This window comes from Promicromonospora sp. NPDC023987 (genome assembly GCF_040639055.1).
GTDB lineage: Bacteria > Actinomycetota > Actinomycetes > Actinomycetales > Cellulomonadaceae > Promicromonospora.
This window is the reverse complement of record NZ_JBEZZF010000024.1, coordinates 1-57,671: the sequence shown is the minus strand read 5'-3', so window position 1 is coordinate 57,671 and position 57,671 is coordinate 1. Positions and strand designations below refer to the sequence as shown.

General features: G+C 71.5%; 52 protein-coding genes and 1 pseudogene (1 of these 53 running past the window's edge). 43 read left to right on the top strand and 10 right to left on the bottom strand.

The window, feature by feature from the left end:
- Positions 1–177, bottom strand: partial view of a response regulator transcription factor gene (locus AB0F40_RS13145; protein WP_357467688.1) — the beginning only. It extends 507 nt beyond the left edge of the window; only the first 177 of its 684 coding nucleotides appear in the window; its start codon is at positions 175–177; its stop codon lies off the left edge, out of view.
- A 164-nt stretch (positions 178–341) separates the two neighbouring features.
- Between AB0F40_RS13145 and AB0F40_RS13140 the strand changes: the two genes are divergently transcribed.
- The 7 genes from AB0F40_RS13140 to AB0F40_RS13110 all read left to right on the top strand — a co-directional run bounded on the left by AB0F40_RS13140 (position 342) and on the right by AB0F40_RS13110 (position 8,562).
- On the top strand, positions 342–1,430 hold the full coding sequence (locus AB0F40_RS13140) for an outer membrane lipoprotein carrier protein LolA (RefSeq protein ID WP_357467685.1): 1,089 nt from the start codon (positions 342–344) through the stop codon (positions 1,428–1,430).
- Positions 1,427–2,443: an ABC transporter ATP-binding protein gene (locus tag AB0F40_RS13135; protein WP_357467682.1), complete on the top strand. Its 1,017-nt coding sequence runs from the start codon at positions 1,427–1,429 to the stop codon at positions 2,441–2,443. The genes AB0F40_RS13140 and AB0F40_RS13135 overlap by 4 nt, the downstream gene beginning before the upstream one ends.
- Positions 2,440–3,378: an ABC transporter permease subunit gene (locus AB0F40_RS13130; protein WP_357467680.1), complete on the top strand. Its 939-nt coding sequence runs from the start codon at positions 2,440–2,442 to the stop codon at positions 3,376–3,378. The genes AB0F40_RS13135 and AB0F40_RS13130 overlap by 4 nt, the downstream gene beginning before the upstream one ends.
- 172 nt (positions 3,379–3,550) lie before the next feature.
- Positions 3,551–4,012 (top strand): DoxX family protein, encoded by a 462-nt coding sequence (locus tag AB0F40_RS13125; RefSeq protein ID WP_357467677.1) that lies wholly within the window; start codon positions 3,551–3,553, stop codon positions 4,010–4,012.
- A 232-nt stretch (positions 4,013–4,244) separates the two neighbouring features.
- A complete protein-coding gene (locus AB0F40_RS13120) occupies positions 4,245–5,915 on the top strand; it encodes an ATP-binding cassette domain-containing protein (RefSeq protein WP_357467674.1) in 1,671 nt (556 codons plus the stop codon).
- Positions 5,916–5,999: 84 nt separating this feature from the next.
- Positions 6,000–7,025, top strand: a complete 1,026-nt coding sequence (locus AB0F40_RS13115) for a chitinase (protein WP_357467671.1) — start codon at positions 6,000–6,002, stop codon at positions 7,023–7,025.
- Positions 7,026–7,182: 157 nt separating this feature from the next.
- On the top strand, positions 7,183–8,562 hold the full coding sequence (locus AB0F40_RS13110; RefSeq protein ID WP_357467669.1) for a ricin-type beta-trefoil lectin domain protein: 1,380 nt from the start codon (positions 7,183–7,185) through the stop codon (positions 8,560–8,562).
- 56 nt (positions 8,563–8,618) lie between these two features.
- On the opposite strand, the gene AB0F40_RS13105 is transcribed toward AB0F40_RS13110, so the two are convergent.
- A complete protein-coding gene (locus tag AB0F40_RS13105; RefSeq protein ID WP_357467666.1) occupies positions 8,619–9,035 on the bottom strand; it encodes a DUF6314 family protein in 417 nt (138 codons plus the stop codon).
- Positions 9,036–9,229: 194 nt separating this feature from the next.
- Here AB0F40_RS13105 and AB0F40_RS13100 point away from each other — a divergent pair, with 194 nt between their 5' ends.
- Together AB0F40_RS13100 and AB0F40_RS13095 are read left to right on the top strand one after the other, a co-directional pair.
- Complete coding sequence (locus tag AB0F40_RS13100) at positions 9,230–11,338, top strand: M3 family metallopeptidase (protein ID WP_357467663.1); 2,109 nt, start codon at positions 9,230–9,232, stop codon at positions 11,336–11,338.
- Between the two features lie 41 nt (positions 11,339–11,379).
- Positions 11,380–12,729, top strand: a complete 1,350-nt coding sequence (locus tag AB0F40_RS13095) for a M20/M25/M40 family metallo-hydrolase (protein ID WP_357467661.1) — start codon at positions 11,380–11,382, stop codon at positions 12,727–12,729.
- A 36-nt stretch (positions 12,730–12,765) separates the two neighbouring features.
- On the opposite strand, the gene AB0F40_RS13090 is transcribed toward AB0F40_RS13095, so the two are convergent.
- Together AB0F40_RS13090 and AB0F40_RS13085 are read right to left on the bottom strand one after the other, a co-directional pair.
- A complete protein-coding gene (locus AB0F40_RS13090) occupies positions 12,766–12,981 on the bottom strand; it encodes a DUF5703 family protein (protein WP_357467658.1) in 216 nt (71 codons plus the stop codon).
- A gap of 31 nt (positions 12,982–13,012) precedes the next feature.
- Complete coding sequence (locus tag AB0F40_RS13085; protein ID WP_357467655.1) at positions 13,013–14,026, bottom strand: DUF418 domain-containing protein; 1,014 nt, start codon at positions 14,024–14,026, stop codon at positions 13,013–13,015.
- Positions 14,027–14,203: 177 nt separating this feature from the next.
- Here AB0F40_RS13085 and AB0F40_RS13080 point away from each other — a divergent pair, with 177 nt between their 5' ends.
- Complete coding sequence (locus AB0F40_RS13080; RefSeq protein WP_357467653.1) at positions 14,204–14,518, top strand: primosomal protein; 315 nt, start codon at positions 14,204–14,206, stop codon at positions 14,516–14,518.
- A gap of 22 nt (positions 14,519–14,540) precedes the next feature.
- Here the strand turns inward: AB0F40_RS13080 and AB0F40_RS13075 are convergent, their stop codons facing one another.
- A complete protein-coding gene (locus AB0F40_RS13075; protein ID WP_357467650.1) occupies positions 14,541–15,515 on the bottom strand; it encodes an aldo/keto reductase in 975 nt (324 codons plus the stop codon).
- 68 nt (positions 15,516–15,583) lie between these two features.
- Between AB0F40_RS13075 and AB0F40_RS13070 the strand changes: the two genes are divergently transcribed.
- The 3 genes from AB0F40_RS13070 to AB0F40_RS13060 all read left to right on the top strand — a co-directional run bounded on the left by AB0F40_RS13070 (position 15,584) and on the right by AB0F40_RS13060 (position 18,205).
- On the top strand, positions 15,584–16,504 hold the full coding sequence (locus AB0F40_RS13070) for an undecaprenyl-diphosphate phosphatase (protein WP_357467647.1): 921 nt from the start codon (positions 15,584–15,586) through the stop codon (positions 16,502–16,504).
- Between the two features lie 63 nt (positions 16,505–16,567).
- The gene (gene mshC / locus AB0F40_RS13065; protein WP_357467644.1) at positions 16,568–17,878 is read left to right on the top strand and encodes a cysteine--1-D-myo-inosityl 2-amino-2-deoxy-alpha-D-glucopyranoside ligase; all 1,311 of its coding nucleotides are present in this window, start codon (positions 16,568–16,570) and stop codon (positions 17,876–17,878) included.
- Between the two features lie 111 nt (positions 17,879–17,989).
- A complete protein-coding gene (locus AB0F40_RS13060; RefSeq protein ID WP_108494475.1) occupies positions 17,990–18,205 on the top strand; it encodes a hypothetical protein in 216 nt (71 codons plus the stop codon).
- Positions 18,206–18,293: 88 nt separating this feature from the next.
- On the opposite strand, the gene AB0F40_RS13055 is transcribed toward AB0F40_RS13060, so the two are convergent.
- Complete coding sequence (locus AB0F40_RS13055; RefSeq protein ID WP_357467642.1) at positions 18,294–19,172, bottom strand: PAC2 family protein; 879 nt, start codon at positions 19,170–19,172, stop codon at positions 18,294–18,296.
- A gap of 106 nt (positions 19,173–19,278) precedes the next feature.
- Positions 19,279–19,566, bottom strand: coding sequence for a hypothetical protein (locus AB0F40_RS13050; RefSeq protein WP_357467639.1), 288 nt, complete (start codon positions 19,564–19,566; stop codon positions 19,279–19,281).
- Between the two features lie 166 nt (positions 19,567–19,732).
- Here AB0F40_RS13050 and AB0F40_RS13045 point away from each other — a divergent pair, with 166 nt between their 5' ends.
- Positions 19,733–20,467, top strand: coding sequence for an XRE family transcriptional regulator (locus tag AB0F40_RS13045; RefSeq protein ID WP_357467636.1), 735 nt, complete (start codon positions 19,733–19,735; stop codon positions 20,465–20,467).
- Positions 20,467–20,940 (top strand): NUDIX domain-containing protein, encoded by a 474-nt coding sequence (locus tag AB0F40_RS13040; protein WP_357467633.1) that lies wholly within the window; start codon positions 20,467–20,469, stop codon positions 20,938–20,940. The genes AB0F40_RS13045 and AB0F40_RS13040 overlap by 1 nt, the downstream gene beginning before the upstream one ends.
- Here the strand turns inward: AB0F40_RS13040 and AB0F40_RS13035 are convergent.
- The gene (locus tag AB0F40_RS13035; protein ID WP_357467630.1) at positions 20,933–21,580 is read right to left on the bottom strand and encodes an HD domain-containing protein; all 648 of its coding nucleotides are present in this window, start codon (positions 21,578–21,580) and stop codon (positions 20,933–20,935) included. The two genes, AB0F40_RS13040 and AB0F40_RS13035, sit on opposite strands and share 8 nt — an antisense overlap.
- 15 nt (positions 21,581–21,595) lie before the next feature.
- Positions 21,596–21,997, bottom strand: coding sequence for a hypothetical protein (locus tag AB0F40_RS13030; RefSeq protein ID WP_357467628.1), 402 nt, complete (start codon positions 21,995–21,997; stop codon positions 21,596–21,598).
- A 328-nt stretch (positions 21,998–22,325) separates the two neighbouring features.
- Between AB0F40_RS13030 and AB0F40_RS13025 the strand changes: the two genes are divergently transcribed.
- Positions 22,326–22,868, top strand: a complete 543-nt coding sequence (locus tag AB0F40_RS13025) for a hypothetical protein (RefSeq protein ID WP_357467624.1) — start codon at positions 22,326–22,328, stop codon at positions 22,866–22,868.
- 57 nt (positions 22,869–22,925) lie between these two features.
- The gene (locus tag AB0F40_RS13020; protein ID WP_357467622.1) at positions 22,926–23,615 is read left to right on the top strand and encodes an HAD family phosphatase; all 690 of its coding nucleotides are present in this window, start codon (positions 22,926–22,928) and stop codon (positions 23,613–23,615) included.
- A 97-nt stretch (positions 23,616–23,712) separates the two neighbouring features.
- Here AB0F40_RS13020 and AB0F40_RS13015 read toward each other — a convergent pair whose 3' ends face one another.
- Positions 23,713–24,630, bottom strand: a complete 918-nt coding sequence (locus tag AB0F40_RS13015; RefSeq protein WP_357467620.1) for a RecB family exonuclease — start codon at positions 24,628–24,630, stop codon at positions 23,713–23,715.
- A gap of 92 nt (positions 24,631–24,722) precedes the next feature.
- Between AB0F40_RS13015 and AB0F40_RS13010 the strand changes: the two genes are divergently transcribed.
- The 26 genes and pseudogenes from AB0F40_RS13010 (at position 24,723) to pyk (ending at position 57,595) form a co-directional block, all read left to right on the top strand.
- A complete protein-coding gene (locus AB0F40_RS13010) occupies positions 24,723–25,901 on the top strand; it encodes a site-2 protease family protein (RefSeq protein ID WP_357467617.1) in 1,179 nt (392 codons plus the stop codon).
- 81 nt (positions 25,902–25,982) lie between these two features.
- Entirely contained in the window at positions 25,983–26,996 is a 1,014-nt protein-coding gene (locus AB0F40_RS13005) for a tRNA (adenine-N1)-methyltransferase (RefSeq protein ID WP_357467615.1), read from the top strand.
- A gap of 141 nt (positions 26,997–27,137) precedes the next feature.
- Entirely contained in the window at positions 27,138–28,799 is a 1,662-nt protein-coding gene (gene arc / locus AB0F40_RS13000; protein ID WP_357467612.1) for a proteasome ATPase, read from the top strand.
- A gap of 106 nt (positions 28,800–28,905) precedes the next feature.
- The gene (gene dop / locus AB0F40_RS12995; RefSeq protein WP_357467730.1) at positions 28,906–30,567 is read left to right on the top strand and encodes a depupylase/deamidase Dop; all 1,662 of its coding nucleotides are present in this window, start codon (positions 28,906–28,908) and stop codon (positions 30,565–30,567) included.
- Positions 30,568–30,663: 96 nt separating this feature from the next.
- Positions 30,664–30,861: a ubiquitin-like protein Pup gene (locus tag AB0F40_RS12990; protein WP_253877287.1), complete on the top strand. Its 198-nt coding sequence runs from the start codon at positions 30,664–30,666 to the stop codon at positions 30,859–30,861.
- A gap of 1 nt (position 30,862) precedes the next feature.
- On the top strand, positions 30,863–31,696 hold the full coding sequence (gene prcB, locus AB0F40_RS12985) for a proteasome subunit beta (RefSeq protein WP_357467727.1): 834 nt from the start codon (positions 30,863–30,865) through the stop codon (positions 31,694–31,696).
- Positions 31,693–32,379, top strand: a pseudogene (gene prcA, locus AB0F40_RS12980) (proteasome subunit alpha); the annotation flags it as partial. The gene prcB and the pseudogene prcA, both read left to right, overlap by 4 nt.
- Before the next feature lie 278 nt (positions 32,380–32,657).
- Positions 32,658–34,019: a Pup--protein ligase gene (pafA, locus tag AB0F40_RS12975; RefSeq protein WP_357467609.1), complete on the top strand. Its 1,362-nt coding sequence runs from the start codon at positions 32,658–32,660 to the stop codon at positions 34,017–34,019.
- Between the two features lie 72 nt (positions 34,020–34,091).
- The gene (locus AB0F40_RS12970) at positions 34,092–35,060 is read left to right on the top strand and encodes an FKBP-type peptidyl-prolyl cis-trans isomerase (protein ID WP_357467608.1); all 969 of its coding nucleotides are present in this window, start codon (positions 34,092–34,094) and stop codon (positions 35,058–35,060) included.
- Positions 35,060–35,830 (top strand): imidazole glycerol phosphate synthase subunit HisF, encoded by a 771-nt coding sequence (gene hisF, locus AB0F40_RS12965; protein ID WP_357467605.1) that lies wholly within the window; start codon positions 35,060–35,062, stop codon positions 35,828–35,830. Before AB0F40_RS12970 ends, hisF begins: the two co-directional genes overlap by 1 nt.
- Before the next feature lie 202 nt (positions 35,831–36,032).
- Positions 36,033–37,964, top strand: coding sequence for an ABC transporter ATP-binding protein (locus AB0F40_RS12960; protein ID WP_357467601.1), 1,932 nt, complete (start codon positions 36,033–36,035; stop codon positions 37,962–37,964).
- Positions 37,961–39,829: an ABC transporter ATP-binding protein gene (locus AB0F40_RS12955; RefSeq protein WP_357467598.1), complete on the top strand. Its 1,869-nt coding sequence runs from the start codon at positions 37,961–37,963 to the stop codon at positions 39,827–39,829. Before AB0F40_RS12960 ends, AB0F40_RS12955 begins: the two co-directional genes overlap by 4 nt.
- A 503-nt stretch (positions 39,830–40,332) precedes the next feature.
- Positions 40,333–41,283: a type IV toxin-antitoxin system AbiEi family antitoxin domain-containing protein gene (locus AB0F40_RS12950; protein WP_357467596.1), complete on the top strand. Its 951-nt coding sequence runs from the start codon at positions 40,333–40,335 to the stop codon at positions 41,281–41,283.
- A gap of 555 nt (positions 41,284–41,838) precedes the next feature.
- Positions 41,839–42,273: a phosphoribosyl-AMP cyclohydrolase gene (gene hisI / locus AB0F40_RS12945; RefSeq protein WP_357467593.1), complete on the top strand. Its 435-nt coding sequence runs from the start codon at positions 41,839–41,841 to the stop codon at positions 42,271–42,273.
- Positions 42,270–43,874, top strand: coding sequence for an anthranilate synthase component I (locus tag AB0F40_RS12940; RefSeq protein WP_357467591.1), 1,605 nt, complete (start codon positions 42,270–42,272; stop codon positions 43,872–43,874). Before hisI ends, AB0F40_RS12940 begins: the two co-directional genes overlap by 4 nt.
- The gene (locus AB0F40_RS12935; RefSeq protein ID WP_357467589.1) at positions 43,871–44,560 is read left to right on the top strand and encodes a Trp biosynthesis-associated membrane protein; all 690 of its coding nucleotides are present in this window, start codon (positions 43,871–43,873) and stop codon (positions 44,558–44,560) included. The genes AB0F40_RS12940 and AB0F40_RS12935 overlap by 4 nt, the downstream gene beginning before the upstream one ends.
- Before the next feature lie 60 nt (positions 44,561–44,620).
- The gene (locus AB0F40_RS12930) at positions 44,621–44,881 is read left to right on the top strand and encodes an HGxxPAAW family protein (RefSeq protein ID WP_253875079.1); all 261 of its coding nucleotides are present in this window, start codon (positions 44,621–44,623) and stop codon (positions 44,879–44,881) included.
- A gap of 4 nt (positions 44,882–44,885) precedes the next feature.
- Positions 44,886–45,179: a DUF4190 domain-containing protein gene (locus tag AB0F40_RS12925; protein ID WP_357467587.1), complete on the top strand. Its 294-nt coding sequence runs from the start codon at positions 44,886–44,888 to the stop codon at positions 45,177–45,179.
- On the top strand, positions 45,163–45,642 hold the full coding sequence (locus tag AB0F40_RS12920; protein ID WP_357467585.1) for a DUF2752 domain-containing protein: 480 nt from the start codon (positions 45,163–45,165) through the stop codon (positions 45,640–45,642). Before AB0F40_RS12925 ends, AB0F40_RS12920 begins: the two co-directional genes overlap by 17 nt.
- A gap of 188 nt (positions 45,643–45,830) precedes the next feature.
- Positions 45,831–46,646, top strand: a complete 816-nt coding sequence (trpC, locus tag AB0F40_RS12915; protein ID WP_357467583.1) for an indole-3-glycerol phosphate synthase TrpC — start codon at positions 45,831–45,833, stop codon at positions 46,644–46,646.
- Positions 46,647–46,657: 11 nt separating this feature from the next.
- Positions 46,658–47,944, top strand: coding sequence for a tryptophan synthase subunit beta (gene trpB, locus AB0F40_RS12910; protein WP_357467581.1), 1,287 nt, complete (start codon positions 46,658–46,660; stop codon positions 47,942–47,944).
- Positions 47,941–48,846, top strand: a complete 906-nt coding sequence (gene trpA / locus AB0F40_RS12905; protein WP_357467579.1) for a tryptophan synthase subunit alpha — start codon at positions 47,941–47,943, stop codon at positions 48,844–48,846. Before trpB ends, trpA begins: the two co-directional genes overlap by 4 nt.
- 38 nt (positions 48,847–48,884) lie before the next feature.
- Positions 48,885–49,919, top strand: a complete 1,035-nt coding sequence (lgt, locus tag AB0F40_RS12900) for a prolipoprotein diacylglyceryl transferase (protein ID WP_357467725.1) — start codon at positions 48,885–48,887, stop codon at positions 49,917–49,919.
- A gap of 159 nt (positions 49,920–50,078) precedes the next feature.
- Positions 50,079–54,617, top strand: coding sequence for a glutamate synthase large subunit (gene gltB / locus AB0F40_RS12895; RefSeq protein ID WP_357467576.1), 4,539 nt, complete (start codon positions 50,079–50,081; stop codon positions 54,615–54,617).
- A complete protein-coding gene (locus tag AB0F40_RS12890) occupies positions 54,610–56,088 on the top strand; it encodes a glutamate synthase subunit beta (RefSeq protein ID WP_357467573.1) in 1,479 nt (492 codons plus the stop codon). Before gltB ends, AB0F40_RS12890 begins: the two co-directional genes overlap by 8 nt.
- Before the next feature lie 70 nt (positions 56,089–56,158).
- A complete protein-coding gene (gene pyk, locus AB0F40_RS12885) occupies positions 56,159–57,595 on the top strand; it encodes a pyruvate kinase (protein ID WP_357467571.1) in 1,437 nt (478 codons plus the stop codon).
- Positions 57,596–57,671: the final 76 nt, after the last annotated feature.

The window sequence follows — 57,671 nt, the reverse complement described above, 5'->3', positions numbered from 1 at the left end:
CAGGCCGGGGAGCATGATGTCCAGCAGGATCGCGTCGAACGACCCGGTGCGCGCCAGCCGCAGCGCCGTCGGCCCGTCGGCGGCGACCGTGACGTCCATGCCCTCGGCGCGCAGGCCGCGATCCAGCGCCTTGCGCACGCCCGGCTCGTCGTCGACCACCAGTATCTGCGGTCCCATGCCTGCCAGCATGCCGTATGCGCGGCCCTTCCCCGAGCATTCCCGGACGTGGCCCGCCGCGATCCCGGGCTGGGGGCCGCCACCTGAGGGACGTCTCAGCGGGCAGGGGGCATCGTTGACGGTGTCGGATGCAGCACACTGGTCGGAGAGCGAAGGAGCTGGACATGGGGCCGAGGACGAAGGCGCTGGTCGCCGCGGGATCAGGGATCACTGTCGGCATCGCCGGGCTGGCGCTGAGCACGTTGCCCGCCGGCGCGGACGACGATCCGGTACTGCCCGCGATCGGTGCGGAGGAGCTGGTCACCTCGGCGCTGGCGGCGCGGGCGCCCGCGTTCTCCGGCGTGGCCGAGATGCAGAACGAGCTGGGGCTGCCCGCCGTGCCCGGCACCGAGGCGCTCGACTTCGAGTCGGTCCGGGTGTTCCACGACGGGGAGGAGAGCGCTCGCGTCCAGGTCGAGCGGGAGGCGTCCGAGCTCACGTTCGTCAAGAGCACGGACGAGGCGTGGGCCTACGACTCGCGTGAGCACAGCGCGAAGCGCTGCACCTGGGACGAGGCTGACGCCGCTGCGGCCAAGGGGCACGCCGAGGGCGAGCTGGCCGACCCGTCCCAGGCGGCGACCGAGCTCATCGAGCGGTTGCGTCCGACGAGCGACATCGCCGTGGACGGCACGGCGCGGGTCGCGGACCGTGCCGCGTACGAGCTGGTGCTCACGCCCAAGCCGTCGGAGAAGACGCTGCTGCGTGAGGTCACCATCGCCGTCGACGAGGAGACGCGTGTCCCGCTGCGGTTCGACGTGTTCGCCAACGGCAGCTCGGAACCGGTCCTGTCGCTCGGTTTCGTCGAGTTCGAGGTCGGTGCGCAGGATGCCGAGCTGTTCGAGTTCACGCCGCCGGAGGGCGCAGAGGTCGAGACGACCGAGGCCGACGACGCCGCACGCTCCGCGCACGACGCCAAGGGCCGTGGCGACGTCGAGCAGTACGCGTCGACGGTCGGCGAGGGCTGGGACACGGTGGTGGTCGGCGAGGCCCCCGAGGACGCACCGGCCGAGGGCACGCTCGAGAACGGGCAGGACCTCGCGGGGATCCTCACGCAGATCGGGCAGCCCGTGACCGGTGAGTTCGGTTCCGGGACGCACGTCCAGGTCGCCGTCGGCGGCGCGGTCATCACCGAGGACGGCCGCATCGCGGCGGGGGCGGTGCCGCGGCAGGTGCTCGTCGACGCCCTGCTCGCCGATGTCCCGGACCGGCAGTGACGACTGCGCGCACCGCCGGAGCGGCGGTGCCGGAGGCCAGGAATGGCTCCGGCACCGCCCTCGCGGCGCGCACGCGAGGGCTGCGCAAGGTCTATCGCGGCACGGTCGCCGTGGACGGTGTGGACCTCGAGGTCCCGGAGGGTGCGGTGGTCGGGATGCTGGGGCCGAACGGCTCCGGCAAGACGACGACCATCCGGATGCTGCTCGGCCTGGTCGAGCCGACCGAGGGCGAGATCGAGCTGCTCGGCGTGCCGATGCCTGGGTCCGCCGACCGGGTGCTCCCGCACGTCGGAGCGCTGGTGGAGGGTCCGGGATTCCACCCGTTCCTGTCCGGCCGGGAGAACCTGCAGCGGCTCGCCGCCGCCGAGCCGCTGCTGTCCGGCCGGGAGCTGGACGGTGCCGTGTCCGCGGCGCTGGAGCGGGTGGGCCTCGCCCAGGCGGCCAGGCGGAAGTACCGCGCGTACTCCCTCGGCATGAAGCAGCGGCTGGGGCTCGCCTCGGCGCTCCTGGTGCCGCGCAGGCTCGTCGTGCTGGACGAGCCGACGAACGGTCTCGACCCGGCCGGCACGCAGGAGGTCCGCCGGATCATCGCGGAGCTGCACGACCACGGGGTGACGGTGCTGGTGTCGTCCCACCTGCTGGCGGAGGTCGAGGCGACCTGCACCCACGTGGTCGTGCTCAACCAGGGCGTCGTCGTGGCGCAGGGCGCGCTGGACGACCTGCTGGAGTCCGGCAGTCCCACGCTGCTCGTGTCCACGCCCGACGGGGCATCGGCCGTGGACGCCCTGCGGGACCACCGGATCCCGGCGCGGCTCGCGCCCGACGGCGTCCGCGTGGACATCACGACGACGACGCCGGCGACCGTGATCGAGACACTGGTCCGTGCGGGTGCGCGGGTGGACGAGGCCCGGCGGGAGCGCGCCGGGCTGGAGGACGCCTTCGCGCGGCTGACGCATGACGTCGGCGAGCTGGTCGGCGAGCTGGATCCCGACGAGGCGGAGGTCGTGCGATGACCGCCCGGGGCCCGCTGGCCGCCCGCGAGACCATGGCGCCGGACGCCGCACCCGTCCCGCCCGACGTGCTGCCCGCGCGGCGCCGCGCCCCCATCGCGCGCCTGCTGCGGGCCGAGGTCCGCTGGATCTTCCGGCGGCCGCGGACGCTCGTCGTGCTGGGCCTCCTGGTCCTGCTCCCCGTGATCACGGGCGTGGCCGTGGACCTGACGCTGAGCGGCGCTGCTCCGGTCGACGCCGGTCCTCCGGGCGGCGCGCCGGGTGCCGGCGGTGGCCCGCCGATCTTCGTGACGATGGCCACCAGCGCCTTCGTGCTGCCGCTGGGATCGCTCATGACGCTCCTGATGCTCATGCTGCCCCTCACGGTGGCGATGGCGGCCGGCGACGCGCTGGCCGGTGAGCAGTCGCACGGCGCGCTGCGTGGCTGGCTGCTCGCCCCCGTGAGCCGCGGTCGGCTGCTGCTGGTCAAGACGGTGGGCGTGCTCGTCGTCGCCCTGGTCGCGGCCGGGCTGGTCGTCGCGTCCGGCGTGGTGACGGGGTTGGTCCTGGCCGGGACCGACGGGCTGGTGTCGATGTCCGGGACGGAGCTGTCGGTCGGTGGCGTGCTGTGGCGGCTGGCCGTCGCCGTCGCCTGGGCGACCGTCTACCTGATGGCCGTCGGTGCTGTGGCGCTGGCCATCTCCGCCTCCACGGAGCATCCGATGCTGGTCGTGGTGGGTGTGCTCGGCGGCCTGATCGTCTCCGTGGTCCTGCTGCAGATCTCGGCGCTGGACTGGCTGCACCCCTACCTGCTGCCGTCGTCGCTGACCAGCCTGGTCGACCTGATCCGGGACCCGGTGTCGTTCGACGGACTGGCCGAGGGGGCGTTCCGGGCGGTGTGCTACCTCGTCATCGGCCTGTCCGTGGCCTACGCCCGGATCACGACGCGGGACGGCTGACCCGTGCCGTGCGGGGAGGCGGCGTCGCCTCCCCGCACGGTGCCCGCACGGGTGTCCGGTGCGGGTTCGCGTGCCTGAACGTTAATCGTTTAGGGCCGTGGGCTGCGACGACGTCACGTCCTACGTTTTCCCGTGACCGCGCCGCTGACGTCGCACGAACGGAGACCACGACATGACCATCGATGCTCCCGGCCCCACCGAGGTAGTCGGACCCGCAGCGGGACGGAACGCAGAGCCGATCCGGTGGCGGACGCTCGCCGAACGGGCAGCTCCCGTGCTCGGCTGGATCATCACCCTGGCGATCGCCGTGAACCTCGGCCAGGGCGCGCTCGGCCAGCTCGCCGAGTCCGAGCGGTCCGTGGGCATGTTCGAGGCCATCGGCTACCCGGCCTCCGCCGTGCTCCTGATCGGGGTGCTGCAGGCCGTGGCGGTGGTGCTCTACGTGGTGCCGTGGACGGCGTTCCTCGGCGCCCTGCTCCTGACCGCCTACCTGGGCGGCGCGGTGGCCGCACACATCCGGATGGAGGACACCGTGGCGCACGTGCTCACGCCGGTCCTCTACGCCGTGGCCCTCTGGGCCGCGCTGTTCCTCCGCAGCGAGCGGATCCGCTGGGCGGTCCTGACCGGGCGCTGAGCTCGCCGGGGCGCGGCGTGGTGGCACGGCGACGGGCGCCGTGATTCACGTTGCGCCCCTGCGTGCGGCCATGTCAGGCTTTGTCTGCTCCTGCGGGTGTGCCGCGCGTGTGAGGGAGCAACCCGAAGGACTGTGATGACAGACATCTCCCGGTACGAGACCACCTCGCGCTGACGTCTGCCCGCTCTGCGGTACCCGGCGTCGGCACCAGCCACCACCCGGGAGTCCTTCCATGTTGTCCAACCCTTCCGTCGTGCTGCACGACGTCTCCTTCGCCTGGCCTGACGGGGCCGTCGCGCTCGATCGCGTCTCCGGGGCCTTCGGCCGCGGCCGCACCGGCCTGACCGGTCTCAACGGGGCCGGCAAGTCCACGCTGCTGCGGCTGATCGCGGGCCTGCTCACGCCGACGTCGGGGAAGGTCGCCCTGAGCGGCACCGCCGACTACCTGCCGCAGCGGATCACGCTCGACGTCGACGCCACCGTCGCCGACCTGCTCGGCGTCGCACCCGTCGTGCGCGCGCTGCGCGCCATCGAGTCGGGGGACGTCGACGTCGCGCACTTCGACGTCGTCGGCGACGACTGGGACGTCGAGGAGCGCGCCGTCGCACTGCTCTCCGCCGCCGGCCTGCCCACCGGGCTGGACCGCTCGGTCGCGACGCTGTCCGGCGGGGAGACCATGCTCACCGCCATCACGGGGGTCCGGCTGCGCCAGGCGAGCGGTGGTGGCGCCGTCGCACTCCTCGACGAGCCGACGAACAACCTCGATGGTGAAGCCCGCGAGCGCCTCTACGAGCTGGTTCGGGGCTGGCGGGGCACGCTCGTGGTGGTGTCGCACGACCTGGCGCTGCTGGAGCTGCTGGACGAGACGGCTGAGCTGCGCGCCGGCTCGCTGACTACGTTCGGCGGCCCGTACTCGGCGTACCGGGAGTGGCTGGAGGGTCAGCAGGAGTCGGCCGCGCAGGCGTTGCGTTCGGCGGAGCAGACGCTGCGCCGGGAGAAGCGGCAGCGGATCGAGGCCGAGGAGCGGATCGCGCACAGCGAGCGCAAGGGCCGTAAGGACGCCGCCAACAGCAAGTACGTCAAGGCCGTGATCAACGACCGCCGCAACAGCGCGGAGAAGTCGGCGGGCTCGCGGCGGGGCATGCTGGACGACAAGGTCGACGCGGCGCGGGCGGCGGTCGATCTGGCGGAGCGGGCGGTGCGGGACGACGACCGGATCTCGGTGGACCTGCCCGACCCGCAGGTTCCGGCGGGGCGGCGGCTGGCGGTGCTACGCGGTGCGGACGGCCGGGAGATCGTGGTCCAGGGTCCGGAGCGGATCGCGCTGAGGGGCCCGAACGGCGTAGGCAAGACGACCCTCCTGGAGCGCCTCCTCGCTCCCACCCCGGCTCCGTTGAGTGCTGGGTATTTGCGCGGTGAAACCGATTCCGCTCCACAAATACCCAGCACTCAACGGGGTGGGGCGGGGGGTGAGGTGCTGACCGAGCTCGTGGGGTATCTGCCGCAGCGGGTGGATGTGCTGTCCGACGACTCGTCAGTGCTGGATGCCGTGCGAGAGGGTGCGCCGCACGTGCCGCCGGGGGAGCTGCGCAACCGCTTGGCCCGGTTTCTGGTGCGGGGTGCTGCGGTGGACCGGCCGGTCGCGACGCTCTCGGGCGGCGAGCGCTTCCGGGTTGCACTGGCGAGGTTGCTCCTGGCCGACCCGCCCGCGCAGCTCCTGATGCTGGACGAGCCGACGAACAACCTCGACATCGCCAGCACCGACCAGCTGGTGGACGCGCTGACGGCCTATCGGGGCGCGCTCCTGGTGGTGAGCCACGACGGGGCGTTCCTGGACCGGCTGGGTCTGGACGCCGAGATACGCCTCGATGCGGCGGGGAACCTCACGGAGATGCGGCGGTAGGAGGTACGGGATAACCCTGATGTGCCAAATTTCACCCGGGTTGTACGGTCTCTTTACTTACTCGACCGACGACATCTTCGGGAGATGACGATGAAGACACACCCGAGGCGCCTCGGCGTTCTCAGTGCGCTGACCGCGGCGCTCCTCGCGGCAGGCGGCGTGGCCGGCACCGGCCTGCTCACCTCGGCCAGCGCCGCGGAGGTCGGCGGCCCGGACGTCGCACCACAGGCGCAGGCCGAGAAGATGCCTGGCGCGCCCTACCTGTATCTCGGCTGGGGCGACCCGCAGGACGCCACCTCGGTGATGAGCGAGACCGGTGTCTCCGCCTTCACGATGGCGTTCATGCTCTCGTCGGGGGGTTGCACGCCGGCCTGGGACGGCCAGCGTTCGCTGACCGGCGGCGTCGACGAGCAGACGATCGACGCGATCCAGGGTGCGGGCGGCCAGGTGCAGATCTCGTTCGGTGGCTGGTCGGGCAACAAGCTCGGCCCGAACTGCTCCACCCCTGAGGAGTTCGCCGGCGCCGTGCAGCAGGTGATCGACGCGCACGGACCCGACGTCGTGGACTTCGACATCGAGAACACCGACGAGCTCGAGGACTACGAGGTCCAGGACCGGATCCTGCGGGGGATCGCGATCGTCAAGGAGAACAACCCCGGCGTGCGGACGGTCGTCACGATCCCGACCTCGATCAGCGGACCGGCCGGTGCGGGGGCGCGGCTGATCGAGCGGGCCGCCGAGCTCGGCACGCCGATCGACAACTACACGATCATGACGTTCGACTTCGGCGGCTCCGACATGGTCGCCGACTCGATCAGCGCTGCCGAGGGCCTGAAGGAGCAGCTCAAGGCCGCCAACGGCTGGTCGGACGCCGAGGCGTACGCCCACTCCGGTATCTCCGGCATGAACGGGATATCCGACGTCGGCGAGACCACCACGCCGGAGCAGTGGACCGAGATTCGCGACTGGGCCAGCGCCCAGGGGCTGACGCGGTTCGCGTACTGGGCGGTCAACCGCGACCGCCCCTGCCCGGGCGGGGGCGTGGTGGCGAACTGCAGCGGGATCGCGCAGGAGGACCTCGCCTTCACGCGGATCACGGCGGGCTTCTGACCCGCCCACGCTGACCGCCGCGCGCTGACCGCGCCAGTGACTCGGACCGCCCGCGGTGGTCCGAGGCACTGGCGTGTACGGGTAAACCCCAGTATCGGTGGGATCGGGCAGGTAATAAGGTCTCCTTACTTAATCGTGAGCGTCAAGGAGGACGACCATGCCAGCACGTCGACGGCGCCGTGTACTCGGGGCCCTCACCGCTCTCACCACCGCACTACTGACCGTGCTCGCCCTGGGAGTCGGCGCGGCGCCGGCCCAGGCGGCCACGGGAGCGATCTCTGGATACGGCGACAAGTGTGTCGACGTCGCAGGCGGGAACAGCGCCGACGGCACCCAGGTCCAGCTGTACACGTGCAACGGCACGGCCGCGCAGACCTGGGACGTCCGCTCCGACGGGACGATTCGGGCGCTCGGCAAGTGCCTCGACGTGGCCTGGGGCGACTCGGCCAACGGCACCAAGGTGCAGATCGTGGCCTGCAACGGCAACGTGGCGCAGCAGTGGACGCACCAGGCGGACGGCACCCTGCGGGCGCTGGGCAAGTGCCTCGACGTGTCCGGCTGGAACACGGCCGACCGCACCCCGCTCATCATCTGGGACTGCCACAGCGGCGCCAACCAGGTGTGGGACCTGCCCGCTGGTGACGGCGGCGGCGACCCCGGCACCGGACGCATGGCCGGGGCACCCTACCTGTACCTCGGCTGGGGCAACCCGCAGAACCCCGTCGAGGTCATGAACCAGACCGGCGTCCGCGGGTTCACCATGGCGTTCATGCTGTCCTCCGGCGGGTGCAACCCCGCGTGGGACGGGCAGCGGCCACTCACCGGGGGCGTCGACCAGCAGACCATCAACGCCATCAAGGCCGCGGGCGGCCAGGTGCAGATCTCGTTCGGCGGCTGGTCCGGCACCAAGCTCGGCCCGAACTGTGCGACGCCCGAGGCGTACGCGGGAGCCGTGCAGCGGGTGATCGACGCGCACCACCCCGACGTCGTCGACTTCGACATCGAGAACTCCGACGAGTTCGAGAACGAGGCCGTCCAGGACCGGATCCTGCGGGGCCTGGCCATCGTCAAGCGGAACAATCCCGGCACCGAGGTCGTGGTCACGTTCGGCACCGGGCTGAACGGCCCGAACTGGTGGGGCACGCGGCTGATCAACCGGGCCGCCGAGCTGGGGACGCCGATCGACAACTACACGATCATGCCGTTCAACTTCGGCTCGACGAACATCGTGCAGTCGACGATCAACGCCTCGGAGGGCCTGAAGAACCAGCTCAAGGCGGCGCACGGCTGGACGGACGCCCAGGCGTACGCGCACATGGGGATCTCCGGCATGAACGGGGTCTCCGACCAGGGTGAGGTCACGACGCCGGCAGCCTGGACGCAGATCCGCGACTACGCCCGGAACAACGGGCTGACCCGCCTGGCGTTCTGGTCGGTCAACCGGGACCGGGCCTGTGCGGGCGGCGGGCTCTCGGCGAGCTGCAGCGGTATCGCACAGCAGAACCTCGAGTTCACGCGCATCACCGCGGGCTTCTGAAGCACCGCTGACCCGCCCTCTTGGTCGTGGGCGAGCACGCCCACGACCAAGAGGGGTCAGGGGGAGGAGTAGGTCGTGCGCATCGTGTAGTTCTTCTCCGGGCCCGTGACGTGCCAGTGCAGCTCCCACGACCGGGCCGGCTCCTCCGGCGCCGCGACGCCGCCCTGGTACAGGTCGCGCCCGCACAGGTGCTCGACCGCGCCCACCGTCCACGGGTGGAAGTCGCGGCCGTCCTCGAACGTGACCCGCCAGCGCCGTTCGTCGTCGGCCGGGTCCCGGACCAGGAACAACGTGCGCGACACGGGCGTGGTCCCAGAGGCCCAGGCCAGGGTGCCGTGCTCGGACCAGCGGATCCGGCCGTCGTCCTGCCGCGTGAACCGGGCCGTCCCGTGCGCGGTGTACTCCACGCCGTCGCGGTGGTCGCGGATCTCCCGGCGAAAGTCCCAGGTGCCGACGAGCCGGAGCGGATCCACTGCTCGACCCTAACGTCCCGGCATGGTGGAACGGGCCTGCGGCCCTGACCGGCCGTACCAGGTACGCCGAGTCAGGGCCGCAGGCCCAGCGGCTCGCTGACTCGGCGCTCCTGGAGCGGCCAGTCAGCACGGGCGGCACGAGGGCTGCCATAACCCCTTCGGGGCCGCACGCCGGTATGAGCCAGGATGTCCCCATGACGTCGATCCATGAGACCACCGTGTCGTCGGAGCTGGACCCGGCCAACCCCTTCGCCGCCCCGTCGACCCTCCCGTACGAGCTGCCGGACTTCTCCGCCATCCGCGAGGAGCACTACGAGCCGGCCGTCGTCGCGGGCATGGCAGCGCACCGCGCCGAGGTCGAGGCGATCGCGACCAACCCGGAACCGGCAACCGTCGAGAACACCCTGGAGGCGCTGGAGCGTGCCGGGCAGCTTCTCGGCCGGGCGACGACGGCGTTCTACAACCAGCTGCCCTCCGACTCGACGCCCGGGCTCGAGGACATCCAGGAGCGCCTCGCGCCGCAGCTCGCCGCCCACCAGGACGCGATCCTGATGGACGCGCGCCTGCACGCGCGCGTACAGACCCTCGCCGACGCCGCAGCGGCGGGCACCCTCACTCTTGAGCCCGACACCGCCCATCTGCTCGAGAAGCTCATGACGCAGTTCAAGCGGTCCGGCATCGCGCTGTCCGAGGCCGACCAGGCCCGGCTGCGCGCCCTCAACTCGCGGATCACGTCACTGCAGGCCGGTTTCGGCCGCAAGCTCCTGGCCGGCGCCAACGAGGCGAGCGTGCTCGTGACCGACGAGGCCGAGCTCGCCGGGCTGTCCTCAGGCGCCAAGGCCGGCGCCCGAGCGGCCGCCGAGGCCCGCGGCCAGGAGGGCTGGCTCCTGGAGATGCAGCTCTTCACCCACCAGAGCGTGCTCGCGTCGCTGGAGGACGCCGGGCTACGGGCGCGGATCCAGGAGGCATCGAGAACCCGCGGCGCCACCGGCGGCGACAACGACACCCGCGAGGTGCTGCTTGAGCTGGCCCGCCTGCGCGCCGAGCACGCCCAGCTGCTCGGCTACGAGCACCACGCCGCCTACGTCGCGGCGGACGCGACAGCTGGCACCACGGCCGCCGTCAACGAGATGCTCGCCCGGCTCGCACCCGCCGCCGTCGCCAACGCGAGGCGCGAGGCGCGCGAGCTCGCCACGGTGAGCGGCGCGTCCGCGGACGAGGTGGGCAGCGTGGCCGCCGCCGACTGGTCTCACCTGAGCGAGGCGGTGCGCAAGGAGCGGTTCAACCTCGACGACGCCGCCCTGCGCCCCTACCTCGAGCTCGAGCGCGTGGTGCACGACGGCGTGTTCAAGGCGGCCGGCCTCCTGTTCGGGCTCTCCTTCACCGAACGCCACGACCTGCCCGGCTACCACCCGGACGTCCGCGTCTTCGAGGTGTTCGACGCGCCGGACCCGGGGGAGCCGAACACTGGCCTCGGCCTGTTCCTCGCCGACTGGTACACCCGCGAGTCCAAGCGCGGCGGTGCCTGGATGGACAGCCTCGTGCACCAGAACCACCTGCTCGGCCAGAAGCCCGTGGTCGTCAACAACCTGAACATCGTCAAGCCGCCCGCCGGCGAGCCGACCCTGCTCGTGTGGGACGAGGTCACCACGCTGTTCCACGAGTTCGGGCACGCGCTGCACGGCCTGCTCAGCGACGTGCGCTACCCGTCCCAGTCCGGCACCTCCGTACCGCGGGACTTCGTCGAGTACCCATCGCAGGTCAACGAGATGTGGTCCTGGGAACCTCAGATCCTGCGTTCGTTCGCCGTCCACCACGCCACCGGCGAGCCGATGCCGGCCGACTGGGTGGACACCATGCTCGCCTCCCGCATCTGGGGCGAGGGCTTCGCGACCACGGAGTACCTCGCCGCGGCCCTGCTCGACCAGGCCTGGCACCAGCTCGCGCCGTCGGACGTGCCGACGTCGGTCGACGACGTGCTGCCCTTCGAGGCGGCGGCGCTCGCGGCGGCCGGCGTCGATCTCGACGCGGTCCCCCCGCGATACCGCACCACCTACTTCAACCACATCTTCGGCGGCGGGTACTCGGCGGGCTACTACTCGTACATCTGGTCGGAGGTGCTCGACGCCGACACCGTCGAGTGGTACGCGGAGAACGGTGGCCTCACCCGGGAGAACGGCGAGGCGTTCCGCCGCAAGCTGCTCGCGCGTGGCGGGTCGCAGGACCCGCTGGCGTCGTTCGAGGACCTGCGGGGCCGGCCCGCGGAGATCGGGCCGCTGCTCGAGCGCCGCGGGCTGGTCTGAGCTTGCCGTCCGCCCACCCGCGGGCTGGGTACCGTAGCCCCGTGACTGAGACTGTTCCGACCCCCACGCCCGTGCCCGCCCCGGTGCCCACCGCCGCCGACGAGGTCATCCGGATCTGCCAGGAGCTGATCCGGATCGACACGTCCAACTACGGCAACAACGAGGGCCCGGGGGAGCGTGCCGCGGCCGAGTACGTCATGGGGCTGCTGCACGAGGTCGGCCTGGAGCCCGAGCTGTTCGAGTCCCTGCCCGGGCGCGCGTCCGTCGTCGTGCGCCTGGAGGGGCAGGACCGCAGCCGCCCCGCGCTCGTGCTGCACGGGCACCTCGACGTCGTGCCCGCTGCCAAGGACGACTGGACCGTCGACCCGTTCGGCGGGGAGGAGACCGACGGTCTGCTGTGGGGTCGCGGCGCCGTCGACATGAAGGACATGGACGCCATGATCCTGGCCGTCGTGCGGCAGATGGTGCGCGAGGGGCGCAAGCCCGCGCGCGACGTCGTGGTCGCGTTCTTCGCCGACGAGGAGGCGGGCGGCGTGCACGGCGCCCGGTGGGCCGTGGACCACCGGCCTGACCTGTTCGAGGGCGCCACCGAGGCGATCTCCGAGGTGGGCGGCTACTCGGTCGAGCTGGGCGGCAAGCGTGCCTACCTGCTGCAGACGGCGGAGAAGGGGCTGGCCTGGCTGCGCCTGGTCGCCGACGGCCGGGCGGGGCACGGCTCGCAGGTCAACGCGGAGAACGCGGTGACGGAGCTGGCCGCGGCCGTCGCGCGGATCGGGCAGCACGCCTGGCCGTACACGATCACGCCGACGGTCGACGCGCTGCTGCGGGGCGTCGGCGACCTCACCGGGCTGCCCGTCGACTACGAGGACCCGGCGACCATCGACGAGCTGATCGCCGCGCTGGGCCCCGTCGCGAAGTTCGTGGGCGCCACGGTGCGCAACACCTCCAACCCGACCCAGCTCGGGGCCGGCTACAAGGCGAACGTGATCCCGGGCCGCGCGGAGGCGACGCTGGACGTGCGGCTCCTGCCGGGCCACGAGGAGACCGGCATGGCGAGGCTGCGCGAGCTCGCCGGACCCACCGTACGGATCGAGACGATCCACCAGGACACCGCGCTCGAGGTGCCGTTCAGCGGCTCGCTGGTCGACGCCATGGTCGCGGCGATCGACGCGGAGGACCCGGGGGCGAAGGTACTGCCCTACACGCTGTCGGGTGGTACCGACAACAAGTCGCTGCACCGGCTCGGCATCACCGGCTACGGCTTCGCGCCGCTGCAGCTCACGGGCGACCTCGACTTCGCGGGCATGTTCCACGGCGTCGACGAGCGCGTGCCGACAGAGGCGCTGAGGTTCGGCACGCGCGTGCTGGACCGCCTGCTGGCGACCTGCTGAACGAGAGCCTCCGTGGGGCGCCCCACGGAGGCTCGGTCAGAGGGTCGACGAGACCTTGATGATCTTGCGGCGGAGCCAGATCTTGCGTCTGCCGCCGATGTAGAGAAGGGTCCTTGCCAGCTCCCAGCGACCGTACTCGGCCTCTTCGGTGAGCAACCGGCGGGCGTCGGGCACCGTGGTGTCCGGGTCGAACGTCACGACGCGGTACTCGTACTGGCTGTGCTTGCGGAACACGGAGCCGTCTCTCGCCATCTGATGCACCGTCCTCGGGTCACGGGTCAGATCAGTTTAAGCGAAAAGTCACCGGACGAAGCCAGGTCGCGGTGCGCCACAGCCACTCGACCGGGCCGTATGCGAAGTACCTGAGCCAGAGTCGGCTCAGGAGCGACTGCACGACGATCAGGGCGACCGACAGCACGACGACGGGTCCCGCGCTCGTCAGATGGCCGACGTCGGCGACCAGCGGTACCAGTGCCATCACGATCGCGCCACCGACGTAGTTGCTGAGCGCCATCCTGCCCAGTGGCTCGAAGGCAGCCGCGATCACCGTGCGGCCACGGGTGCGCCACAGCAGCGCGAGCCCCGTGACGTACAGCACGGCCATGACCAGGCCGGCGATGCCACCCGGCGTCGAGAACCGCGGGTCGCCCGGCGTGGTCTGCTGCCACAGCAGGGCCGGTCCCGTCAGCGCGGCAGCGACGGCGAACACGACGGCGACGGTCCGGCCGGAGGCCTCCAGGGCCCTGGGCAGGCCGAAGGCCGCCGCGCCGGCGCCGAGCAGCACGAGGCCGGGGACGGACGTGGTGCCCCCGCCGAAGAGCGCGTACGCGGCGACGGTCAGCACGACGCCGGCGCCGAGCGTCACCCACCGCGGGGCGAACAGGACGACGGGCAGCATCAGCAGGCCGACGATGCCGTACTCCAGGAGGATGTTGCCCGGGTAGGCGAGCATCAGGAGCCCGCCGATGATCGTGAGGCCGACCAGGCGGCGCACCATCACCAGCCCGGGGCGGGGTGCGCGGGCGCGTGCGCCGTCGAGCACCATCCACAGGCTCATGCCGAACAGCAGGATGAAGATGGGCACGAAGCGGGTCTGGACCGTGAGGTAGAGCGTCTCGCGCACCGGGTCGGAGAGCGCGCCGCCACCCTCGAGGAGCCGGGCCATACCGACGTCGGTGATATCGACAGCGTTGACCAGGAGGATTCCGAACACGGCGAAGCCCCGCAGCGAGTCGAGGAATCGCCAGCGCTGCCGGGTCTGGGCCGCTGGGCCGGTGGTGAGGGCAAGGGTGCTCATGCCCACCATCCAAACCAGCCGCGGCCCGCCCGTCGTCCGCCCACGGGACCATGTTCCAGATCGGGCATGGGGGGAAACCCTGTCCGCGGCAGCCGGGAGGCCGGGCCGCCGGGAAGTTGGCCGTAACGATCAGGATTTGCGATCCCGTCAGCCAGGACCTGACGCTACAGTCAAGGCATGACCGTTGAACCGCGTGCCGCGCTCGATCGCCTCATTGCCGCACTCGAGGCCCATCATCACGCGGTCGCCACTCGCCGGAGTGACGACGACCCCGCCGTCGACGACGCGTACGACGTGCTCGCCGACGCCTACGAGGTGTACGAGGAGTCCTTGGCCACGGTGTTCGGCGAGGTGACGCCGTTCTACCTGGCCGACGAGGTCGACGACGACGACGAAGAGGACGACGACGAGGACGACGACCTCGAGGACATCGACTTCGACGACGACCTGGAGGAAGCGGAGGAGCAGCCGCAGCCCGCGCAGCAACGCTGAGCACGCACGGGAGCTGGCACGGTCACCAGCGCTCGGGGTAGCCGATCTCGGGGGCGGAGACGTCGTCGAGCGCCGCGTGCACCTCGTAGGGCAGCTCGAGGGTCGCGGCCTCCAGCGACGAACGAAGCTGGGCGGGCGTTCGTGCGCCCACGATCGCCGACGCGATGCCCTCGCGCTCCAGCAGCCAGGCGACGGCGACCTCCCCGGCGCTGCGGCCGAGCCCCTCGGCCGCGGTAGCCACCGCCTCGACGACGGCGGGCGCCGCGCCCTCCAGGTACGGCTGCACGAACCCCGCGAGCGCCCCCGCCGCCCGCGAGTCCGCGGGGATGGCGCGCCGGTACTTGCCGGTGAGCACGCCGCGCCCGAGCGGCGACCACGCCAGCAGGCCGACCCCGAGGGCGTCGGCGGCGGGCAGCACGTCACGTTCCACGCCGCGCTGCAGCAGCGAGTACTCGAGCTCGACGGCGGCCAGGCCGACGTCGGGCTCCAGCAGGGTCGCGACGCGTGCGGTGGCCCAGCCGGGGTGGTTGCTCAGCCCCACGTACCGGGCGCGCCCGCTGGTGACCGCGATGCGCAGCGCGTTGCAGGTCTCCTCGAGCGAGGTGTGCGGGTCGGGGCAGGCCACGAGGAACAGGTCCACGTGGTCGGTCCCCATGCGCAGCAGCGACTCGTCGAGGCTGTCGAGCAGAGCGCCGCGGGAGGCGTCCACCACGCGGCCGGAGCCGCCGTCGGGCCGGGACTCCGACCGGATGCCCGCCTTGGTGGTGAGCACCACCTCGTGGCGGGCCACCTTGCCGGACAGCAGCGTGCCGATGACTCGTTCGGCGTCGCCGTCGGCATAGCTGGCCGCGGTGTCGATCAGGGTGCCGCCGGCGTCGAGGAAGTCCCGCACCTGCTCGACGGCGTCGATCTCGTCGGTGTCGCGACCCCAGGTCATGGTCCCGAGCCCGAGTTCGGAGACCCGTAGGCCAGAGCTGCCCACGCGGCGTCGTTCCATGTGAGGCAGGCTACCCGCGGCTCCTGCGGGTGCGTCAGGAGGCGCGCCGTGGGGTAGTGTCACCGCCCGTGACTGCGTGGGAAGCGATCCTTCTGGGCCTCGTACAGGGCCTTACCGAGTTCCTGCCGATCTCGTCGTCGGCGCACCTGCGGATCGTCGGTGAGCTGATGGGCTCAGGTGATCCCGGCGCGGCGTTCACCGCCATCACGCAGATCGGGACCGAGGCGGCGGTGATCATCTACTACCGCCAGAAGATCGGCGCGATCCTCGTCGCGTGGTCCAGGGCGCTGTCCGGCGCGAACGGCAAGGGCTGGCGTGCGCGCACCGGACTGGGGCCGCGGCCGGGGTCCGTCGACGTGCGGCACGGCCGCCCGGGCGTCGTCGCGAACCACGACGCCGCGATGGGCTGGTACATCATCTTCGGGTCGGTCCCGATCGTGGTGCTCGGCCTGCTGTTCGAGGAACAGATCGAGTCCACCTTCCGCAACCTGTGGCTCACGGTCTTCACGCTCGCGTTCTTCGGGCTCCTCCTCCTCCTGGCCGACATCTTCGGCCGCCAGGAGCGCGAGCTGACCTCGCTCACCGGGCGCAGCGCCATCGGCTTCGGCCTGGCCCAGGCACTGGCCCTCGTGCCGGGCGTCTCGCGCTCCGGCGGCACCATCACCGCCGGCATGACCATGGGCTTCACGCGCAAGGCCGCAGCGGACTACTCGTTCCTGCTCGCCCTGCCCGCCGTGCTCGGCTCGGGCTTCTACCAGCTGTTCAAGACGATGGGCGAGCCGATCCCCGCCGGGGCGCCCGGCTGGGGCGCCACGATCATCGGGACGATCATCGCGTTCGGCGTCGGGTACGCGGTCATCATCGGGTTCCTCAAGATCGTCGGGAACTACTCCTACAAGCCCTTCGTGTACTACCGGTTCGCCCTCGCCGGCGCCGTCGCCTGGCTGCTCGCGTCCGGCACCATCGACGCGACCGGTGGCGTCGCGTAGAACACAGGCGCAGGGCCCTGACGTGGTCCGGGAGTGTCGCCGCCGACGGTTATCGTTGGTCGCGTGCACGCCTGGCCCACACCCCAAGTCCCCGAGCTCCCCGGCTTCCCCGCCTCCGACCCGGTGCGGGTCCACGACTCCTCCACCGGTGAGCTCGTCGAGGCGGCGCCGGGGCCACGCGCCCGGCTCTACGCGTGCGGTATCACGCCGTACGACGCCACCCACATCGGCCACGCGAACACCTACGTCGCGTTCGACCTCCTGGTGCGCGCCTGGCGCGACGCGGGCAAGGACGTGCTCTACACCTCGAACGTCACCGACGTCGACGACCCGCTGCTCGAGCGCGCCGACGCGACCGGTGTGGACTGGCGCGAGCTCGCCGCCGCCCAGACCGCACTCTTCCGCGAGGACATGACGGCGCTCGGCGTCGTCCCGCCGGACACGTGGACGGGAGCCGTGGAGTCGGTGCCCGACGTCGCACGCGCCGTGGCCGGCATGGTCGACTCCGGTGCCGCCTACCGCGTACCGGTCGAGCCGGGTGCCGGTGGCCCGACGCCGGAGCTGGGCGACGTCTACGCCGACCTCACCGCGGACCCGCGTTTCGGCGCCGTCGCGCACCTCGACCGCGCGCAGGCGCTGGCCGACTTCGCCGAGCGTGGCGGCGACCCCGGCCGTGCGGGCAAGAAGGACCCGCTCGACCCGCTGCTGTGGCGCCGCGAGCGTCCGGGCGAGCCGGCCTGGGACGGTGGGCCGCTCGGCACCGGGCGTCCGGGCTGGCACATCGAGTGCGCGGTGATCGCCCGGGACGGGCTCGGCCTGGCCGGCGGGGAGCGGTTCGACGTGCAGGGCGGCGGCTCGGACCTCCTGTTCCCGCACCACGAGATGTCGACCTCGCACCTGCGCGTGCTGTGTCCGGGGGCGCAGGGGGGCGAGCCCGCCGGGGCGCGCACGCATGTGCACGCGGGCCTCGTCGGCTACGAGGGCGAGAAGATGAGCAAGTCGCTCGGGAACCTGGTCCTGGTCTCGGGCCTGCGCACGGCCGGGCACGACCCGATGGCGATCCGGCTGGCCCTGCTGGTCCACCACTACCGCACCGAGTGGGAGTGGGACGAGACGTCGATGCCCGAGGGCGAGGCACGGCTCGTGCGGTGGCGCTCCGCGGTGTCGGGCAACGGCGGCCCGTCCGCGGACGCGACACTGGCCGCGGTCCGGTCGGCGCTCGCGAACGACCTCGACGCCCCGGCCGCAGTGGCCGCCGTCGACGCCTGGGCGGACGTGTCGCTCGACCCCGCTCGGGACACCTCGGCGGACGAGGAGGGCGCGCCGGGGATCATGGCCCGGACGGTGAACGCCCTGCTCGGAGTGCGTCTTTGACGGTTCGGTGGTCTGGTTTGCACCAGGTAGGCCAGGGCCACGTCATGCGCCGGTCAGGTTAGTTTTGACCCCTGCTTCCGTTTGCATTTAACCCGGGGCAGGATGGGGAACATGACGGAGTACGAGGAAGACTTCACGGGCGAGACCCGGGTCACCGTCACGACGACGCCCCGGTGCAGCACGCGCTATCGCGTGGTGCGCAACGGGCCGGGATACGCCCCGGTCTACGACCGCGTCGAGGACGCCGCACGGTGCCTCGAGACGTGGGTGGGATTTCACGGTCCGGACGCCGGAGTGCGGATCGAGCCGATCTCGAACAGTGCGTGAACCCGACCGCCAGAACCGGATGAGAGAGGCCTGAGCCCCTGCGGGGGCTCAGGCCTCTTCGCTGCCCGGGCAGACCCGCTGCGGGCGGTCAGAGCTTCTCGGGGCCGCTGTCCTTGCCGCCGGTGTCGCGCCGGCGCAGGTAGCGCTCGAACTCCCGCGCTATCGCGTCGCCCGACGCCTCGGGAAGCTCTGCGGTGTCCTTCGCCTCCTCCAGCTGGGCCACGTACTCGGAGATCTCGGAGTCCTCCGACGCCAGCTCGTCCACGCCGTGCTGCCAGGCTGCCGCGTCGTCGGGCAGCTCACCCATCGGGACCGACTCGCCGAGGATCTCCTCCACGCGCGTGAGGATGGCGAGCGTCGCCTTGGGCGACGGCGGGTTGGCGACGTAGTGCGGCACCGCCGCCCAGAGGCTGACCGACTGCAGGTCGCGCTGCGCCGCCTCGTGCTGCAGCACCCCGACGATCCCGGTCGGGCCCTGGTAGGTGTTGGCCTCGATGTCGAGCACGGCCTGCAGGCCCACGCTGTCCGACGTCGCGGTCATCGGGATGGGCCGGGTGTGCGGCACGTCGGCCAGGAGCGCGCCGAGCGTGATCACCGTGCGCACCCCGAGGTCGTCGGCCACCTGCAGCAGCTCCTCGCAGTACTTGCGCCAGCGCATCGATGGTTCGACACCGTGCACCAGCACCACCTTGCGTTCACCCACCTGGGCCACCGACACGGACGTCGTCGGCCAGGTGATCGAGCGTTTACCGTCGTCGTCCAGCGCGATGTACGGCCGGTTGACCTGGAAGTCGTGGAACTCCTCGGGATCGAGCTCCGTCACCTTCTCGGCGCCCCACACCTCGGCCAGGTGCGTGAGCGCCGTCGTAGCGGCGCTCCCCGCGTCGTTCCAACCTTCGAAGGCAGCGAGGAGCACGGTCTGGCGAGGCGAGGCCTGCTCCGGCTGCTCGTGATGCGCGTCGGTCATCCCCCCAGCCTAGGGTGTGGGGCGCTCGGCGTGGCCAGGGGCGCGACCGCGTTCGCGGACGGGCGAATTTGCGGGTCCGGTGTCCGTGGCGGACCGGATGGCCAGGTCAGAACACCGGCACGCCGGCCCGGAGCGCTCCGCGCACCTGCACCTCGACGCCGCGCCAGGTGCCGGTCCACAGGGTGTACCCGGGGTCCATCATCCGCTGGTCGATGGCGTGGTCCAGGCCGAGCGCGCGGGCGATGCTCTCGCCGTCGTCCAGGTGCCAGGGCTGGAGGCACACGCGCTCAGGCGTGACGGTGAGCACCTCGATCCAGTCCGCGCGGACGTGCCGCAGGAGATCGATGACATCGCCGAGACGTTCGGTGACCGACTGCGCTGCAATGGGATTCACGAGACTCTCCGGGGCACGGGTCGGGCATAGGGCGGACGGGTGACGACTGGCTGAGTCCACTGTGCGCCGAGGGCATGGGACGTGCCATCGGCAGCGCTCGGGACGTTTCGGTGATAGATACGTCCCTGGGGGGTAACACGTGAGGAATCAAAGACTGGTAGCGGCGATGAGCCAGGCCGGCCTGAGCCAGGTACGGCTCGCGGCCGCCGTCGGCGTGGATCCGAAGACCGTGGAGCGGTGGGTGGCCCAGGGCCGCACGCCGCACCCACGACATCGCGTGGCGGTGTCCGACGCCCTGGGCTGCGACGTCGCGGCGCTGTGGGGCGACGTCGACCGGGCCGAGGCGGCGGCCCAGGAGATCGTCGGCGTGTACCCGGCGCGGCGGGCCGTGCCGTCCGGGACCTGGCGGGCGTTCCTCGCGGGCGTGGAGCAGCGGTTCGAGCTGCACGCGTTCGCGGCGACGTTCCTGCCCGACCAGACTCTCGACCTGACCACGGAGATCGTCACGATGGCGGCGCGCGGGGTCCAGGTGCGGCTGCTGCTGGGCGACCCGGACGGCGCCGCAGTAGCCGTACGGACCCAGGAGGAGGGCGGCACGGGGCTCGCGGGGCGGATCGCGCTGGTGCTGGCCTACCTGGCGCCGGCGCTCGGCACCCCGGGCGTCGAGGTGCGGCTGCACGACCAGACCCTGTACGCGACGACCTTCCGGTTCGACGACGACCTGCTGGTCAACACCCACGTCTGGGGCTCACCCGCTGGGGCCAACCCGCTGCTGCACCTGAAGGACGGTCCGGAGGCGTCGATGGCGCCCGCCTACCAGGCGGGGTTCGAGCGGGTCTGGAACGCCGCGAAACCTCTGGAGGCATGGCCTCGGACGGAGGACTCGGGCAGGGTGGCGTGATGGCGCGGTTCGACTATTTCGACGATCCGGCCGCGCCGCCCGTGAACTCCGTGGTCCCGTCCGTCACGGTGGCGGTGCAGGACGACGTCGGACGGCTGCTGCTCATCCACCGGACCGACAACGACCTCTGGGCCCTGCCGGGCGGCGGCATCGACCCCGGCGAGACCGTGCGCGAGGCCGGCGTCCGGGAGACCGAGGAGGAGACCGGCTACCGCGTCCGGATCACCGGCCTCGTCGGGATCTACACCGATCCCCGGCACGTGATCGTCTACTCGGACGGCGAGGTCCGAGCCCAGTTCTCCATCTGCATGCGCGGCACGGTGACCGGGGGAGCGCCACGGACGTCGGGCGAGTCGAGCGAGGTCGCCTGGCAGCAGGCCGATCGACTCGGCGAGCTGGAGATCCACCCCTCGATGCGGCTGCGGATCGAGCATGCCCTGGACACGACGCGGACGCAGCCCTTCCTCACGTGAGCCGGCGCTCCAGGCGGCGCTCGATCCCGGTCACCGTGCGCCGGAGCCCCGGCTCCGCGCGGCGCATGCTGCGGGACACGAGGTGGCCGGGCGGGTAGCGGTCGTAGATGTGGTCGAACCGCTCGTCCACGGTGACGGCCTCGCCGCGCGCCGACGTGGTGATGTCGCAGTAGGTGAGCAGGTCCAGCAGCTCGCCCGACGGCGTGGGGAACTCGCGCCGCAGGGCCGTGTCCAGGCCCCGCTCCGCCGCCTCGACGGTCGCCGCCGTGTGATGCGCGACGAGGGCGGTCAGCGCCGCCGGGGCGCCGAGCGCACGAAGGTAGCGGGCACCGTCGAGCTGGTGCAGGCCCGTGTCTCGCGCCGCCACGGCATAGCCGATGTCGTGCAGGTAGGCGGCGGAGACGAGCAGCTCGGACCGGCCCAGCGCCCGCGCGACATGCTCGGCGCGCCGTCCGACGCCGATCGAGTGGGCGAGACGGTCAGCGCCGGGCTCGAAGTGCTCGGTCAGCAGTGCCTGTGCTCCCGCGGGGTCGAGCTCCCACGGGGTGGTTCCGTGCATCGGTTCACCGTAGGTCGCCGGGTCGTGCACGGCGCGGCGGGCGGTGCGGGACGTGGTGGGAGAAGGTGTGCTGGTCTGCATCCGTGCCCTCCGTCGTCAGAGCTCCGGTCGGCCGTTGACTATCCAGTCCCTGACCATGCTCAGAGCGCGGTGATGGCCGGCCAGCGCGTCGTCGCGCGTGGCGTGCAGCTCGGCGTACTGCTCGGTGCAGTCCAGCCGGTCGTCCTCCGCGAGCACGCCGTCCGGGTCCAGCCGCTCGACGAAGACCATGGTCTCGTAGATCAGCGGGGTGTGTCCTTGGTCGTCGTCGACCGGGGCCGCCGTATCGATCCCGGTCCAGACGGTGGACACGTGGTAGAACCCGATGTGGTCCCGCGCGACGTGGGCGCTGCCGGCTCCGAGCCGCAGGACCGACCACTGGTCCTGGGTGATCGGCTTCCCGTCGAGGTCGTAGTACATCCGCTGCGAGAGTCGCTCGAAGAAATCGGGTCCGAACACGGTCTGTTTCCTCCTCGTCGGTGCTGCCGGGAGTCGCCGGCCGAGGCCGCCGACCGAGGGCCAGCATCGCCCAGGACGTCGCGGCGCGCGCGGCGGAGCTGTGAGTTGCGTCGTTCCCCTCCGCGCGGGTCTGCTCGGGGTGCGAACCGGCCCGACGCCGACGGGCCGCGGCGCACCTCGACCGGTCCTGCGATCTGGCGGCGTTCCGGTCGATTCGGGCGCGCGGGAGGCGGTCGATGCCGGGAATATGGCTATATGCCTGATTACTCCGCTACGAATCACATCTCCGGACGCGCGGCGCACCCCAGGTTCGGGTGAGTATGAGGCAATGCTCAACCTGCGAAATCACCGGGCCCTGCTGTCTGCGGTCGGCGCGTTCGTCGTCGCCGGCGCCGGCGGCGGCATCGCCTGGTCCCAGGCCGAGCGCACCAGCGAGCCCGCTGACGTGCTGCTCGAGGCCGTGGAGCACAGCGAGTCGACGATGCGCGACTACATCGACGAGATCAGCGGCCGGTTCGACGAGATCGAAGCCACCTCCGACGCCGAGCGGCAGGAGGAGCTCGCCACCGCGCTCATGACCGACGTGCCCGACCTCGCCGAAGAGGCGCGCGACGGAGTCCTGACCGCCAAGGAGGACATCCGGGCGGTGGAGCTCGCCGACGGGAGCGAGCTGGACCAGGCGCGCGCCGCGTACGTGGCGCACATCGACGCCTGGATCGCGGAGTACGAGGACGCGATGGTCGCCCCCGCGGGCGTCGTCGAGATCGAGCCAACGGTGAACCGGACGTTCGACAAGGCGGTCGCAGCGTTCGACCGGACGCAGCTGGACGCCGACCAGGAGGAGCGCGTGGAGCAGCTCCTCGCCCAATGAGCCCAGCGGCCCGGCGCCCGTTACCGCCTGTACAACGTCGGCACCTACGATGTGCCGGTGCCTCGTGACTCATCCGCCGCCCTGCCCGCTGCCGTCCTGTTCGACATGGACGGCACCCTCGTCGACACCGAGCCCTACTGGATGCGCGCCGAGCGGGAGATCGTCGCGGCGCACGGAGCCACGTGGACCCACGAGGACGCGCTGAGCGCGGTCGGCCAGGCGCTCGTCACCACCGGTGGGATGCTGCGCGACGCCGGAGTCCCGCTCGAGCCCGCCGAGATCGTCACCTGGCTCGTGGCCCGGGTGAACGAGCAGCTGCGGGAAGCGGTGCCGTGGCGCCCCGGTGTGCTCGAGCTGATCGAAGACCTGCGCGCGGCGCAGGTGCCGTGCGCGATCGTCACGATGTCCTACCGCAGCCAGGCCCAGCTCGTGGCGGACGGCGCCCCCGCGGGCACCTTCGCCCACCTCGTCACCGGTGACGAGGTGACGAACGGCAAGCCCCACCCCGAGCCGTACCTGGCGGCCGCCGGCCTGTTCGGCGTGCGACCGGAGGACTGCGTGGCGATCGAGGACTCCAGCCCCGGCATCACGTCGGCGCTCGCCTCGGGCGCCCGCACGCTGGGCGTGCCCGCCGAGGTGCCGGTGCCGCAGCGTCCCGGCCTCAGCCGAGCGGCGTCGCTCAAGCAGATCGACCTCGAGGTGCTCGGGCGGATCGTGTCCGGCGAGGTCGTCGAGCTGCTCGGCTGAGCTTCCGGGCCGGACTGCCCGGCCTGCCCGGCCCGCCCCGGTGTGGCCCGCGCTGGTTTGCACCGCCCGCCGCGGTCTGGCCGTTCGGCAGGTGGGTTCAGACCGCGATAGCCAGGCGCAACGCCACGGCGCCCTCCGGGATCTCCGGGGGAGTTCCGCCGAACTCCGGGCACAGCGCCTGGTGCGCGCACCAGCCGCACAGCTTGGACCTGCGGGGCTTCCACTCCCCGGTCCGGGCCGCCTCCTCGATGCCCGACCAGATGGCGCGGATCTTCTGCTCCGTGTGCTCAAGGTGCTCGGTCGTCGGCTCGCCCCGCAGCACCTGGCCGTCGCCCAGGTACACGAGCTGCAGCATCTTGGGCAGCACTCCCCGCTCGCGCCACAGGACGAGCCCGTAGAACCGCATCTGGAACACCGCCGACGTCTCGTAGCCGGGGCGCGGCGACTTGCCGGTCTTGTAGTCGACCACCCGCACGTCGCCGGTCGGTGCGACGTCCAGCCTGTCCACGATGCCGCGCAGCAGCGGACCGCCGTCGAGCTGCGACTCCACCAGCAGCTCCCGCTCGGCCGGCTCCAGCCGGTTCGGGTTCTCCAGCGTGAAGTACGTACCGAGCAGCGAGCCCGCTCCCGCGAGCCAGCCGTCGCGGTCCTGCCCGTCCGGGCCGATCCCGTCGGTGAACAACGACGTGTACCGGTCGTCCGCCTCCAGCAGCCGGTCCCACTCGCCCGGCAGCAGGTCGTGCGCCGCGGCGAGCGTCCGCTCGCCCAGCGGGGCGTCGTACAACCGCTCCAGCACCGCGTGCACGAGCGTGCCGCGCGCGGCTGCGGCCGACGGCGGCTCCGGCAGCCGGTCCACCGTGCGGAACCGGAACAGCAGCGGGCACTGCATGAAGTCGTTCGCACGCGACGGCGACAGGGCCGGCGGCCGTGAGGGTGCGCGCACTGCCGATACGGCCGCGGCCGCCTCCGCCGGAACGCCCGGCACCGGCCCCTGGGATACCTCCGTCGTCGTCATGCCCCAACCCTAGGCGCGGCCACCGACAGTCCTCGGGAGTTGTCCACAGCGCGTCGTCCCGCCACGGCCGACCGGCCGGATAGGTTTGTCCAGTGACCACCTCGGAGCCCGCCTCCACACCCGCACCGCCCGCCCCGCAGCGCTCGAAGGGGTTCGTCATCGGCCGCGTGGCCGGCGCGCCCGTCGTCGTCACGCGGTCCTGGTTCCTCGCCGCCCTCGTCCTGACCATCCTGTTCGTGCCCAACGTGCAGGCGATAGCGCCGCAGCTCGGAGCAGGCGCCTACCTCGTCGCCTTCGCGTTCGTGCTGCTCCTGTTCGGCTCGGTGTTCCTGCACGAGGTGGCGCACGCGCTGGTCGCCAGGGCGCGCGGCCAGAACGTCACCGAGCTCGCCGTCACGCTCTGGGGCGGCCACACCGCGTATACCGGCGGCCTGGGACGGCCCCTCGACGGCTTCCTCGTCGCCGTCGTCGGGCCGCTGACGAACCTGGCGCTCGCGGCCGGGTTCTGGTTCGCCTACCAGGCCTCGCCTGTGCTGAACGTGCCGACGCTCCTGCTCTACGCCGGCGCGGTGTCCAACGCGTTCGTCGGCGCTTTCAACCTGCTCCCGGGTCTGCCGCTCGACGGAGGGCAGATCCTCGAGTCCCTCGTCTGGGCCGTGACGGGCAAGCGCACCACGGGCACCGTCGTGGCCGGCTGGGTCGGTCGCCTCGTCGCTGCCGGCGTCCTGCTGTGGGCACTGGTCGTGCCGTTCCTGCAGGGCACCACACCACGCCTCACCACCGTCCTGTGGTCGGCCCTGATCGGGGCTTTCCTCTGGGCGGGCGCTGGTGCCGCGATCACGAACGGGCTGCGCAGGGAGGCGGTTGCCGGGCTGTCCGCCGGAGCGCTGGCGGCGCCGGTGCTCCTGGTGCCGCTCGGGTCCACCGTCGCTGAGGCGCTGAGCGTCCGGACGTCCGCCGTGAGCGGGGCGTCATCGGCGTCGGCCTACCGCCTGGTCGTCGTGGGGCACGACCAGGTTCCCGTCGCAGTGCTCGACGACGCCGCCGTCGCCGCGGTCCCCCCTTCGACGCAGTCGGGAACCCCGGTCGACGCCGTCGCCGTGCCGTTCGTCGCCGGGTCGGCGGTCCACCCGGAGATGTCGGGCACGGACCTGCTGACGCATCTGGCCCAGCGGTCCGGTGGCGCAAGGCTCGTCCCTGTGGTCGACGCCGGACGGGTCACCGGCGTGCTCGACCTCGCCGACGTCGCGCGGGCAGTGCGCGCGGCCTGACCGGTGGTGGCGGGCCCGCACCGGCCGGCGCCGCCCCATGCCGCACGCGGGCAGGTGGCCCAGCGCATAAGATGGTCCGTCGTGACCACACCCACCGATACCACTACCGCCACCGGCGCCGAACTGCGCCGAGGCCCGTTCCGCGTGGGCGACAAGGTCCAGCTCACCGACCCCAAGGGTCGTCTGCACACCATCACGCTGCAGCCCGGCGGGACCTTCCACACGCACAGGGGCTACTTCAAGCACGAGCAGATCATCGGGCAGCCCGAGGGGTCCGTGGTGGTCAACACCGCGGACATCGAGTACCTGGCCCTGCGCCCGCTGCTGGCCGACTACGTCCTGTCGATGCCGCGCGGCGCGGCCGTCGTGTACCCGAAGGACGCCGCGCAGATCGTCGCCATGGCCGACATCTACCCGGGCGCCCGCGTGGTCGAGGCCGGCGTCGGCTCCGGCGCGCTGACGATGTCGCTGCTGCGCGCCGTCGGCGACGCGGGCCACGTGCACTCGATCGAGCGGCGCGAGGACTTCGCGGCCATCGCCCAGGGCAACGTCGAGACGTTCTTCGGCGCGCCGCACCCGGCGTGGCAGCTCTCCGTCGGTGACCTCTCCGACGTCCTGCCCCAGGTCGCGGAGCCGGGGGAGGTCGACCGCGTCGTGCTGGACATGCTCGCGCCCTGGGAGAACGTCGACGCCGTCGCCTCGGCGCTCGCCCCCGGCGGCGTCGTCGTCTGCTACGTGGCCACCACGACGCAACTTTCGCGCACAGCGGAAGATCTGCGTGCGGACGGCCGGTTCACCGAGCCGGCGGCCTTCGAGACGATGATCCGCGGGTGGCACCTCGAGGGGTTGGCCGTGCGTCCCGAGCACCGGATGATCGGCCACACGGGATTCCTCATCATCGCGCGCCGGATGGCCGACGGCGTGACCGCGCCCGAGCGGAAACGGCGTCCTGCCAAGGGTGCGTACCCCGCGACGCCCGAGGCGGAGTGGACTCCGGAGGAGCTCGGCGAGCGTGCCGTGTCGGACAAGAAGGTCCGTAAGGTGCGCCGTGACCTGGGCGTTGCGCCCGAGGATCCGAACACCCCGCCGGCGTGAACGGGCTGTAACGATCGCGTACCCCGCGCGTCTCAAACGGGTGTTCTTGCTCCCGGTGTGTCAGTGACTGTGCTTAGAGTGCTGTTCTCGGAGGCGTTTGCGTCATATGGTCGCCTCCCGGGCCCTACGAGAGGGGATGTCATGACCGAGAGCACGTCAGGATACAACCATCCCGAGCATGAGTCTTTGCCAAACCGCGACTACGAGCGCCAGATTGCCCTCCTCTCAGCCAAGAACGAGCGTCTGGCGGAGGCACTCCGTGCGGCGCGCGATCAGATCGTCGAGCTGAAAAAACAGCTCGACGAGCTTGCCAAGCCGCCGGGTACGTACGCCGTGTTCCTGGGGGCTCATGCCGACGGTTCGGTCGACATCTCGTCCGCCGGTCGCAAGATGCATGTGTCCGCGAGCCCCAACCTGGACGTCACCCGGCTCAGCCCGGGCCAGGAGGTCAAGCTCAACGAAGCCATGACCGTGGTCGGTGCGGGCGAGTACGAGCGCACGGGCGAGCTGGTGACCGTCAAGGAGATGCTCGGCGGTGACCGGGTGCTCGTCGTCGGCCGCGCCGACGAGGAGCGCGTCGTGCGCCTCGCCGGCTCGGTGATGGACGTGCCGCTCCGGGTGGGCGACTCGCTCACGATCGACACGCGCAGCGGCTTCGTGTTCGAGGTCGTGCCGAAGTCCGAGGTCGAGGAGCTGGTCCTCGAAGAGGTCCCGGACATCGAGTACGAGGACATCGGTGGCCTGGGCCCGCAGATCGAGGCGATCCGGGACGCCGTCGAGCTGCCCTTCGCACATCCCGACCTGTTCCGCGAGCACGGGCTGCGTCCGCCCAAGGGCGTCCTCCTGTACGGCCCTCCCGGCTGCGGCAAGACGCTCATCGCCAAGGCGGTGGCCCACTCCCTCGCGGGGATGGTGGCGCGTGCCAACGGGGGCAACCCCGAGGTGAAGAGCTTCTTCCTCAACGTCAAGGGCCCGGAGCTGCTCAACAAGTACGTCGGCGAGACCGAGCGGCACATCCGGCTGATCTTCTCCCGCGCTCGGGAGAAGGCCAGCCAGGGGATGCCCGTCGTCGTCTTCTTCGACGAGATGGAGTCGCTGTTCCGCACCCGCGGTACCGGACTCTCCTCGGACGTGGAGACCACCATCGTGCCCCAGCTCCTCGCGGAGATCGACGGCGTGGAGCGGCTCGACAACGTCATCGTCATCGGTGCGTCGAACCGTGAGGACATGATCGACCCGGCCATCCTGCGCCCGGGCCGCCTCGACGTGAAGATCAAGATCGAGCGGCCCGACGCCGAGGGCGCCAAGGAGGTCTTCGGCAAGTACCTCACTAAGGAGCTGCCGATCCATGCCGAGGACCTGGCGGAGTACGACGGCAACATCGCCTCGGCCCTCGACGGCATGATCACCTCGGTCGTGGCGCGCATGTACTCGGAGGACGAGGAGAACCAGTTCCTCGAGGTCACCTACGCGTCCGGGGACAAGGAGGTCCTGTTCTTCAAGGACTTCAACTCCGGTGCCATGATCCAGAACGTGGTGGACCGCGCCAAGAAGAACGCGATCAAGGACTTCCTGTCCACGGGGCAGAAGGGCATCCGCGTGGAGCACCTCCTGACCGCGTGCGTCGACGAGTTCAAGGAGAACGAGGACCTCCCGAACACGACGAACCCCGACGACTGGGCGCGCATCAGCGGCAAGAAGGGCGAGCGCATCGTCTTCATCCGCACCATCGTCCAGAAGAAGGGCGAGGGCGCCACGCCACGCACCATCGACACCGTCCAGAACACCGGTCAGTACCTCTGACAACGATCGGGGCAGGGTCCGCGTCCGTCCGCCGACGGGCGCGGGCCCTGCCCGACCAACGGGACTACTCCGGCATAGGGTGGTGGACGTGAGCGTTCGTCGTGTGATGGGTATCGAGACCGAGTACGGGGTACTGCAGCCAGGTCGTCCCCTGGCCAACCCCATGCTGCTCTCCAGCCAGGTGGTGACGACCTACCGAGCGATCTCCACGCGTACCGAAGGTACGGGTGGCAAGGCCCGCTGGGACTATGACGACGAGGACCCGCTGCAGGACGCGCGCGGGTTCCACCTCGACCGCGCCTCGGCGCAGCCGTCGATGCTGACCGACGACCCGGCGCTGCCCGCGCCGTCGGGCCCCGTCACCGGGCAGGTGCCCGTGGTGGAGCCGGGCCTGCCCGGCAGGGGCCGACGCCGGACCGGGTCGACCCAGGAGGTCGAGCGGCCGCCCGCCGAGGAGTACGACGACCCGAGCGCCGCGAACGTGATCCTCACGAACGGTGCCCGGCTGTACGTGGACCACGCCCATCCCGAGTACTCCTCGCCCGAGGTGATGACTCCGGAGGACATCGTGCGCTGGGACGTCGCCGGCGAGCGGGTCATGCTCGCGGCGCTGCGGGAGCTGGCGAGCTTCCCCGGCAGCGAGGTCGTGCTCTACAAGAACAACGTGGACGGCAAGGGTGCCAGCTACGGAACGCACGAGAACTACCTCGTGGACCGGTCGCTGCCCTTCACCACGCTCGCCGAGCTCATCACGCCGTTCCTCGTCACCCGTCAGGTCTTCACGGGCTCCGGCCGCGTCGGCCTGGGCGCGACGAGCGGCACCGCCGGCTACCAGATCTCGCAGCGCGCCGACTACATCGAGGCGGAGATCGGCCTGGAGACGACGCTGCGCCGGCCCATCGTGAACACCCGAGACGAGCCGCACGCCGACCGCCAGCGGTGGCGCCGCCTGCACCTCATCATCGGCGACGCCAACCTGATGGAGGTGCCGACCTACCTCAAGACGGGCACGACCTCGCTGGTCCTGTGGGTGCTGGAGCACCTCGACGAGCTGGCGGAGGCGGGCGTGGACGCCCGCGCAGAGCTCGGTGCGCTGCGCCTGGCCAGCCCCGTGAGCGACGTGCAGAAGGTGTCGCGCGATCTCGGGCTGACCGCACCGCTCGACCTGGCCGACGGCCGGACGATGACGGCGCTGCAGGTCCAGGGCGAGGTCGCCGACGTCGTGCGGCGGTCCCTGAAGGTGCTCGGCACCGACGCCGAGTCGGACGCCGTGCTGGACCGCTGGTCGTCGGTCGTGGAGCGGCTCGGTGCGGATCCGGCGAGCTGCGCGCGGGAGGTGGAGTGGATCGCCAAGATGCGTCTGCTCGACCGACTGCGCTCGCGGGACGACCTGGAGTGGGGCCACCCGCGGCTGCACGCCATGGACCTGCAGTGGTCCGACGTGCGCCCCGAGCGCGGCATCTACCACCGGCTGCTCGCCAAGGGCGCGGTGGACCGCATCGTCGACGAGGAGAGCGTGGCCCGGGCGGTGCAGCACCCGCCGACGGACACCCGCGCCTACTTCCGGGGTGAGGTGATGGCTCGCTACGGGGACCAGATCTCGGCGGCGAGCTGGGACTCCGTCATCTTCGATGTCGACGGGTCCCAGGCCCTGCAGCGCGTACCGATGCTCGACCCGACCCGCGGTACGCGCCGCCACATCGGCGCCCTGCTCGACGCCAGCCCCGACGCCGCGACCCTGCTCGCGGGACTCTCCGGAAGAAGGTGACCGTCAATGTCAGTGTCACCGCCTAGGGTCAATGTCTAAGGTCAGGGCCTAGGCTGCGAGACCAGCACTACGTCAGAGAATCACCAGGAGGCGATCATGGCCGGTCAGGAACAAATCAACCCGTCACACGAGGACCGCACTCCCGACGACGACGCGGAGGCTCCGGCCCCCGCCGCTGCGGCGGCACAGAAGGACGACGACGAGGTCGACGCTCTGCTCGAGGAGATCGACGGGGTCCTGGAGACCAACGCCGAGTCGTTCGTTCGTGGATTCGTCCAGAAGGGTGGGCAGTGACCTGAGCGCAGACCGCACCACAGGACGACTCCCGGACGCCTTCTTGCGTCCGGGATCGTCGTCCTTCGTGGACTTCCTGACCGAGCACGCCCCCGACCGGCTGCCCGGGAACCGGGTCATGCCTGCCGGCGTGACCGACCCGGCGACCCTGTCCCCGCACGCCACCACGATCGTGGCGCTCACCTTCGACGGTGGCGTCCTGCTGGCGGGTGACCGCCGGGCGACCGCCGGTCCCATGATCGCCAGCCGCAGCATCGAGAAGGTGTTCCCGGCGGACGAGTACTCGGCCGTCGGCATCGCAGGCTCGGCCGGCATCGGGCTGGAGCTGGTGCGGCTCTTCCAGCTCGAGCTCGAGCACTACGAGAAGATCGAGGGCTCGCTCCTCTCGCTCACGGGCAAGGCGAACCGCCTGGCCACGATGCTGCGTGGCAACCTGCCCATGGCGATGCAGGGGCTGGCGGTGGTGCCGCTGTTCGCGGGCTACGACCTGGCCAAGGGCACTGGCCGGATCTTCAGCTACGACGCCACCGGCGGCCGGTACGAGGAGCACGAGCACCACGGCGTGGGCTCCGGCTCGATCTTCGCGCGCGGCGCACTGAAGAAGCTCTGGCGTCGTGGGATGGACGCGGAGGCAGCGGTCCACGTCGCGGTGGAGGCGCTGTACGACGCCGCGGACGACGACTCCGCGACGGGCGGGCCCGACACGGTCCGGGGGATCTTCCCGGTGGTGGCCACGGTGTCCGAGGACGGTTATCAGCGCGTCGAGGACGCGGAGATCTCCCGTGTCGCGGAGCAGATCGTGGCGCAGCGCCGAGAGAGGGGGCACCTCGCATGAACATGCCGTTCTATGTCTCGCCAGAGCAGCTGATGAAGGACCGTGCGGACTTCGCCCGCAAGGGCATCGCGCGCGGCCGCTCCGTGGTGGTGCTCGCCTACGACGGCGGCATCGCGTTCGCCACCGAGAACCCCTCGCGCGCGCTGCACAAGATCTCGGAGATCTACGACCGCATCGCCTTCGCGGCCGTCGGCAAGTACAACGAGTTCGAGAACCTGCGCGTGGCCGGTGTGCGGTACGCCGACATGCGCGGCTTCTCCTACGACCGGTCGGACGTGACGGCGCGTGGCCTGGCGAACGCGTACGCGCAGACGCTCGGCACCGTGTTCATCACCGAGTCCAAGCCGCTCGAGGTGGAGATCGTCGTCGCAGAGGTGGGCGCCGACTCCGTGGACGACCAGATCTACCGGCTCACCTATGACGGCACCGTTGCGGACGAGCACGGCTTCGTCGTCATGGGTGGTCAGGCCGAGCAGCTCGGCCGGCGCGTCAAGGAGGGGTGGCGCGAGAACATGTCGCTCGGGGAGGCGCTGCGGCTCGCCGTGGCGGCGCTCGGCTCGGGCGAGGGATCGGCGTCGCGCACCATCGAGGCGGCCCAGCTCGAGGTGGCGGTGCTGGAACGGGACCGGCCACGACGGTCGTTCCGACGCCTTGCCCGCCCGGTCCTGGCCGAGCTCCTCGCCGATGGTGCGGAGCCGCCCGCAGGAGCGGCGGAAGCGACGAAGCCCGACGTGCCGCCGACGCCCGAGGCGGAGGGCAGTACCCAGGCCAGGGCCGAGCCGATGCCCGCACCTGAAGCACCGACCGACCAGGCCGACACGACCACGACCGAGGAGTCCCCGACCGGACCGGCCGCGACCGAGGAGAAGCCCGAGGAGAAGCCCGGCGACGAGCCGGACACCCCCAGCACGTCCGGCACCGACCACTAGCAGCAGGTTCCGCGAACAGGGAGGGGAAGTCCATGGACCGCAGGATCTTCGGCCTGGAGACCGAGTACGGCGTGACGTGCGCGGCCGACGACGGGCGTGGTCTGTCTGCTGACGAGGTCGCCCGCTACCTGTTCCGGAAAGTGGTGGCGTGGGGCCGTTCCTCGAACGTGTTCCTGAGGAACGGCTCCCGCCTCTACCTCGACGTGGGTTCGCACCCGGAGTACGCGACGGCGGAGTGCGACGACGTACGCCAGCTCGTGTCGTACGACCGGGGCGGGGAGCGCATCCTGGAAGGGCTCGTGGCGGACGCGCAGCAGCGCCTCGAGCACGAGGACCTCCCTGGTCGCATCCACCTGTTCAAGAACAACACGGACTCGGCGGGCAACTCCTACGGGTGCCACGAGAACTACCTGGTGCGGCGGTCGGGCGACTTCTCGCGGCTGTCCGACGTGCTCGTGCCGTTTTTGATCACCCGCCAGATCCTGGTCGGGGCCGGCAAGGTGCTGTCGACGCCCCGCGGTGCGGTGTACTGCCTCTCGCAGCGCGCCGACCACATCTGGGAGGCCGTCTCCAGCGCCACCACGCGGTCGCGGCCCATCATCAACACGCGCGACGAACCACACGCCGACGCCGAGCTGTACCGCCGGCTGCACGTCATCGTCGGCGACTCGTCGATGGCGGAGCCGACCACCATGCTCAAGGTGGGCAGCACGGACCTGGTGCTGCGCCTCGTCGAGGCCGGAGTGCCGATGCGGGACCTCACGCTCGAGAACCCGATCCGTGCCATCCGCGAGATAAGCCACGACCGCTCCGGCAAGCACGCCGTGACGCTGGCCAACGGCCGGACCATGACGGCCATCGAGATCCAGTCGGAGTACTACGAGCGGGCTCGTGAGCTGGTCGAGGCGAACCTCGAGGTCACGCCGGTGGTCAAGCAGGTGCTCGACCTGTGGGAGCGCGGGCTGCGTGCCCTGGAGGCGGAGGACCTCTCGCTCGTGGACCGCGAGCTGGACTGGGCCATCAAGCTCCGGCTCATCCGGCGGTACCAGGAGAAGCACGGTATGGGGCTCGACGACCCGCGCGTCGCGCGGCTCGACCTCGCCTACCACGACATCTCCCGCACGGAGGGCCTGTACAACCTGCTCGCGGCACGCGGCATGGTCGAGCGGGTCACGACGGACCTGGAGGTCTTCGAGTCCACGGCGCTGCCGCCGCAGACCACCCGGGCCAAGCTGCGCGGCGACTTCGTGCGCGCGGCGCAGGAGGCGCGCCGGGACTACACGGTGGACTGGGTGCACCTCAAGCTGAACGACCAGGCGCAGCGCACGGTGCTGTGCAAGGACCCGTTCAAGAGCGTGGACGACCGCGTGGAGCGCCTCATCGAGAGCATGTAGGTCCTGGTCGGTGCCCCGGGATCGCCCACAGGTCGATTCCGGGGCACACCCACGTCATGGGAGAATCTGCTGGTGAGTTCCTGGGTACGGGTCGTCGTCGGTGCGCTGGCAGCAGCGACGGTGACGGCGACAGTTGCGTGTGCGCCGGCGTCGTTGCCGGTGGACGTCGGCCCGGCACCGACGTCGTCGGCGTCGCAGGCTCCGCTGCAGGTCGACGGAACGAGCGGCGCTCCGCCGACGCTCGACTACCAGAAGCCGTTCGACGTGGTGCGCACGGGATCCGAGACGGTCTGGCCGGGCACGGGCGACGTGCTGGAGCGCGACGACCCGGTGCTGCTGAACCTCTACGCGCAGGACGGCCGCGACGGCACCGAGCTGCAGAACACGTTCCGCACGGCGCCCGCCGCCTACACGATGACCGAGGAGTCCCTCGGCAACAACCTCTTCGAGGCGCTCGAGGGCGTGCGCGTCGGTGCGCGGATCTCGCTCGTCGAGGAGGACGACGGCGTCCCGGTGCTGCTTGTCGTCGACGTGCTGCCCGCCCGCGCGTCCGGCGTCGAGGGCGGGGCCCCGGCCAAGAGCCTGCCGCAGGTGCGGCTCGACGATCTCGGCGTCCCGGAGGTGCGGATCCCGCGCGGCGTCGAGCCGCCGACGGAACTCGTCGTGCATCCGCTGATCCGTGGGTCGGGGCAGCAGGTGCGAGCGGGACAGATCGTCACCGCCGAGTTCACGGCGGTCCGCTGGAGCGACGGGAGCGTCGTCGACACCACCTGGACGGAGGACACCCCGCCGCAGTCCGCGGAGATCGGGATCGGCAGGCTGGTCGAGGGCTGGGACCAGGGACTGCTGGAACAGACCGTCGGCTCCCAGGTGTTGCTGGTGGTGCCACCGCAGGACGGCCACGCCAACACCACGAGCCGGCTCGCCGGCGAGACGCTGGTGTACGTGGTGGACATCCTCGACGCGCACAAGGTCGATCCGCACGAACCTGATCCGCCCAAGGTGGGTACCGAGCAAGAAACCACGAAGAAGGAGGGCTGATGTCCGTCGCGATCCGCGTGATCCCGTGCCTCGACGTCGACGCGGGTCGAGTGGTCAAGGGTGTCAACTTCGCCGACCTGCGCGACGCCGGGGACCCGGTGGAGCTCGCTGACCGGTACGACGCCGAGGGTGCCGACGAGCTCACGTTCCTGGACGTGTCCGCGTCGTCGGGCGACCGCGAGACCATGGTCGACGTTGTGCGCCGCACCGCGGAGCAGGTGTTCGTGCCGCTCACCGTGGGTGGTGGTGTGCGCTCGACCGACGACGTCGACCGGCTGCTGCGGGCGGGCGCCGACAAGGTGGGCGTGAACACGGCAGCCATCGCGCGCCCCGAGCTGATCGCCGAGATCGCCCAGCGGTTCGGCTCGCAGGTGCTGACGCTGAGCGTCGACGCGCGCCGGGTCACGGGCGACGTCACCACGCCGTCGGGCTACGAGGTCACCACGCACGGCGGACGCCGCGGCACGGGGATCGACGCGGTGGAGTGGGCGGCGAAGGCCGCGGACCTCGGCGCGGGCGAGATCCTGCTCAACTCGATGGACGCCGACGGCACCACCGCAGGGTTCGACCTGGAGATGCTCCGCGCGGTGCGGGACCGGGTGCACGTGCCGCTCGTCGCGTCCGGCGGGGCAGGCACGCCCGAGCACTTCGTGGAGGCGGCCAAGGCAGGGGCGGACGCCGTCCTCGCGGCGTCGGTGTTCCACTTCGGCGCGCTGACGGTGGGCCAGGTCAAGGACGCGATGCGCGCGGCGGGCGTGGACGTGCGCTGAGCCGGTTCCGACCTTGACCTCAACCTTGGTCAAGGTCATAACGTCGACGTCGCCCTGGGCGTAAAACAGTCGAATCGATTCCCGGGACATGAGAAAATCGGTTCATCCCATGAAGCGAGGTCTCGCCGTGCCCTCTGCCGCCCGTCAGACGACCGTCCCCGACAGCGGGCCACCGCCCGTACCGGGGCACCCCGATCGGCCGATGGCCCTGACCGGCCCCCGCTGGCGCCGCTCACTGACCCTGATGTGGCGCGGCATGCGCGGGCACCCGCGCACCTACGTGCTGGCCGTCGGCATGTCCGGCGCGTTCGGCGCGCTGACCGTCGGCGTGAGCCGCGCCGTCGGCTGGGCCACCGACGAGGTCGTGATCCCCGCGCTCGAGGGCGACCCCGCCGGGCGGGAACGCATCTGGCTCGCGGGCGTCGTCCTCGCGGCCGTGGCGCTGCTCCTCGCGCTCAGCGTGGCTGGACGCCGCATCTGGGCGGGCTTCGGGTTCGTCGACAACCAGGCCGACCACCGGACCCGGCTCACCCGCCAGTACCTGCGCCTGCCCGTCTCCTGGCACCGGTCGCACCCGGCGGGCCAGCTGCTCAACCACGCCACCTCCGACACCGAGGCGGCCACGCACGTGTTCAACCCGCTGCCGTTCGCGCTCGGCGTCGTGGTGATGATCGTGGTCGCCGTCTGGATGCTCGTCTCGATCGACCCGTGGCTCGCGCTCGCCGCGCTCGTGATCCTCCCGCTGACCATCGCGGCCAACGCCGTCTACCAGCGGCACATGTCACCGGCCGTGACCCGCGCCCAGCAGCTGCGCGGTGACGTCGCCGACGTCGCCCACGAGTCCTTCGAGGCCGCGCTGCTGGTCAAGGCCCTGGGCACCGAGACCCGCGAGGAGAGCCGGTTCGCCGGGCGCACCGACGCCCTGCGCGCCGCGAACGTCCGTGTCGGAACCGTCCGGGCCGTGTTCGACCCCGTGATCCAGATGCTCCCGAGCATCGGGACCCTGGTGGTGCTCGGGGTCGGCGCCTGGCGCGCCAGCAGCGGCGCCGTGCAGACGGGCGACGTCGTCAGCGCCGCCTACCTCCTGATCATGATGACGGTCCCGGTCATGTCGTTCGGCTGGGTGCTCGGCGAGCTGCCGCGCGCGCTCGTCGGCTACGAGCGCATCGCCGGCGCGATCGACGCGGCCGGCGCGCTCCGGTACGGCACCGGGCCGCTGCCCCGCGACGCGCAGGGGCTCGCGGTGCACCTGGACGGCGTGGGCGTCGACGTCACCATCGACGGGGTGGTCCCCGTACCCGACCCGCAGGGCGGAGAACGCTTCGACCGCGAGATCACCCTGCTCGACGGTGTGGACCTCACCGTGGAGCCCGGGAGCACCGTCGCCGTCGTCGGCACGACCGGCGCGGGCAAGTCCACCCTGGTGGGCCTGCTGTGCCGGCTCTCCGACCCCACCCGCGGACGCGTCCTGCTCGACGGCATCGACGCGCGCACCCTGGCGGACGGGGAGATTCCCGCCCAGGTCGCGCTCGTCGCCCAGGCCACGTTCATCTTCGAGGACACGGTGCGGTCCAACGTCACGCTCGCTGACGCGGGCGAGCCCGGCTCCCCGTCGGACGACGATGTGTGGACCGCCCTGCGGATGGCCCGCCTCGAGGACACCGTGCGCGACCTGCCGGACGGGCTCGACGCCCCGCTCGGCGAGCGCGGCGCAAACCTGTCCGGCGGGCAGCGGCAGCGCCTCGCGATAGCCCGCGCCCTGGTGCGCCGCCCGCGGCTGCTGATCCTCGACGACGCGACGAGCGCCGTGGACCCGCGCGTGGAGCAGGAGATCCTGCACGGCCTGCGCAACCAGACGGACGGCGCGGACGGCGCGGGCACCACTGTCGTCATGGTCGCCTACCGCATGAGCTCCGTGGCGCTCGCCGACCAGGTGGTGCACGTGGCGAACGGCCGTGTGGTCGACGTCGGCACGCACGAGGAGCTCATGGCCCGCGACCCGGGCTACCGGGACCTGGCTATGGCCTACCAGGACGAGGCGGACCGCCGGACGCGGGAGCGCGCCGACGAGGCCTGCGTGGAAGGCGTCGCGCCCGACGACCTGACCGACGAGCTCGAAGAGGTGTCCCGATGACCACGGCGACGGACGAGACCACCCAGGACCTGCCCGAGGACCTGCTCGACGCCAACGGTGCGCGCATCGAGTCCACCAGCGACCTCGGTGTGCTCGCCACGCTGCGCCGCGGCCTCCAGATCTCCCCGGAGATCACCGACGGGCTCTGGGGCACGCTCGCCCTGGCGGCGCTCGCCGCCGCCGGCCGCGTCGTGGTGCCGCTGACGGTGCAGCAGACCATCGACGTCGGCATCCTCGCCACTGGCGGTCCCGACACCGGCAGGGTCGTGCTCCTGACGGCTCTGGCGGTCGGCGCGCTGGTGCTGGCCGGGCTCTGCGCCGCGATGGTGAACGTGCGGCTGTTCCGGTCGACCGAGGCGGGTCTGGCGACGCTGCGCGTGCGGGCCTTTCGCCACGTGCACGACCTCACCACGCTGACGCAGAACACCGAGCGCCGCGGAGCCCTGGTCTCGCGGGTGACCAGCGACGTGGACACGGTGTCCATGTTCGTGCAGTGGGGCGGCATCATGCTGCTGATCAACACCCTGCAGGTGATCGTGGCGACCGTGCTCATGGCGCTCTACTCGTGGCAGCTGACGCTCGTGGTCTGGGTCTGCTTCGTGCCCATGTTCGTGGCGATCCGGTACGGGCAGCGGCACGTGAACAAGGCGTACACGGCGGTGCGCGAGCGCACGGGCGCGATGCTCGGTGCCATCTCGGAGTCCGTCGTGGGGGCCGAGACGGTGCGGGCGTACGGCGTGGCCGGCCGCACGGGGCGCAGGGTCGGCGCGGCGGTCGAGGGGACCAGGTCCGCGCAGCAGCGCGCGCAGATCATGGTGGCGGCGGTGTTCTCCTCCGGTGTGTTCGTGGCCAACCTTGTGCTGGCGGTCGTAGTGGTCGTCGGGGCGTACCTCGGCATCGGTGGTGGCCTGTCCGTCGGTCAGCTCGTCGCCTTCCTCTTCCTGGTCCAGCTGTTCACGGGTCCGGTCCAGATGGCCACCGAGATCCTCAACGAGATGCAGAACGCGGTGGCCGGGTGGCGGCGCGTGATCGCGGTGCTCGACACGCCGGTACAGGTGGCGGAGCGGCCCGGCGCGGTCACGCTCCCGCGCGGCCCGGCCAGGGTGACGCTGCGCGACGTGCGGTTCGCCTACCCGGGCGGGCCCGAGGTGCTGCACGGCGTGGACCTGGACCTGCCCCCGCGCACCAAGGTGGCAGTGGTCGGGCAGACCGGCTCCGGCAAGACGACGGTCGCCAAGCTGGTCACGCGCCTCATGGACCCGACGGGCGGCGTGGTGGAGCTCGACGGTACCGACCTGCGCGACCTGTCGTTCGCCTCCCTGCGCGAGCGGGTGGTGATGGTGCCGCAGGAGGGGTTCCTGTTCGACGGGACGGTCCTGGAGAACGCGGCCTACGGCCTGCGGGACTCCACCCCGGGCAGCTCCGTCGACACGTCGTCGGCCGCGACCCGCGCTGCGGTGGCGGACGCGTTCGCCCAGCTCGGCCTGACCGACTGGGTGGCGGGCCTGCCGGACGCGCTGGACACCGCCGTCGGCCAGCGCGGCGAGGCGCTCAGCGCGGGGGAGCGGCAGCTGGTCGCGATCGCGCGGGCCTTCCTGGCCGCCCCTGACCTGCTGGTGCTGGACGAGGCGACCTCCGCCGTCGACCCGGCCGCGGAGGTGCGGATCGCCAGGGCGCTCGACTCGCTGACCGCGGGCCGGTCCACGATAACGATCGCGCACCGGCTCTCCACCGCGGAGGCGTCCGACCTGGTGGTCGTGGTCGACGACGGGCACGTGGTCGAGGTGGGCGGCCACGAGGAGCTCGCCGCGGCGGGAGGCGTGTACAGCCGCATGCACGAGAGCTGGATGGCACAGACACGTTAGGGGGCTGGTGGGCTGGTGGGTCGGTGGTCCGGTGGGCCCACCGGCCGCCCCGAACCGCAGGTTAAGTGTCCGTCGGGTGCCGAGCCGCAACCTGCGCGTCGATCGGGCCCCTCCGGGACGCACAACCTTCTGCTCGACCGGGTGGCCGACTCGTAGGTTGCGGTTCGGCGCCGGTGGCCCGGGCAAGTGGACACGTAACCTGCGGTTCGGTGCTCGGTCGACCCGACCGGAGTGTGCGTAGGTTGCGGTTCGGCAATCGATGGCGGTGTCCGGCGTCCGGCGTCCGGCGACGTTCGACGTTCGACAGCCCGGTCGGACGGCGTTGCGTGACGGTCGACGTCGGGTGGCAGACGGCGGCTGGGAACTGCTTGTGCCGCAGGGCGGTACCTGTCAACAGCGCCAGAACCGTTCGAGCGCGACCACAACCATGCTCGGACCGGGTCTGTGCACAGGCGGGTCGCTTGCGGCCCCCGCGAGCCGATCCGGTGGCGTTGTCTGGTGGCGTGGGACGAAAGAACGAGCTACCCAAAGACCTGGCGATCATCGCAGAGGCTCAGGCGGGCCTGATCACGACGGCACAGTGTCGCGACATCGGTGTGTCACCGACGCGCGTCGCCCGCCTGCTCGAGTCCGGGGTCTGGAAACGAGTCACGCGTGGCGTGTACGACACCGACTCGACACCAGTCCGGTCCCGGCACCCCGATCGCCGTCGCCGTCGGGCCGCCTTCGCCGCAAAGCTCGCACTCGGCCCGGAGTCGGTGGTCGTCGGCGCGTGTGCACTCGCGCTCCACGGTGTCTGGGGCCTCCCGATCGCGCTCGAACCGCAGGCGGCCCTTCCCGGCGGGCGCCGCGCATACTCGCGCGACGGCATCCACGCTCGGATGTTCGACGGCGGGATGGCCGTCACCGAGGTCGACGGGATCCAGGTGGCCACGGTGGACTGGGCGCTCACTCAAGCTGTGCCTGAGATGGACCGGTTACATGCGGTTGCTGTCATGGACAACGCACTGAACAGGGGACTGATCACCCGGGACGAGCTGGACGAAGTCCATGACAGAGCTCGCGGACGACGGGGGATCGCCATCCGACACGGGTACTTCGTCGAGACGGACGGGAGGGCGGAGTCGCCGAACGAGTCGCGAGCACGGCTCGACTGCACCGACCACGGCGTGCCACCGGATGTGCTGCAGGTGCCTGTACGTGACCTGTCCGGGGTCATGCGCCGGGGTGATCTGGGATGGGTCCTCAAGGACGGGCGGATCCTGATCGCAGAGGTCGACAGCGACGAACATCACGACCTGGACCAGCTGACCGCGGATGCCGAGCGCCACAACGACCTCACAGCGGTCTCGGCAGTCGTGCTGCATTTCCGGAAGAAAGCCGTCTATACACCGGGCGCCGTTTCGAGCGTGGTCCGCGCAACCGTTGACCGGTACAACGACGGGCTCCCGTGATCGGCGTCGCATGGCTGGTTGACGATGTCCGGCTGCCGGACATCGGGTAGTCGTTCGGTACCGGGTCGTTCCGCATCGGTCGTTGCCGGACGCCCTGTGCCTTTCGGGCGCGGCGTCGTCGTCCGAGAAGGTGGTCTGGACGCCGACCTTGCGGTTCGGCATGGTCTGGCGGTTCTGTGTCCGCCTCGCTCGGATCAGGTTGAGTCGCAGGGTGCCGAACCGCAACATGCGTGGGGTGCCGGGCGCCGAACCGCAACATGCGTGCGGTGCCGGGCGCCGAACCGCAACCTTCCCGTCTCAGACCGGATCTGTTCGCGCCGAACCGAAGCTGATCCGTCGATCCTGGTGTCGAATCGAAATCTGAACGTCTTGGGAAGGCCGGATTGACGCACAACCTTCGGTTCGGCGCGGACCGGGCGTGCAACCTTCGGTTCGGTTCGGCGCGGACCGGGTCACAGGGACAGGGACGCGGCAGCCCGGTCCAGTTCCGGCAAGGACACGCGCCGGCGGCGGACATCACACCTCCGTCGGCCCGCGACGTGGCAGGATTCTCAGGTGCCCGAAGTTCTCGACCCCACGATCTCTGCCCGACTCAAGCGGGACGACGCCGGCCTGGTGGCCGCCGTCGTGCAGCAGCACGACACGGGCGAGGTGCTCATGGTCGGCTGGATGGACGACGAGGCCCTGCGCCGCACCCTCACCGAGGGGCGCGTGACCTTCTGGTCGCGAAGCCGCGAGGAGTACTGGCGCAAGGGCGACACGTCGGGCCACGCCCAGTACGTCAAGGCAGTCAGCATCGACTGCGACGGCGACGCCCTGCTGGTCCAGGTGGACCAGGTGGGCGCTGCGTGCCACACCGGCACCCGCACGTGCTTCGACGCCGGGGGTGACCTGGGCGCGGTCGTCGGCGAGCGCGCCGGGCAGACCCTCGGCGAGCTCGCCGAGCAGAACGTCGCAGAACGCAACCAGCGAGACGAGGAGTACCGGTGACCCAGCTCGACACCCAGCTCGATCCCCACGAGGCCCGCACGGCGACCGCACCCGCCGACCTGCCCTGGGGTCGGACCTGGCCGAGCCTCGGGGAGTTCCGGGAGATGGCGACGGACCGCCGCGTGGTCCCGGTGGTTCGTCCTCTCCTCGCCGACGACGCCACGCCCGTCGGCCTCTACCGGACCCTCGCGCAGAGCAGACCCGGCAGCTTCATCCTGGAGTCGGCGGAGTCCGACGGCGTCTGGGCGCGCTGGTCGTTCGTCGGCGTCACGTCCCGCGCGACCCTGACCAGCGACAAGGGTCGGGCCGTCTGGACCGGCGACGTGCCGGTGGGCATCCCGACCGACGGCGACGTCGTCGAGGTGCTGGAGGCGGCCCTGACCGCGCTGCGCACGCCCGGCGTGGCCAACCTTCCGCCTCTCACCGGTGGCCTCGCCGGGGTGCTGGGCTGGGACATCGTGCGGCACTGGGAGCCCACGCTCCCGTCGACCGCCCCAGACGAGGTCGGCGCGCCTGAGCTGGCGCTGTGCCTCGCCACCGACCTCGCCGTGGTGGACCACCGGGAGGGGACCGTGTGGCTGGTCGCCAACGCGATCAACGCCGACGCCACCGACGAGCGCGTCGACGAGGCGTACGCGGACGCCGTCGCCCGGCTCGACGCCATGGAGGCGCAGCTCGCCGCCGGCGGGGCGCGCGTCACGTCCGTGGTCGTCGACGGTCCGGAGCCGCAGCTCGAGTTCCGGTCCACCCGGGAGGAGTTCGAGGACGCGGTGCTCGCGGGCAAGGAGGCGATCCGCGACGGCGAGGTGTTCCAGGTGGTGCTGTCCCAGCGCCTGGACCTCGACTGCCCGGCGGACCCGCTGGACGTCTACCGCGCGCTGCGCACGGTGAACCCGAGCCCGTACATGTACTACTTCCACCTGACCAAGCCCGACGGCGCTGAGTTCGCCGTGGTGGGCTCCAGCCCGGAGACCCTGGTGAAGGTGGACGACGGCCACGTCACCACCTATCCGATCGCCGGGTCCCGTCCGCGTGGTGCGCAGCCGGAGGAGGACGCGGAGCTGGGCGAGGAGCTCCTGGCCGACCCCAAGGAGCGGGCCGAGCACATCATGCTCGTCGACCTGTCCCGCAACGACATGGTGAAGGTTTGCGAGCCCACCAGCGTCGAGGTGGTCGAGTTCATGAAGGTGCGCCGGTTCAGCCACATCATGCACATGTGCTCGACGGTGGTGGGCCGGCTCCGTGCCGGCCGCAGCGCTCTGGACGCGCTGCGGGCGACCTTCCCGGCCGGCACCCTGTCGGGCGCCCCCAAGCCGCGCGCGATCGCCCTGATCGACGAGCTCGAGCCTGCCTCCCGCGGCATCTACGGCGGGGTGTGCGGCTACTTCGACTTCGGCGGAAACATGGACATGGCCATCGCCATCCGTACCGCGTACATCGCGGACGGCCGCGCCAGCGTGCAGGCGGGCGGTGGCATCGTCGCGGACTCGGTGCCCGCCCTGGAGTACGCGGAATCGCGCAACAAGGCGGCCGCGGCGGTCCGGGCCATCCAGCTCGCGTCCCGGCTGACGCCGCTGCGACCGGCCGGGAGCGGCAAGTGACCCGCACCCGCACCGTCCTCGCGCTGCTCGTCCTCGGCGCGCTCACGTTCGGCACCGGCTCACCCACCTGGGTGACCACCACGGTGGCCACGGCGCTGGAGTCCGAGGTGGCGGTCACGGCGGCGGGTACCTCGGCCGCGCCGGGCGTGGGCGCCGGGGCGCTCGTGCTCCTCGCCGCCGGTATCGCGTGCGCGCTCACCGGGCGCGTGGCCCGGTACGTCGCCCTCGTGGTCGCGGCGGCCGCCGGGGTGCTGGTGGTGGCGAGCACGCTCGCCGTCGTCGGCGACCCGACGCCTGCCGCCACCGCAGCCGCTTCCGCGACGAACGGTGTCACGGAGCTCACCTCGCCCGTCACCCTGACCCTCTGGCCGTGGGCCGCGCTCGCCACGGGCGTGCTCGCCGTCGTCGTGGCGGTCTGGGGTGCCGTGGCGGCCCGCGGCTGGGGGGCGACGTCCGGTCGGCACGAGCGCGCGGACGCGGCAGCGGCCGACGGCGCTCCCGCCGTCGGCTCACCCGCGGGCACCACGGCCGCCACAACCGGCGCAACTGCCACAACCGGCACGCCCGGCACGCCCGGCACGCCCGGCACGCCCGACGACGGCCCCGCCCCCTGGCCGGACGACGAGATCGATCCCCAGGACGCCTGGGACGCACTGTCCCGCGGCGACGACCCCACGGGCCGCTGACCTGACCCGGAGCGGTTAGGCTGAGCGCGTACCGCACGACACGAAAGGCACCCACCTGCGATGACCGACAACAAGCCCGAGATCGCCTACCTCCCGCCGGGCGTCCCGCCGACCAACCACGGCCACACGGTCGCCGCGTGGGTGACGATGGTCGGGATCACGCTGGGCGTGCTCGTCTGCGCGTGGGGCGTGCTGGTGGCCCAGTCCTGGTCCTCCTGGCTGGTCCTGTTCGTGCTCGGCTTCGTGGTGATCGGAGCCTCGCTGATCGTCGGCCTCGTGCTGCGCAACCTCGGCATGGGCCAGAAGAGCGTCGGGCGATAAGGCGATGACCGCCCTCGCGATGGCCGCGCCGCCCGCAGCCGCGCACCCCAGGAACAACCTGGGGGCGTGGTCGCTCGTGCTGGGTATCGCCTCGGTGGTGCTTGCGCTGGGCGTCCTCACCGGGATCCCCGCCATCATCGTGGGCAACAAGGGCCGCAGGGCCGTGCGCGCCGGCGAGGCCGGCAACGAGCGCATGGCGCTGACCGGCGTCGTGCTCGGCTGGACCTCCCTCGTGATCTTCGCCCTGGTGATCGGGCTCGTCGTGGTGCGGTTCCTGGCCGGTGGACCCGGTTCCTGAGGCGTCGGCCCGGCCTGCCGGCCCTCGCGCGGAGGGCCCGGACGCCGCGGCCGTGCCGGACGCCGGCAGGTCCGCCCTCCGCGTGCCGCTGCTGGCGGGCGCCGCGGTCGGGGCAGTCACGCTGCTGCTCGCGCTGCGCGACCCGCACGCACGCGGCTCCTACGGGTTCTGCCCCCTGCTGGAGCTGACCGGACTGGCCTGCCCGCTCTGCGGCGGGCTGCGCGCCACGCACGACCTGGCGCATCTCGACCTGGCGGGTGCGTGGTCGGCGAACGCGCTGTGGACGGTGACCGCCCCCGTCGTGCTCGTCCTGTGGCTGGTGTGGCTCGTGTCCGCGGCCCGCGGCCGCCCCGTCAAGGGGCTGTCCAGCACCGCCGGATGGGTCACCCTCGGCGTCGCGCTGGCGTTCTTCGTCGCGCGCAACCTCCCCGGGCTGCAGCCATACCTGACCCCGTGGGCCTGATCAGGTGATCTCCAGGGAGTCCTCGGACGACTCCCGGCCCGGGATCTGACGGGACGTCGTCTCACGCTCCGGGAGTGGTCAGGACCACACCTACGATCCGCCTACGATGGCCATGGGGCCGATCGCCCCCCAGCAAACGTACGAGGTGTATGACGAGGGCAGAGCAAGGGCACGGGGAGGCTCATTACATGTCGGTCCTGGAGGACATCGTCGCGGGAGTTCGTGAGGACCTCGTGGAGCGTGAGGCACGTGTGTCTCTCGACGCGCTCAAGGAGCGCGCCACCGCGGTGCCCGGGGCTCTCGAGTGCCTCGGTCGCCTCAAGCAGGCGGACGCCGTCTCGGTGATCGCCGAGGTGAAGCGCTCGAGCCCGAGCAAGGGGTCGCTGGCGCAGATCGACGACCCGGCCGCGCTCGCGGTCGAGTACGAGACCGGCGGCGCTTCCGCGATCTCCGTGCTCACCGAGCAACGGCGGTTCAACGGCTCGCTGGCCGACCTGGACGCGGTGCGCGGCCGGGTGGACGTCCCGGTGCTGCGCAAGGACTTCGTGGTCACGCCCTACCAGGTGTGGGAGGCGCGGGCGCACGGCGCCGACCTGGTGCTGATCATCGTGGCGGCCCTGGAGCAGACCGTGCTGGAGTCGCTCGTGGAGCGCGTGCACTCGCTCGGCATGACCGCCCTGGTCGAGGCGCACAACCTCGAAGAGGTCCGCCGTGCCGTGGACGCCGGGTCACGGGTGGTGGGCGTCAACGCCCGCAACCTGAAGACGCTCGAGCTGGACCGCAACCTGTTCCGCAGCCTCGCCGAGTACATCCCGGACGACGTGATCAAGATCGCGGAGTCCGGTATCCGAGGCCCGCACGACGTGATGGAGATGGCCCGTGCCGGCGCCGACGGCGTCCTGGTGGGCGAGGCACTCGTGACCGACGGCGCGCCGCGCTCGTCGGTGGCCGACCTCGTCGCGGCCGGCTCCCACCCGTCGCTGCGGTCCGTCCGTCCGGCTTGAAGGGATCCCAGGTGACCTCCGTAAAGCTGTCCGACGTCTCCGGCCCGTACTTCGGGCAGTACGGCGGGCGTTTCGTCCCCGAGGCACTCATCGCCGCGCTCGAAGAGCTCGACGCCGAGTTCCGCAAGGCGGCCGACGACCCCGAGTTCGCGGCCGAGCTGCAGCGCCTGCACAGGGAGTACACGGGCCGGCCCAGCCCGCTGACCGAGGTGCAGCGGTTCGCGGAGCACGCCGGAGGCACGGCGGGCGCGGTCCGGGTCTTCCTCAAGCGCGAGGACCTGAACCACACCGGATCGCACAAGATCAACAACGTGCTGGGGCAGGCCCTGCTGGTCAAGCGCATGGGCAAGAAGCGTCTGATCGCCGAGACCGGGGCCGGCCAGCACGGCGTCGCCACGGCCACCGCGGCCGCCCTGATGGACCTCGAGTGCGTGATCTACATGGGCGAGGAGGACACCCGGCGCCAGGCACTGAACGTCGCCCGGATGCGCCTGCTCGGCGCCGAGGTCGTGCCGGTGAAGATCGGCTCGCGCACCCTCAAGGACGCGATCAACGAGGCGCTGCGCGACTGGGTCGCCAACGTCGAGTCCACGCACTACCTGCTGGGCACCGTCACGGGCCCGCACCCGTTCCCCGAGATGGTGCGCCAGTTCCACCGCATCATCGGTGAGGAGGCGCGTGAGCAGATCCTGGAGCGCGCCGGCCGGCTGCCCGACGTCGTAGCGGCGTGCGTGGGCGGCGGGTCCAACGCGCTCGGCATCTTCAACGCCTTCCTCGACGACAAGGACGTCGAGCTGCGCGGGTTCGAGGCCGGCGGCGAGGGCATCGACTCGGGCAAGCACGCGGCCCGGTTCAGCGGCGGTGCGCTGGGTGTGCTGCACGGCGCACGCTCCTACCTGCTGCAGGACGACGACGGCCAGACCCTGCCCAGCCACTCGGTGTCGGCGGGCCTGGACTACCCGAGCGTCGGCCCGGCCCACGCCTGGCTGCACGACCTGGGGCGCGCCACCTACGAGCCGGTGACCGACGTCGAGGCCATGGACGCGTTCCACCTGCTGTGCCGCACCGAGGGCATCATCCCGGCGATCGAGTCGGCGCACGCTCTCGCGGGGGCGCTGCGGATCGGCAAGGCCGCGGCGGCGGAAGGCCGTACCGGGCCGGACGGCGAGCCGCTCCTGATCCTCGTGAACCTCTCCGGGCGCGGCGACAAGGACGTGGCGACCGCGGCCCGCTGGTTCGGGCTGCTCGACGAGGGCGTGGCGGCGGAAGAGCTCGAGCGGCAGGAGGGCCGGGGATGAGCACGGTGACAGAGCCCGCGACGGGGTCGCGCACGAGCGACCTCATCGACCGGCTGCGCGAGCAGGAGAACCGGCCCGCCCTGGTGGGCTATCTGCCAGTGGGCTTCCCGACGGTGGACCGGTCGATCGAGGCGATCAAGACACTGATCGACCACGGCGTGGACATCGTCGAGCTCGGCATCCCGTACACCGACCCCGTACTCGACGGGCCGGTGGTCCAGCAGGCCGCGCAGGGCGCGCTCGACGCGGGCGTCCGCGTGCGGGACGTGTTCCGCGTGCTGCGGGAGCTGACCGACTACGCCCCGCACGTTCCCGTGCTGGTCATGACCTACTGGAACCCCGTGCTCAAGTACGGTGCCGATGCGTTCGCGCGCGACCTGCGCGCCGCGGGGGGCGCCGGGCTCATCACGCCCGACCTGATCCCCGACGAGGGCCCTGACTGGATCGCCGCGAGCACGGAGCACGGCCTGGACCGCGTCTTCCTCGTGGCCCCGAGCTCGACCCCCGAGCGGCTCCGCCGCACGGTGGACGCGACGCGCGGGTTCGTCTACGCGGCGTCGCTCATGGGCGTGACCGGGGTGCGGGCCGAGGTGGGCTCGCGTGCCGAGCAGCTCGTGGCCGACACGCGCGCCGCCGGCGCGGCCAACGTCTGCGTGGGGCTAGGCGTCTCGACCGGCGCGCAGGCCGAGGAGATCGGCCGCTACGCCGACGGCGTCATCGTGGGTTCGGCGCTGGTCCGGCCGCTCCTGTCGGACGGCGCGCTCGGCGACGCCGAGTGGGCCGACCGTCTCACGAAGCTGGCCGAGGTGACGGAGGACCTCGCCGCCGGGGTACGGTCTGCGCGCACCACCGCGCCCGACGCACCCGCCGGCGCGACCGCCGTTCCCGGAGAGGCGCCGTGACGCTGCTGACCGTGCTGCAGGCAACTCTGCCCGTCGAGTTGACCGCTGTGCTGCCGGCTGCTCTGGCCACCGAGATACCCAGCCCGTCCGAGCACACCTGGTACCTCGGGATCTTCCCGCTGCGGGCCTATGCCCTGGCGATCCTCGCGGGCATCGCGATCGCCGTCTGGATGACCGCCAGGCGGTGGAAGGCACGCGGGGGCAACCCGGACGACGTCCTGGAGATCGTGTTCTGGGCCGTGCCGTTCGGCCTCCTCGGCGGCCGGATCTATCACGTGCTCTCCTCGCCAGACCGCTACTTCGGCGAGAACTTCTCGGGTGGTGGCGACCCCATCAAGGCGCTCTACGTCTGGGAGGGCGGCCTCGGCATCTGGGGCGCCGTGGCGCTCGGCGCCGTCGGGGCGTGGCTCGGCTGCCGGCAGAAGGGCGTCAAACTCTCGTCCTTCGTCGACGCCGCCGCGCCCGGACTCCTGGTCGCCCAGGCCGTCGGACGTCTCGGCAACTGGTTCAACCAGGAGCTCTACGGGCGGCCCACCGAGCTGCCCTGGGGCCTGCACATCGACGCCGAGTACCTGGTGTCGAACCCCGCGACCGGTGTGGCGTACCCCGAGGGCACCCTGTTTCACCCCACGTTCCTGTACGAGCTCCTGTGGTGCCTGGCGATGGCCGGCGCCCTGCTCTTCCTCGACCGTCGGTTCAAGTTGGGTCATGGGCGGGTATTCTGGGCGTACGTTCTGCTCTACACTCTCGGACGGGTCTGGATCGAGATGCTGCGCATCGACGATGCAGAGCTGGTGCTGGGGCTCCGCCTCAACGTCTGGACCTCGGTCCTCCTGGGCCTCGCGGCCCTGGTGATCTCGATAGTGCTGGCTCGGAGGTTCCCCACCAGGGAAGAGTCGGTACGGCTGCGGCCCGCGGGGCATGATCCGTCGGCCGGACCTGAGGCCGAACCGGAGCCTGACCCAGAGCCTGACCCAGCAAGTGAGGAGACCGGCGAGGCGGCAGCCGAGCCGGAGGAACAGAAGAACGCAGCAGTGGAGGAGTCCGACGCGGACACCTCCGCGCGCACCTGAGGGGCACGACCGCCGGGACCACCGGACGACGAGCCCCTGACCGACCGGGCCGCCGTCGTCCCGGACCATCGCAAGGAACTGCGCCCGGCCATGGCCGGGTGCCTGTGAGGACCCATGACCAAGCCGTTGCCGACACAGAGGGTTGGGTTGCCCGCGCCGATGACTGGTGCCGGCCTGTACGACCCGGCGGCCGAGCATGACGCGTGCGGCGTCGCCTTCGTGGCGACGCTCCGCGGCACGCCCGGACGCGACATCGTCGATGCCGGACTGACCGCCCTGCTGAACCTCGACCACCGCGGCGCGGTGGGGGCGGAGGAGGACAGCGGTGACGGCGCCGGGATCCTGACCCAGATCCCCGACGCGTTCATCCGGGACGTGGTGGGCGTCGACCTCCCGCCCGCCGGGATGTACGCGATCGGTACGGCCTTCCTGCCGGCCGACGACGCCGAGCGGGAGTCCGTCGAGCGCCGCGTCGAGGCGCTGGCCGCCGAGGAGAAGCTGGACGTGCTCGCGTGGCGCGACGTCCCGGTGGACGCCGGGATCGTCGGCCCGACGGCGCGGGCCTCCATGCCGGTGTTCCGGCAGATCGTCGTGGCCGACCCCTCCCGCGGCCTGTCCGGGATCGACCTGGACCGTCGCTGCTACCGCCTGCGCAAGCGCGCGGAGAACGAGGCAGGCCTGTACTTCGCCTCGCTCAGTGCGCGCACCCTGACGTACAAGGGCATGCTGACGACCGCGCAGCTCGAGCCGTTCTTCCCGGACCTGTCCGACCCGCGGTACGCCACCGAGCTCGCCCTGGTCCACTCGCGGTTCTCCACCAACACGTTCCCGTCGTGGCCGCTGGCCCAGCCCTTCCGGCTGCTGGCCCACAACGGCGAGATCAACACGGTGCGCGGCAACCGCAACTGGATGGCGGCGCGCGAGGGCACCATGGAGTCCGACCTCCTCGGAGACCTGGCGGCGCTCCGGCCGGTCTGCTCGCCCGGTGCGAGCGACTCGGCGAGCTTCGACGAGGTGCTCGAGCTGCTGCACCTGAGCGGCCGGTCCCTTCCGCACTCCGTGCTGATGATGGTGCCGGAGGCCTGGGAGAACCACACCAGCATGGACGCGGCGCTGCGGTCGTTCTACGAGTACAACGCCAACCTCATCGAGCCGTGGGACGGCCCTGCCTCCCTCACGTTCACCGACGGCACGCTGATCGGCGCCGTGCTGGACCGCAACGGCCTGCGCCCCGGCCGCTGGTGGGTCACCGAGGACGGGCTCGTCGTGCTGGCGTCCGAGGCCGGCGTGCTCGACATCGACCCCGCCACGGTCGTCCGCAAGGGCCGGCTCGAGCCCGGCAAGATGTTCCTCGTGGACACCGGCTCCGGCCGGATCGTGGAGGACGAGGAGATCAAGTCCGGCCTCGCGGCCAAGCACCCCTACGGGGACTGGGTCCGCGAGCAGTCGGTCCACCTCGACGATCTGCCCGACCGTGAGCACGTGGCGCACAGCCCCGCGTCGGTCCGGCGGCGCCAGCGCGCCTTCGGGTACACCGAGGAAGAGCTCAAGATCATCCTGACGCCGATGGCGACCACCGGTGGCGAGCCGCTCGGTGCCATGGGCTCCGACACGCCCGTCGCCGTGCTCTCGCAGCGTCCGCGGCTCCTGTTCGACTACTTCACGCAGATGTTCGCGCAGGTGACCAACCCGCCGCTGGACGCGATCCGCGAGGAGCTGGTCACCGCCATCGACAGCACGATCGGCCCGGAGCCCAACCTGCTCGCCGACATCCCTGAGCACGCGCGCAAGCTGGTGCTCGGGTTCCCGGTGCTGGACAACGACCAGCTGGCGAAGATCGTGCACGTCGAGCGGGACCGGGAGCTGGAGGGCGTCTTCCACGCGGAGACGATCCAGGGCCTCTACGAGGTCTCCGGCGGCGGCGACGCGCTGCTGGCCCGGCTCGAGGCGATCTTCGCCGACGTCGACCGGTACGTGGAGGAGGGCGTGAGCTTCCTCGTGCTGTCCGACCGCGACGCCAACTCGGAGCTGGCCCCGATCCCGTCGCTGCTCCTGACCAGCGCCGTGCACCATCACCTGGTGCGCAAGCACACGCGCACCCGGGTGTCGCTCGTGGTCGAGGCCGGCGACGTGCGCGAGGTGCACCACGTCGCGCTGCTCATCGGCTACGGCGCCGCCGCCGTGAACCCCTACCTCGCGATGGAGACGGTCGAGGACCTCGCCCACCGCGGGTACCTGGAGGTCACCCCGGAGAAGGCCGTCGCCAACCTCATCAAGGGGCTCGGCAAGGGCGTGCTCAAGGTGATGTCGAAGATGGGCATCTCCACGATCATGTCCTACCGCGGCGCTCAGATCTTCGAGGCCGTCGGTCTGTCCGAGGACCTGGTCGAGGACTACTTCACCGGCACCACCTCGCGGCTCGGCGGCATCGGCCTTGGCGTCATCGCGGCCGAGGTCGCGGCGCGGCACGCCGAGGCGTACCCGCCGTCCGGCAACCTGAAGCCGGGCGAGCGCCTCACCACGGGCGGCGAGTACCAGTGGCGGCGCGACGGCGAGGACCACCTGTTCGACCCCGAGACGGTGTTCCGCCTGCAGCACGCCACCCGGTCGGGCCGGATGGACATCTTCCGGCAGTACACCCGGCGCGTGGACGAGCAGTCGAACCGCCTCATGACCCTGCGCGGCCTGCTGCGCTTCAACCCCGACCGTGAGCCGGTGCCGATCGACGAGGTCCAGCCGGTCAGCGAGATCGTCAAGCTGTTCAACACGGGCGCCATGTCGTACGGCTCCATCTCGGCCGAGGCGCACGAGACCCTCGCGATCGCGATGAACCGCCTCGGCGGCCGGTCCAACACGGGCGAGGGCGGCGAGGACCCGGAGCGGCTCTACGACGACGAGCGGCGTTCGCGCGTCAAGCAGATCGCCTCGGGCCGGTTCGGCGTGACGTCGGAGTACCTGACGCACGCCACCGACATCCAGATCAAGCTCGCCCAGGGTGCCAAGCCCGGCGAGGGCGGTCAGCTGCCAGGCTCCAAGGTCTACCCGTGGGTGGCGCGCACCCGGCACTCGACGCCGGGCGTCGGGCTCATCTCGCCGCCGCCGCACCACGACATCTATTCGATCGAGGACCTGGCCCAGCTGATCCACGACGCGAAGAACGCCAACCCGGCCGCGCGCGTGCACGTCAAGCTGGTCAGCGAGTTCGGTGTCGGCACGGTGGCGACGGGTGTGTCCAAGGCGCACGCCGACGTCGTCCTCATCTCCGGGCACGACGGCGGCACGGGCGCGTCGCCGCTCACGTCGCTCAAGCACGCGGGCACGCCGTGGGAGATCGGCCTGGCCGAGACCCAGCAGACCCTCGTGCTCAACGACCTGCGCGACCGCATCGTCGTGCAGGTGGACGGCCAGATGAAGACCGGCCGCGACGTGATCGTCGCGGCACTGCTCGGGGCGGAGGAGTTCGGCTTCGCGACGGCTCCGATGGTCGTCTCGGGCTGCATCATGATGCGGGTCTGCCACCTGGACACGTGTCCCGTCGGCGTCGCCACGCAGAACCCCGAGCTGCGCAGCCGGTTCACCGGCAAGCCGGAGTTCGTCGTGAACTTCTTCGAGTTCATCGCCCAGGAGGTCCGTGAGCACCTCGCGGCGCTCGGCTTCCGCAGCCTCGAGGAGGCGGTGGGCCAGGTGCAGGTGCTCGACACCCGCAAGGCCGTCGACCACTGGAAGGCACAGGGCCTCGACCTGACGCCCGTGCTCGCGCGGCCGCAGCTCAAGGACGGTTCGTCGCTGCACCACACGACGGTGCAGGACCACGGTCTGGCCAGGGCGCTGGACAACCAGCTCATCAAGGCCGCCGCCCCGGCCCTCGAGCGGGGCGAGCCGGTGCAGATCGAGCTACCGGTCCGGAACGTCAACCGCACGGTCGGCACGATGCTCGGCCACGAGGTGACCAAGCGATACCGCGGTGCGGGCCTGCCCGACGACACCATCGACGTCACCCTCACCGGGTCGGCGGGCCAGTCGCTCGGCGCGTTCCTGCCCCGCGGCATCACGCTGCGCCTGTTCGGCGACGCCAACGACTACGTCGGCAAGGGCCTGTCCGGTGGCCGGATCGCGGTGCGACCGGACCGGTCGTCCGTGCTCGACGGCGGCAACGTCATCGGTGGCAACGTCATCGGTTACGGCGCCACCTCCGGCGAGGTCTACCTGCGCGGTCGTGTGGGGGAGCGGTTCGGCGTGCGCAACTCGGGCGCCACCCTCGTCGCGGAGGGCGTCGGCGACCACGCCTGCGAGTACATGACCGGTGGTGCGGTGCTGGTGCTCGGCCCGACGGGCCGCAACGTCGGCGCCGGCATGTCCGGCGGCACGGCCTACTTCCTGGACCTGCGGGTCTCGCGGGTCAACCAGGCGGCGCTGGAGGCGGGCGAGCTCGCCCTCGAGCCGCTGGACGACGCCGACTGGGAGATCGTGCGCGGGCTGCTGGAGCGGCACCGCGCCGAGACCGGCTCGGCGGTGGCGGCAGAACTGCTCGACGACCCCGCGCTCGCGCGTGGCCGGTTCAGCCGCCTGCTGCCGCCCGGCTGGGCGCGTGTGCGCCTGGCGCTCAGCGAGGCGGAGGCCGCAGGCGCCGACGTCTCGGGCAAGACCCAGTGGGACCCGTCCGTCTGGGACCAGATCATGGAGGTGGCACGTGGCTGACCCCAGGGGATTTCTCAAGGTCCGGGAGCGGGAGCTCCCGCCGAACCGGCCCGTCGAGGTGCGGCTGCGTGACTGGAAGGACACGCACGCGCACCGCGAGGCCGGTCAACCGTTCCTGAAGGAACAGGCCGGCCGCTGCATGGACTGCGGCGTGCCGTTCTGCCACCAGGGCTGCCCGCTCGGCAACCTGATCCCGGACTGGAACGACCTGGTCTGGCGTGGCCAGTGGGCCGACGCGATCGACCGCCTGCACGCGACCAACAACTTCCCGGAGTTCACGGGCCGGGTGTGCCCGGCGCCGTGCGAGTCGTCGTGCGTGCTGAGCATCAACCAGCCGGCGGTGACGATCAAGAACGTCGAGGTGTCGATCATCGACGAGGCGTTCGCCCGCGGCCTGGTCACGCCGCACGTGCCGGAGCGGCTCACGGGCTCGACGGTCGCCGTCGTCGGCTCGGGTCCCGCCGGGCTCGCCGCGGCGCAGCAGCTGACGCGCGCCGGCCACACCGTCGTCGTCTACGAGCGGGACGACGCCGTCGGCGGCCTCCTGCGCTACGGCATCCCGGACTTCAAGCTCGAGAAGCTGCACATCGACCGCCGTCTGGCGCAGATGGAGGCTGAGGGCACGCGCTTCCGTGCGGGCACCACGATCGGCAAGGACATGAGCTGGGACGCCCTGCGCCGCCGGTTCGACGCCGTCGTGGTCGCCACCGGCGCTACCGTCCCGCGCGACCTGGCGCTGCCCGGCCGCGACCTGGCGGGCATCCACTTCGCCATGGACTATCTGACGCCCGCCAACCACGCGGTGCGCGCCGGTACCCCGGACGTCCTCCCCGAGGGCGCGCCGACGGCGGCCGGCAAGCACGTCATCATCATCGGCGGCGGCGACACCGGTTCCGACTGCCTCGGCACCGCGCTGCGCCAGGGTGCCGCGAGCGTCACCACGCTCGCGATCGGCAAGATGCCGCCGACCGAGCGCCCGGCGAACCAGCCGTGGCCGACCGACCCGATCCTGTTCGAGGTCTCGACCTCGCACGAGGAGGGCGGCGAGCGCACCTACCTGGCCTCGACGGTGGAGTTCCTGCCCGACGCAGAGGGCAACGTCCGTGCCCTCAAGGTCGCGGAGACCCAGTACCTGCCCGACGGCCGCAGGGCCGCGACGCCCGGCACGGAGCGTGAGCTCCCCGCGGACCTCGTGCTCGTGGCGATGGGCTTCACCGGCCCGGAGACCGGTGTGCTCGAGGAGCAGACCGGCATCGAGATCACCGAGCGTGGCCTCGTCGCCCGCGGCGACGACTACGCTGCAAGCCTGCCCGGAGTTTTTGTGGCCGGCGACGCCGGCCGCGGGCAGTCCCTCATCGTGTGGGCCATCGCGGAGGGCCGTGCTGCGGCCGCCGCGGCTGATACCTACCTGCAGGGCAGCACCGAGCTGCCTGCCCCGGTGCGTCCGCGCACGCTCGCTCTGCGGTCGTGACCGGAGAACCCGCCCGGGAGTTGTTCACCCCCACAGGGCGCTGCGGCGCCCACCTGCCTAGGCTGGAGACATGCGCAGAGCCAAGATCGTGTGCACCATCGGACCCGCTACGGAGACGCCGGAGAAGCTCCGGGAACTCGTAGACGCCGGCATGAACGTGGCGCGGATCAACCGCAGCCACGGTGAGCAGGAGGCGCACGCGGCGGTCTACCGCCACGTGCGAGCGGCCGCGGAAGCGGCGGGCAAGTCCGTCGCAGTGCTCGTCGACCTCCAGGGCCCCAAGATCCGGCTCGGCCGGTTCGCCGGGGACGAGAAGCACTTCCTGAACAAGGGCGACACGTTCACCATCACCACCGAGGACGTCCTCGGTAGCCGGGAGATCGTGTCGACCACCCACAAGGGCCTGAACCAGGACGCCAAGGTGGGCGACCCGCTGCTGATCGACGACGGCAAGGTGCGCGTGCGCGTCACCGCCGTCGAGGGTCCGCGGGTCGTCACCGAGGTCGAGGTACCCGGCCCCGTCTCGAACAACAAGGGCATCAACCTGCCCGGGGTCGCGGTCTCCGTGCCGGCCCTGTCCGACAAGGACGAGTCCGACCTGCGCTGGGCCCTGAAGCTCGGGGCAGACTTCATCGCGCTGTCGTTCGTGCGGTCCGCCAAGGACTACGAGGACGTCCGCCGGGTGATGGAGGAGGAGGGCCGCACGGTCCCCGTCATCGCCAAGATCGAGAAGCCGCAGGCCGTGGAGAACCTCGCCGAGGTCATCGCCGCGTTCGACGGTGTCATGGTCGCCCGCGGTGACCTCGCGGTCGAGATGCCGCTGGAGCAGGTGCCGCTCGTGCAGAAGCGCATCGTCGAGATGGCGCGGCGCAACGCCAAGCCGGTCATCGTCGCCACGCAGGTGCTCGAGTCCATGACGACGTCGCCGACGCCGACCCGCGCCGAGGCGTCGGACTGCGCCAACGCGGTGCTCGATGGCGCCGACGCCGTGATGCTCTCCGGCGAGACCTCGGTGGGCGACTACCCGATCATCACGGTCGAGACCATGGCCCGGATCATCGAGGCGACGGAGCAGGCGGGCCGGGAGCGCATCGCACCGCTCGGCTCCACGCCGCACACGCGTGGTGGCGCCATCACGCGCGCCGCCGCCGAGATCGGCGAGACGCTCGGGGTCAAGTACCTCGTGACGTTCACGCAGTCCGGTGACTCCGCACGCCGGATGTCCCGCCTGCGCTCGTCCATCCCGCTGCTCGCCTTCACCCCGGAGCAGCACGTCGCGAACACCCTCGCGCTCACCTGGGGCACCTCCGAGTACCTGGTGCCGAAGGTGGAGAACGTCGACGCGATGGTCGACCAGGTCGACCGGACGCTGCAGGACCAGGGCCTCGCCGAGAAGGGCGACCTGGTCGTCGTGGTCTCGGGTGCCCCGGTCGGTGTGCCCGGCACGACGAACTCGATCCTGGTGCACCGCATCGGCTCGCACGTCGACGGCTACAGCACGCCCTGATCCTCTGGCGCCGAAGTAGAACTGTGGCGAGATAGAACTGGGGCCGGAGTGCTGATCAGCACCCCGGCCCCAGTTC

Coding starts and splice junctions, on each gene's coding strand:
- AB0F40_RS13130 (WP_357467680.1), top strand. CDS start 2,440: ATGACCGCCCGGGGCCCGCTGGCCGCCCGCGAGACCATGGCGCCGGAC.
- AB0F40_RS12960 (WP_357467601.1), top strand. CDS start 36,033: ATGGCCCTGACCGGCCCCCGCTGGCGCCGCTCACTGACCCTGATGTGG.
- AB0F40_RS13015 (WP_357467620.1), bottom strand. CDS start 24,630: ATGACGACGACGGAGGTATCCCAGGGGCCGGTGCCGGGCGTTCCGGCG.
- dop (WP_357467730.1), top strand. CDS start 28,906: ATGGGTATCGAGACCGAGTACGGGGTACTGCAGCCAGGTCGTCCCCTG.
- trpC (WP_357467583.1), top strand. CDS start 45,831: ATGTCGGTCCTGGAGGACATCGTCGCGGGAGTTCGTGAGGACCTCGTG.
- AB0F40_RS13060 (WP_108494475.1), top strand. CDS start 17,990: ATGACGGAGTACGAGGAAGACTTCACGGGCGAGACCCGGGTCACCGTC.
- AB0F40_RS13035 (WP_357467630.1), bottom strand. CDS start 21,580: ATGCAGACCAGCACACCTTCTCCCACCACGTCCCGCACCGCCCGCCGC.
- AB0F40_RS13120 (WP_357467674.1), top strand. CDS start 4,245: ATGTTGTCCAACCCTTCCGTCGTGCTGCACGACGTCTCCTTCGCCTGG.
- AB0F40_RS13055 (WP_357467642.1), bottom strand. CDS start 19,172: ATGACCGACGCGCATCACGAGCAGCCGGAGCAGGCCTCGCCTCGCCAG.
- AB0F40_RS13085 (WP_357467655.1), bottom strand. CDS start 14,026: ATGAGCACCCTTGCCCTCACCACCGGCCCAGCGGCCCAGACCCGGCAG.
- AB0F40_RS12990 (WP_253877287.1), top strand. CDS start 30,664: ATGGCCGGTCAGGAACAAATCAACCCGTCACACGAGGACCGCACTCCC.
- AB0F40_RS13090 (WP_357467658.1), bottom strand. CDS start 12,981: ATGGCGAGAGACGGCTCCGTGTTCCGCAAGCACAGCCAGTACGAGTAC.
- AB0F40_RS13140 (WP_357467685.1), top strand. CDS start 342: ATGGGGCCGAGGACGAAGGCGCTGGTCGCCGCGGGATCAGGGATCACT.
- hisF (WP_357467605.1), top strand. CDS start 35,060: ATGTCCGTCGCGATCCGCGTGATCCCGTGCCTCGACGTCGACGCGGGT.
- arc (WP_357467612.1), top strand. CDS start 27,138: ATGACCGAGAGCACGTCAGGATACAACCATCCCGAGCATGAGTCTTTG.
- AB0F40_RS13025 (WP_357467624.1), top strand. CDS start 22,326: ATGCTCAACCTGCGAAATCACCGGGCCCTGCTGTCTGCGGTCGGCGCG.
- AB0F40_RS13075 (WP_357467650.1), bottom strand. CDS start 15,515: ATGGAACGACGCCGCGTGGGCAGCTCTGGCCTACGGGTCTCCGAACTC.
- AB0F40_RS13080 (WP_357467653.1), top strand. CDS start 14,204: ATGACCGTTGAACCGCGTGCCGCGCTCGATCGCCTCATTGCCGCACTC.
- trpA (WP_357467579.1), top strand. CDS start 47,941: ATGAGCACGGTGACAGAGCCCGCGACGGGGTCGCGCACGAGCGACCTC.
- AB0F40_RS13125 (WP_357467677.1), top strand. CDS start 3,551: ATGACCATCGATGCTCCCGGCCCCACCGAGGTAGTCGGACCCGCAGCG.
- AB0F40_RS12930 (WP_253875079.1), top strand. CDS start 44,621: ATGACCGACAACAAGCCCGAGATCGCCTACCTCCCGCCGGGCGTCCCG.
- gltB (WP_357467576.1), top strand. CDS start 50,079: ATGACTGGTGCCGGCCTGTACGACCCGGCGGCCGAGCATGACGCGTGC.
- AB0F40_RS13115 (WP_357467671.1), top strand. CDS start 6,000: ATGACGATGAAGACACACCCGAGGCGCCTCGGCGTTCTCAGTGCGCTG.
- AB0F40_RS13110 (WP_357467669.1), top strand. CDS start 7,183: ATGCCAGCACGTCGACGGCGCCGTGTACTCGGGGCCCTCACCGCTCTC.
- AB0F40_RS12925 (WP_357467587.1), top strand. CDS start 44,886: ATGACCGCCCTCGCGATGGCCGCGCCGCCCGCAGCCGCGCACCCCAGG.
- AB0F40_RS13040 (WP_357467633.1), top strand. CDS start 20,467: ATGGCGCGGTTCGACTATTTCGACGATCCGGCCGCGCCGCCCGTGAAC.
- AB0F40_RS13045 (WP_357467636.1), top strand. CDS start 19,733: ATGAGCCAGGCCGGCCTGAGCCAGGTACGGCTCGCGGCCGCCGTCGGC.
- AB0F40_RS12955 (WP_357467598.1), top strand. CDS start 37,961: ATGACCACGGCGACGGACGAGACCACCCAGGACCTGCCCGAGGACCTG.
- pyk (WP_357467571.1), top strand. CDS start 56,159: ATGCGCAGAGCCAAGATCGTGTGCACCATCGGACCCGCTACGGAGACG.
- AB0F40_RS13100 (WP_357467663.1), top strand. CDS start 9,230: ATGACGTCGATCCATGAGACCACCGTGTCGTCGGAGCTGGACCCGGCC.
- pafA (WP_357467609.1), top strand. CDS start 32,658: ATGGACCGCAGGATCTTCGGCCTGGAGACCGAGTACGGCGTGACGTGC.